Genomic DNA, 53248 nt, shown 5'->3' on the forward strand with positions numbered 1-53248 from the left:
TGGGCGAGGGCTTTGCCACCGAGGACGACAAAATCATCGTCACCGCAGGCGTCCCCTTCAACACACCAGGCACCACCAACATCCTCCGCGTCGCCCCCTGCCAGGAAAAACTCATCTACGAAGGCGAACAAGGGTGACAGGACTCGATTGGCTCATCGCAACATATGGGCTGGCCAGCATCATCGCCGTTGGCCGGGCCCTGCAAAGTGCAGCCAATCGTATGAGAGTGTGGCGCGCCGCGTTTTGGTGCGCCACCGCCCTCGGCATGGGCCTCTGGATTGAGTTTGCGACCCCGCTTGCCGCAACCTTTTCCAATGTCATGATCCGCTTCATCGAAGTTTGGGCGCGGGTCTTTTAGGGTGGGTGCAGGGTCGTTCGACCTGATGCTTTGTCTATATGCAAATACCCCTCCACAGACCGTCCTCTCCCTCTTGCCTTCCCTGAAGGTCCGGCCTACAAGGCGCGCTCTAATCCCCGCGTGTCCGGCGAAAGGGCTGCCGAGTCGCGCGATTACGACCACTCAAGTTTGAGGAGATCGAAATGCCCAAGATGAAGACGAAGTCGAGCGCCAAGAAGCGCTTCAAGGTGACCGCATCCGGTCGCATCAAGGCCGGTCAGGCAGGCAAGCGCCACGGTATGATCAAGCGTACGCGCAAGTTCATCCGCGACGCGCGCGGGACGACGATCCTGTGCAAGGCTGACGAGAATATCGTCAAGACCTACATGCCCTACAACCGCTGATCGGAGGACCTTGATATGTCTCGCGTAAAGACCGGCACCGTCACACACCGTCGTCACAAGAAAGTCCTTGATCAGGCGAAAGGCTATTACGGCGCACGCCGCAAGCTCTTCCGCACGGCAACGCAGGCCGTCGACAAGGCGCAGCAATACGCGACCCGCGACCGTAAGGCGCGCAAGCGGAATTTCCGCGCGCTCTGGATCCAGCGGATCAACGCAGGCGTCCGTGCCCATGACGAGGCGCTGACCTATAGCCGCTTCATCAACGGCCTGAACCTGGCTGGCATCGAAGTGGACCGTAAGGTTCTCGCCGATCTTGCCGTGAACGAGCCTGCCGCATTCAACGCCATCGTTGATCAAGCGAAAGCGGCTTTGGCCGCGTGAGCCTTCCGCGAAAGCGGCTTTGGCCGCTTGAGCCGGATCGCATTTGAATTCAAAGGCCCCGTCTGATTGACGGGGCTTTTTGCGTTTCAGCCAGCCCGTTCCAGCATCGGCAGGTCTGTCACATCGGGCACGGCACCTGCTGCCGTCAGCATTGCGTGGATCTGCCCGCGATGATGGGTCTGATGGTTGAAGAAATGCACGATGCAAAGTGCGCGGTCCTTTGCGATCCGTTCCACTCCACCTGCGGGATACCAGCCGACCTCGCCCGTCAGATCGCCCTCATTCAGATTGACGGCCCAAGTCTCAATCTCCCGGTCGCGCGCGTGACGCACTGCTTTGAACGTCTCCCAATCGCGCGGGGCGTCGAGCAGAGGTTCAATATGGTCTTCGGGCCGTTCATCCCCCGCGAACCGCGCAAGCCATAGTGCATCGTCCCAAAGCAGGTGGTTGAACGTTCGCGCGATGGAGCCGAAAAACGCCCCCCGTTCAGCCCATCTCGCTGAATGGTCTAGACTGTCCGCTGCACTGACAAGGGAGCGGTTTTGCCAACAGGTGTAGCGGGCCATCACGCGGCAATAGTCGGTTGTGATCATTTCAAACTCTCCCAATCTCGGCAGTCTTGCGTCTTTCGTGAAGGCGGCACAGACGGGCCTTGCCCTATCTGCCGTTCTCCCATAAACGCTCCGACCTTCGCCATTAAAGGAGGTTCCGATGCCATCTCAAACCCTTGCCATCGACTTTGGAACCTCAAACTCTGCGGCGGCGATTTTTGATGGAGGTCGTGTTCGCTATCTGCCCATCGAGGGCGATGCGGAGACGTTGCCCACCGCAGTTTTCTTTCCGACCGGTCAGCCGATGCGCATCGGCGCTGCCGCCTCCACCGCGCTGATCGATGGGGAGGAGGGGCGATACATGCGTGCGCTCAAAAGCGTTCTCGGCCTGCCGCTTCTGCACGAAAGCCGGATGCTGGGCGGCAGGCGTCAGACCCTTGCAGATGTCATCACCGCCTTTCTCATCCAGATGCGGCGCAGGGCGGAGGCTGAAACCGGTCAGACGTTCACCCGTGCGCTTTCGGGGCGTCCGGTCCATTTCCACACATCCGATCCGGCCAAGGACGCACAGGCCGAAGCGGATCTGCGGGGCTGCTATCACGCGGCGGGGTTTGACCATGTGGATTTCTTGCCAGAGCCAGAGGCCGCCGTACTTGCCGCGCATGGCATGTCTGCCCCCGGCGCGTTGGGGATCATCGTGGATATCGGTGGCGGTACATCTGATTTTTCGATCTTTCGAACTCAGGCGGACGGTCCAGAAATCCTCGCCAGCCACGGTATCCGATTGGGTGGTACGGATTTCGACCGTGCTGTCTCCATCGCCCATGCGATGCCGCTTCTGGGCTTGGGTGGGCAGTTGCGCCGCGTGATGGGGCAGGGACTGCTGCCCGTGCCGCACGCGCCGTTCGTGGATCTGGCGACCTGGCCCAAGATCCCTTTTCTCTACACGCCCGAAATGCGGCGCATGGTGGCCGACATGCTGAAAGTGGCCGAACAGCCAGAGCGCATCACCCGCTTTGCCGAGGTTCTGGAACATGAGCTCGGCCACGAACTGGCCTTTGCGGTTGAGCGCGGAAAGATTGACGCCAACGCGCCCGAAGGGCAGGGCGCCATTCGTATGAATTTCATCGAACTGGGTCTTGCCGCCCCCCTCTCCCGGGCAGAGCTTGATGCGGTGCTCCACACCAACCGCACCGAACTGGCGGCCGCGATGTCCCACACATTGACCCTCGCCGGGGTGGAGGGCGAAACGATAGACAGCGTCGTCCTCGTCGGTGGGTCCAGCCTGATGACACTGGTTGAGGAGGTCTGCGCCAGCATTTGCCCCCGCGCCATCCAGCACCGTGCCAATGCGTTCACAGCTGTGATTGACGGTCTGGCACGTGCAACAGCCGCCTGATTGCTTGCACACGCCACCCCGTGTGGTAATGCCTTGCCCAACAGCGGATGAGGGCAACCCATGAGTGACATCGACAACCTGCGCAGCACCTGGCTCACCCGGATTGCGGATGCCAAGGATGAGTCCACGCTTGAGGACGCACGGGTCGCAGCCCTCGGAAAGAAGGGCGAGGTCAGCCTGAAAATGCGTGAACTGGGCAAGATGACGCCCGAAGAGCGTCAGGTCGCCGGTCCAGCGCTGAATGCCCTGAAGAACGAGCTGAACTCCGCCCTTGTCGCCCGCAAGACCGCCTTGGCCGATGCCGCACTTGAAGAGCGTCTGCGCACCGAATGGATGGACATATCCGCCCCCTCCCGCCCAGGGCAGCAAGGGACAATCCACCCGGTCAGTCAGGTCACGGAAGAGGTCATCGCCCTCTTTGCCGATCTTGGTTACTCCGTCGCGGAAGGGCCGCAGATCGAAAGCGATTGGCTGAACTTCGATGCGCTTAACATCCCGTCGCATCACCCGGCCCGCGCCGAGATGGACACGTTCTATATGAAGCGTGCCGAAGGTGATAACCGCCCACCTCACGTCCTGCGCACCCACACCTCCCCCGTGCAGATCCGGCACATGCAGGCCCATGGCGCGCCCTGCCGCATCATTGCACCGGGCCGGGTTTACCGGGCGGATTACGACCAGACCCATACTCCGATGTTCCATCAGGTTGAGGGGCTGGCCCTGGGCCGCGACATCTCCATGGCCAACCTCAAATGGACGCTTGAGACCTTCTTCTCCGCCTTCTTTGGCAAGGATGTGAAGACCCGCTTCCGCGCCTCACACTTCCCCTTCACAGAGCCGTCGGCGGAAGTCGATATCCAGTGCAGCTGGGAAAATGGTCAGGTGAAAGTCGGAGAGGGCAACGATTGGCTCGAAGTGCTCGGCTCAGGCATGGTCCATCCGAAAGTGCTGGAAGCTGGCAAGATCGACCCGACGCAATATCAGGGCTTTGCCTTCGGCATGGGCATCGATCGCATGGCGATGCTGAAATACGGCATCCCCGACTTGCGCGCCTTTTTCGACAGCGACCTGCGCTGGCTGCGTCACTACGGCTTCTCCGCCCTGACCCCGCCCAGCGTATCTGCTGGCGTCTGATCAAGCCGAAAACCCGGCCCGCACGCCGGGACCGCATGCCCCATGTTCAGATCTGGCCAATTGCCCTAGATTTTGATCATGTCGAAACGCCGCCTCTATTTCGTCGCGCTCGCCCTGCTTGTTGTCGGGGCGCATATCGCGATGCTGACCTCCGACCGGATGCCGTTTGAGACGGCGTTGCGCCTTACCCTCGTTAATGCCTCCATCTGGGGTCTGATCGCGCTTCCGGCGCTCTATTTCTGGATGCGAAAGCGGGCGAAAAGGGCTGCCGATGAACGTTGAAGCGCTGCAAAAAAAATATCCCGGTGCCCAACCCTATCGCATGGGTGACAATGATGCGCTCACGGCTGAATTGCTGGCCCTCGTACGCGCCGGGGTGAAGCGGGCCACATGCACCGCCATGATCGATGTGGAAGAGGGGCGGGAGGCGCTGCCCATGCTGGGCCGGTGCGATATCTGCATGGCCCCCGATGGAACACCTGCCGTCGTCACCCGCACCGCCGAACTGCGCGAGCTTCGCTTCTGCGACATGACGGCAGAGATGGCGCTGGCCGAAGGGGAGGATGACAGCCTCGACAGCTGGCGCGCGGGCCATCGCCGCTACTACGAGCGGCAGGGGATCTTTCACCCCGAAATGCAGCTGATATGGGAGCGGTTCGAGGTCGTCGAGGATTTCGCCCGCTGACCCTTTCACACCTCCCGCCCTTGCGCTAAACGAAGGTCCGAACGGCAAGGGACACGGGCGCTATGAAATTCACGCTGAACTGGCTCAAAGACCATCTGGAGACTGAGGCAACGCTCGATGAAATCGTCGAGGCACTGACCGATCTCGGCCTTGAGGTAGAGGAGGTCGTGAACCCCGCCGACCGTCTGGGCACCTTCCGCATCGGCTATGTCAAATCGGCAGAGCAGCACCCGAATGCCGATCGTCTGCGCGTCTGCATGGTCGAAACCGCCGCTGGCATGCAGCAGATCATTTGCGGTGCACCGAACGCGCGCGCGGGCATCAAGGTCGTGGTCGCTCAGCCCGGCGATTATGTGCCCGGCATCGACACCACCATTCAGGTTGGCGAAATCCGCGGTGTTGAAAGCCACGGCATGATGGCCTCCGAGCGGGAGCTTGAGCTGTCGGATGAACATGATGGCATCATCGAATTGCCCGAGGCGGCAGAGGTCGGTCAGCGCTATATCGACTTTGCTGAGCTGAACGATCCGATGATCGAGATCGCGATCACACCAAACCGCCCTGATGCGCTGGGTGTGCGCGGCATTGCCCGCGACCTGGCCGCACGCGGTCTGGGCACCCTGAAATCTGGCGATGTGCCGCTGGTCGAGGGCGCGTACGCAAACCCGATCACGACGCATCTGGCCGCTGACGTCGCGGACAAGGCGTGCCCGGTCTTCTTCGGTCGTCATGTGCGGGGCGTGAAGAACGGCCCGTCCCCAAAATGGATGCAGCAGCGCTTGATCGCTATTGGTCTGCGCCCGATCTCCACCCTTGTGGATATCACCAACTACGTCACCTATGACCGCGGACGTCCGCTCCACGTCTTCGATGCGGACAAGGTTCACGGCGATCTGACAGTGCGCTTCGCCAAGGAAGGTGAGACGATCACCGCCCTCGATGACAAGGAATACACCCTGACGCCAGAGATGACGATCATCGCCGATGAACAGGGCGTGGAGTCCATCGGCGGCATCATGGGTGGGGCCGCGTCCGGCTGCACGGATGAGACGGTGAATGTCTATATCGAGGCGGCCTATTTCGATCCGGTGCGCACCGCCCATACCGGTCGCGCGCTTAAGATCAACTCGGATGCGCGCTACCGTTTCGAGCGTGGAGTTGATCCGGCCTTCACGCCGGACGGTGTTGAGCTTGCGACCCGCCTGGTGCTCGACCTGTGCGGGGGGGAGCCGTCGGAGGTGACCAAAGCGGGCGAGGTGCCGGACACCGCGCGGCGCTATGACCTCGACCCGGCACGGGTGATCAGCCTCGTCGGCATGGACATCCCGCGCACCGAGCAAGTTCGCATTCTGGAAGCACTGGGCTTTGACTGTGCCCAGCCTGGTATTGTGACTTCGACCCTTGCCGCCGTCGCAGGCACGGCCCCGGTTGCAGAGAGCGGCGTGATTTCCGTCGGCATTCCGTCCTGGCGGCCCGACGTCCACGGGGAGGCGGATCTGGTGGAAGAGGTGGCGCGGGTCGCCTCTCTGACCAAGCTTGAGGGCAAACCGATGCCGCGAGAGGCTGGCATCGGAGAGCCGGTGCTCAGCCCCATGCAGGTGCGCACAGCCACCGCGCGGCGCAGTCTGGCCGCGCTCGGCCTGAATGAATGCGTGACCTACAGCTTCATCCAGCAATCAAGTGCCGCCCTCTTCGGTGGCGGCAGCGATGCAACCGAAGTGGCCAATCCGATCAGTTCCGAGATGAGCCATATGCGCCCCGATCTGCTGCCCGGCTTGATGGAGGCCGCGACCCGCAATCAGGCCCGCGGCATCGCGGATCTTGGCCTCTTCGAAGTCGGCATGGCGTTTGAGGGTGGGGAGCCGGAAGAGGACGCGTTGCACGCAACGGGTTTGCGTGTCGGCCACACTGCACCGCGCAACGCCCATGGCACGCGTCGTCCGGTCGATCTCTATGATGCGAAGGCGGATGCCGAGGCGCTGCTCAGCACGCTTGGCGCGCCGGTAGAGCGCTTGATGCCCCTGCGCACTGCCCCTGCATGGTTCCATCCGGGCCGCTCCGGTGTGCTCGGGCTGGGTCCAAAGAACCCGCTCGCCGTTTTCGGGGAGCTTCACCCAAAAGTGGTTGAGGCGCTCGATCTCAAAGGTCCGGTTGTTGGCTTCACGGTCTTCCCTGCAAATATTCCGTTCCCCAAGGCAAAAACGGCGACGCGCGCCCCATTGGCCCTGTCCGACCTGCAATCGGTCGAGCGGGATTTCGCCTTCGTCGTCGATGCAGATGTCGAGGCGGATAAGCTGCTGCGCGCGGCCAAGGGCGCCGACAAACAGTTGATCGAAGCGGTCTCGCTCTTCGATGTCTATCAGGGCCCTAGAGTGGAGGAGGGTAAGAAATCCCTCGCCATCGCCGCGCGCCTGCAGCCCAAGGACGCAACCTTGACCGATGACCAGATCGAGGCCGTCGCCGCCAAGATCATCAAGGCTGTCGAGAAAGCGACCGGGGGCGTGCTGCGCGGCTGATCTTCGGATTGGTCTAAATACCCAAATCCCCGCCTTGGGCTTGCCTGCGCCTCCGGCGGGGATATTTCTCCCAAGAAGAAGACGTTAACCAATTGGTGCGTCTGACGGATCGGTGCACGTCTGGTGCACGCCCTGTGTACGGGTTGTGCACAGCTATTCTGGAGTTAACCCATGCATTGGACCGTCTACCTTTCAGGCGAGATTCACACCAACTGGCGTGACGAGATTGCGGCGGCTTGTGAGGGCCTCCCCGTCAGCTTCACCGCGCCTGTGACCGATCACGCGGCCTCCGACGATTGCGGCGTTGCGATCCTGGGCGAAGAACCCAACAAGTTCTGGCATGATCACAAAGGGGCTAAGCTCAATGCGATCCGCACCCGCAACGCGATCGAGGCCGCCGATCTGGTCGTGGTGCGTTTTGGTGAGAAATATCGGCAGTGGAATGCCGCATTTGATGCGGGATATGCCCATGCGTTGGGTAAGCCGCTGATTGTCATGCACAATGCTGAACATGCCCATGCACTGAAAGAAGTGGATGCGGCGGCCAATGCAACCTGTGAAACGCCACGTCAGGCGGCGCAGATGCTGCAATATCTGATGACCGGCGCATTGCCCGAGAGCTGACGCCCCGTTTACCCTTCCTCCCAAAAAGGGGAAGGGACGATGGAATTTGACTATGTGATTGTCGGCGGAGGATCCGCCGGTTCGGTTATGGCCGCGCGCTTGAGTGAGGATCCAGGCGTCACCGTCTGCCTGCTGGAAGCTGGCAATGACGGGCGCGGCATCCTTGTGCGTGCCCCCGCGGGGGTGATCGCCATGCTTCCGGGCTATGGCCGGATCAACAACTGGGCTTACGAAACCGTGCCACAGCCCGGCTTGAACGGACGGCGGGGTTATCAGCCTCGGGGTAAAACGCTTGGTGGCTCTTCGGCGATCAACGCGATGATCTACATCCGCGGCCATCAACGCGACTATGATGACTGGGTGGATCAGGGGGCCGCAGGCTGGGGGTGGGACGATGTTCTGCCCTATTTTCGAAAGGCCGAAAACAATGTTCGGGGCGCTGACGCGCTGCACGGTGCGGAGGGTCCGCTTGCGGTCAGCGAACAGCAGGAACCGCGCGCGGTCACACATGCCTTTGTCGCTGCGGCGCAAAGCCTGCAGCACCGGGCAAACCCGGATTTCAATGGGGCCGAACAGGAAGGGGTGGGCCTGTGGCAGGTGACGCAATTCCGCGATCCTGCCAGAAATGGGGAGCGGTGTTCTGCGGCGGCGGCTTATGTGCATCCCAACATCTCGCGCCCCAACCTGAAAGTCATTACTGGCGCTGCGGCGGAAAAAATCATTCTGGAGCAGGGTGTTGCACGCGGTGTTCAGTATCGCCGCAAACGGCAGAGCCAGACGGTCCGCGCCCGGCGGGAAGTCATTTTGAGCGCAGGCGCCTTCGGCAGCCCCCAGCTTTTGCAGCTCTCTGGCATTGGTCGTGGTAAGGATTTGCAGCGGCTGGGGATCGAGGTCGTGCATGACGCGCCCGAGGTCGGCCAGAACCTTCAGGACCATATCGACTTCATCCTCGCCTACAAAACCGATCAGGCGGACGCGACCGGCCTTGGGCTGGGGATGAAGGGCACTCAGATCGTGCTGCGCGACATGCTCCGATGGCGCAAGGATGGCAAATCGCTGATCGCGAGCCCGGGATCGGAGGCTGGCGCATTTCTCAAGACGCGAGCGGATCTGGAGCGGCCCGATGTGCAATTGCACTTCGTTCCATCCGTTGTGGATGATCACGCGCGCAAGCTCCATCTGGGTTACGGCTATTCCTGCCATGTGTGCGTTTTGCGTCCCAAATCGCGGGGCAGCGTCAACCTGATGACAGCAGATCCACATGCAGCACCGGCGATTGATCCGGGCTTTCTGAGCCACGAAGACGACATGGCGACATTGCTGGCCGGCACCAAACTGACCCGCCGGATCATGGAGGCTGAGCCGATTTCACGCTTCCAGACCAAGGAGGTCTATACCGAGGGCGTGACCAGTGATGCGGAGCTGGAGCAGCATATTCGGGATCGTGGGGATACGGTCTATCACCCGGTTGGAACGGTCCGCATGGGCACCGATTCCGCGGCGCCCTGCGATCCGCACGGTCGGGTGCGCGGGGTGGGCGGATTACGTGTCGTGGATGCGTCTTTGATGCCGACACTGATCGGCGGCAACACCAATGCGCCCACGATCATGATGGCGGAAAAGATTGCGGCCGAGATGCGCGCCTGAGGGTGGATGATCGGCGCGGGTTGGATTGCCACCCGCGCCGATCCTGTTATCCGTTGCGATCGGGGATGTTGAGCGCTTTCTGGCTGGCCGGTCGGCTGAGGTGCAGGGCGAGATAACGCTGCACTTCAGCAAAATCACCAAGGCCCAGAACCTCTTCACCACCATAGAAATCGATAACTTTCAGCCAGGGCCAGATTGCCAAATCAGCAATCGTGTATTCGCCCGCTGCCACGAAATCTTTGCCCACAAGGTGCTTGTCCAGCACGCCCAGAAGGCGTCTGGCCTCACCTGTATAGCGGTCCTTGGCATAGGTGTCGGATGTCTTGTCGGCCGCGAATTTGTAGAAGTGGCCGAACTGGCCCAGCATCGGGCCGAGGCCGCCCATCTGCCACATAAGCCAGGTCAGAACCTCGGCCCGTGCAGCGCCGTCTGCGGGAAGGAACTTCCCGGACTTTTCGGCAAGATAAATCAGGATCGCGCCGGACTCGAAAATCTCAACCATTTCGCCATTCGGACCGTTGGGGTCGATCAGGGCGGGGATCTTGTTATTGGGGTTCAGGGCCAGATATTCCGGCGTCAACTGATCATCACGCATGATCGAAATCGTGTGCGCCTCATAGGGCAGGCCCGTCTCTTCCAGCATGGCGCCGACCTTGATGCCGTTTGGCGTCGGAAACGAGTAAAGCTGGATCTGGTCGGGGTTCTGCGCCGGGCGCAGCGTATTGATCGGGTGGTCTGTCAGCGCGGACATTACGGCTCTCCTATCATCGGTTGTCATGCAGGTAGGGGCTGAGCCATCCGCGTTCCAGCCTGATCGCGGCAACGGATTGTTCCCAAATTGGAGGATTGTATCGATCTCGGGCCGTTTTTGTTGACGCATGCAGCAACGCTGGCGCAGTCTCACCGCGCAACTTGCACGCATAAACCGAGGGAAACGGGGGGCAACATGCTAAATGAATTCAAGACGTTCATTGCCAAGGGCAATGTGATGGATATGGCGGTGGGGATCATCATCGGTGCCGCTTTCACCGCGATTGTTCAATCCATGGTGAATGATCTGATCAATCCGATTGTCGGCATCTTCACGGGCGGGATCGATTTCACCAATCTGTTTTTCATCATTGGTGAGGGAGAATACGCCTCTCTGACCGAGGCACAGGAAGCGGGGGCTGCTGCCTTTGCCTACGGTTCGTTCCTGAATGCCTGCATCAACTTCCTGATCATCGCCTTCGTCGTCTTCATGCTGGTCCGTCAGGTCAACCGCATCAAGGACGCGACCGCCAAGAAGGAAGAGGAGGCCATGCCCGCAGCACCGGCAGGCCCAACCCAGGAAGAGCTTTTGGTTCAAATTCGGGACTTGCTGGCCAAGTAAGCCAGGCTCCCGCCGGAAGACGCCTCCGGCGGGACCTTTTCCAGATAGAGTGTGTCCTAGCCGAGCAAATCGGCCGGGGCGACCCAGTCACGACCCAGGGCGCGGGCAACCGGTTCATTGGTGATCTGACCGGCGTGGATGTTCAACCCTTCGGCCAAATGGGCATCCGCGCGGCACGCGGCCTGCCATCCCAGATTCGCCAGCTTCTGTACGAATGGCATCGTTGCGTTGCCCAATGCGATGGTCGATGTGCGGGCCACCGCACCAGGCATATTGGCCACGCAGTAATGCACGATCCCGTCCACTTCATAGATTGGATCGTCATGGGTCGTGGCCTTCGACGTTTCGAAGCAGCCGCCCTGATCGATCGCAACGTCGACGAGCACAGCGCCAGGCTTCATCGTGGCAAGGTCTGCACGGCTCACCAGTTTGGGCGCGGCTGCACCCGGGATCAGCACGGCCCCGATGACCATGTCAGAGGTTGCGATCAACTCGGCAATATTGGCCTTGCTGGCATAGCGCGTGCGGAACTGGCTTGAGAACTGGTCATCCAACTGGCGCAGGCGCGGCAGGGAGAGGTCAAGGACAGTCACCTGCGCGCCCATCCCGGCGGCGATGCGGGCCGCGTGGGTGCCCACCACGCCGCCGCCAATGACGGTCACTTCAGCAGGGCCAACGCCGGGCACGCCGCCCATCAGGACGCCGCGGCCTCCATTTGCTTTTTGCAGGCTCCAAGCGCCGACCTGGGGGGCAAGACGGCCTGCGACCTCTGACATCGGGGCGAGAAGGGGCAGGCCGCCTGTCCGGTCTGTCACGGTTTCATAGGCGATGGCGGTGCAGCCTGACGCCAGCAGGTCGTCGGTCTGGGCTGGATCCGGCGCAAGGTGCAGATAGGTGAACAAAAGCTGCCCCTCGCGCAGGCGCGCGCGCTCAACGGCCTGAGGCTCTTTGACCTTCACGATCATGTCGGCCTCAAATACACTGTCGACGTCGGTGATCGATGCACCGGCGGCGATGTAATCCTCATCCGCGAAGCCAGCGCCGAGACCTGCGCCCTGCTGGATCCTGACCGTGTGACCACTGTCGCAGAGCGCTGTGACAGCCGCCGGGGTAAGGCCGACGCGATATTCACGAGTTTTGATTTCTGTCGGGCATCCGATGATCATGGCCCTGGTCCTCCCTATTGACTGGGATCAGCGTGGGGGAGGTGGTTTGAAATGTGCTTGCAAAGTTCACCCCGTTTCGCCTTCTCTTTAGAAGAATATTCGAAGATCAAACAAAATTTCCGAAGGTTGATGCGATATGAAGCTTGATGCGACAGATATCCGTTTGCTGCGTGCCTTGCAGGAGGATGGTCGCATGTCGAATGCGGCATTGGCGGAACGGGCGCATTTGTCCGCGTCTGCATGCCACCGAAGGCTGCGTCAGCTGGAGATGGCGGGCGTCATTTCGGGCTATGGTGTTCGGTTGAATGCCCGCGCGGTTGGGCGCGGCACCATCGTCTTTGTCGAGATCACGTTGCAGGCGCAATCGCAGGACCTGCTTGATCAGTTTGAGGCTGGTGTCGCGCGCATTCCTGACGTGGTGGAATGCCATCTGATGGCGGGTAGCGCGGATTACTTGCTCAAGATCCTCGCTGAGAATTCGGACGATTTTGCGCGCATCCACCGACAGCACCTGTCTCGCCTGCCCGGTGTCGCGCAGATGCATTCGAGCTTTGCGTTGAGGACGGTCGCAGACGGGAATGTGGTGCCGCTCGGCTAGTCAGAGTGCCCAAAGCAAAACGTAGAGTGCGATCATACCGCCCGCCATCGCGCCAAGCACGTTGCGGGTTAAAGCGCCCAGTAGAAGTGCTGCGAGGGCCGCCCCCATGCGCGCCGGATCCATCTCACCCCCAGTGGCGTCCGGCCAGACAACCAGCGGTGCGACAAGGCCGGGCAATACTGCAACCGGCACATAGCGCAACAGACGCATGGCCCAGTCGGGGAAGGTCCGTCCCTGCATAAGCCCGAGAAACGAGAAGCGGATCAGGAATGTTCCGGCACCCAATGCACAGATGATGATCCAGATTTCGGGTCCGTTACTCATGGATGACCCTCCCGCGCCGTTCCAAGACGATCTCGGTCAAGGCGCCCGCGCCCATCGCGACTGCGGCAGCGATCATCAAGCCGAGCGAGTAGGGCACCCAGGCAAATGCCAGGGCGAACACCACTGAGGTAATCGCGGCAATCAGGTGGGGGAGCGAGCGGAGCATCGGGGCCGTCATCGCGATAAATGTAATCGGAACTGCGAAGTCGAGGGCGTATTCAGGCGGGATGGCCGAACCCGCAACCGCGCCGATATAGGAAAACAGGTACCAAAGCGGCGCTATAGGTGTGATGACGCCGGCGAAATAGGCGAGCTTGGCACTCAACGTCAGATTGGGTTCCCGCTCGAATTTCAGCGCTGCCGCCGCATAAGACTGGTCCACCAATAGATAGGCGATCAACGCACGCTTCCAGATCGGCGCCTTACCGTAATGCACTGCCATCGCAGCGGAATAGAGCGCCATGCGCAGGTTTACGGCAAGCGCGGTCAGGATCACGATGAGAGTTGGCGCATTCTCGACCCAAAGTGCGACCGCCGTGAACTGTGCCGCCCCGGCGATGACCAGAACGGTCATGCCCATCGTCTCAACAAGATTGAGGCCGGCTTCTGTCGCCACGACCCCGAAAAGCAGGGCGAAGGGGACAACCAGAAAGACGAATGGAAGCGCCTCCTTCACACCGTCGGTGAATGCGGTACTTGGCGATTTTTGTGACATTGCGGAGGGGCTTTCCAATACTGGCTGGGTACTTACCTGAGCGCTGCGGTTGATGGCAATCTCGAATCCCTCGAAACATGTCTGTAATCGCGGCCAGGCGGTGGACAATTTGCATATGGCGCGCGTTTACTCTGGCTGAGCAACGAATGGTGGCGGCATGCGCGATCGAAATGGGGAAAAGATCTGCCTGATTCACGGTCTTGGCCGGGGACCGGGATCTATGTCGTTGATGGGTTTGAGGTTGGAGCGGGAAGGGTTCACGACCTTCACGGCGGGGTATGCGTCCCGCTCTGACACGATGGCCGAGGCGCAGGCAAAGCTGCTGGCACAGATCGCGGTGAAGGCACCTGACGGGTGCCACATCGTCGGTCATTCCCTTGGCGGAGTTCTGGGGCTTCGCATCAAGGCGGCTGAGCCAGAACGGTTCGGGCGCGTGGTGCAGCTCGGCTCACCCAACAAAGGGTCGCCGATGGCCGCGTTCTTCAAGGATATGCCGATGGTCCCCCAGATCATGGGCCCGGTGATGGAGCGGTTGGCGGCCGCTGATCTGGGTCTGGACGCATTGCCACCCAATATCGCCCGCGATCTGGGCATTATCGCAGGCTCTGCCGCGCCGATGGAGCGGATCAGTCCTTACTGGGGCATCGAGGGGCCCAGCGACGGAATGGTGCCCTTGGAATCGGCCCTGGGAATTGATCATGCGGATGCGCTTTTGACCACGACACTGCATGGCGTTCTGCCCTTGTCGAGCCATGCGGCAGAGCAGGTTGCCCATTTCCTGCGCGACGGACGGTTCCGGCGGGACGAGGTGGCGGCATGAGTGATTATCTGATTGCGCCAAGCCCGGCGGGCGCGGGCTTGACCCGTGCGATCACGGGCCGAGACCACACCGGGGCCGAGGTCGAGATCAACGTGGTTGAGGAGCGCCCGTTGACGATCTGGCTGAACGGGCAGGAGATTGTGACGGCGATGACAATCGGGGACCATCCCCGCTGGCTGGCTGTTGGTTATCTGATCAATCAGGGGATGGTCTTGCCCAGTGATGAGATCACGGGCGTCGATTTCGATGAGGAACTAGAGACCGTCGTCGTCCGCACAGCGCGCGAGACGGACTACGAGGAGAAACTGGCACGTAAGACACGCACCTCCGGCTGTGCGGTCGGGACCGTTTTTGGCGATGTGATGGAGGGGGTTGCAGAGGTCCAACTGCCCCATGCGGAAGTGCGTACCAGCGATCTTTACGCCCTCGCCCACAAGATCAACACGACGCCCAGCCTCTATCTGGAGGCGGGCGCGATCCATGGAACCGTCCTGTGTGAAGGTGACCGCCCTCTCGTCTACATGGAGGATGTGGGCCGCCACAACGCCGTCGACAAAATCGCAGGTTGGATGCGGATGGAGCGGGTCAGCGCCCAGGGCAAGATGCTCTACACCACGGGCCGACTGACCTCGGAAATGGTGATCAAGACGGCATTGATGGGCATTCCGGTGCTCGCGTCACGCTCTGGCTTCACAGCTTGGGGGGTCGAGATCGCCCGCGATGTGGGACTGACCCTGATTGGCCGTATGCGTGGCCAGCGGTTCATGTGCCTTGCGGGGGAAGAGCGCCTTGTGCGCGATGTCGATCCGCGTGCAATCCGCGACGAGCCAAAACGCGCGGGCCGTAAGGGAGGTCGCGATGCGGAGTGATCGCGCGATAGCGGGCGTCATTCTGGCCGGGGGGCGTGCCACCCGGATGGGGGGCGGTGACAAGTGCCTGTTGGAGATTGGCGGCAAGCCCCTGTTGGAGGAGATCATTGCACGACTTTCTCCGCAGGTGGCGGCGCTTGCGCTGAATGCAAATGGCGATCCGGCACGGTTTGCGCGCTTTGGCCTGCCCGTCGTGCCTGACGCGGATGATGCGCGCGACGGGCCCTTGGCCGGTGTGTTGGCCGGAATGGATTGGGCCGCGTCCGAGGGTTTTGCCCAAATTGTAACCGTCGCGGGCGACACCCCCTTTTTCCCGACTCATCTGGTGCAGGCGCTGCGCTTTGCAGCCGTTTCCGAAGGGACACCGCTGGCCCGGGCCGAGACCCCGCGTCCGGGATCAGATCGCTTTGACCGCCACCCGACCTTTGGATTGTGGCAAGTCGGGCTGCGCGACGATTTGCGTGCGGCCCTCGCGGCTGGTACGCGCAAGGTCGTGGCGTGGACCGATCCGCACGGATGTGCCCGCGTCAGCTTTGACGGCGAGGATGATCCGTTTTTCAACGTGAATACGCCGGATGATTTGGAGAAGGCCCGCGCGCGATGAGGATCTACGGTGTTACCGGCTGGAAGAATTCGGGCAAGACCACGCTGATGGAACGGCTCGTCGCTGACATCACGGCGCGTGGGTTCACCGTCTCGACCGTCAAGCATGCCCATCACAGTTTTGACGTCGATCATCCGGGAAAGGACAGCTATCGGCACAGGGTTGCCGGGGCGCAGGAGGTTTTGCTCGCCTCCCGCAATCGCTGGGCCTTGATGCATGAATTGCGGCAAGCGGAGGAACCTCAGCTTTCTGACCTATTGGTCCGACTTTCGCCCGTCGATCTGGTGTTGGTCGAGGGGTACAAACGCGACCGTCACCCCAAGATCGAGGCGCATCGGGCGGAGACCGGGCAGAAGCTGATCGCGCCGGGTGACGACACCATTCGCGCGGTCGCCAGTGATACGAAGATCGAAGGGCTCGACCGCCCGCTGCTGCCGCTGAGTGACGCGCGGGTTGTTGCGGATTTCATATTGGGAGAGGTCGGGCTTGCATGAGCTTTGACACTTGCATCGCAATCGACTGGTCGGCGGCGAGCACGCCCACACCAAAGCGGGAGAGTGCGAACGCGCTTTGGATGGCGGTGGCCCGGGACGGTGTCGCACTGCGCGGTCAGTACTTTCGCACGCGGTCCGCACTTATGGCGTCGCTCGCCGAACTGCTTGCTGCGGAACATGCGGCGGGGCGTCGTGTTCTTGTCGGATTTGACTTCGCCTTTGGCTATCCGGCCGGATTTGCAGTTGGCTTGGGGGTCGACTCCGACCCACTGGCATTGTGGACCTACATCGCTGACCGCTTGGAGGATCGTGAGGACAATTCGAACACCCGGTTCGAGTTGGCAGCGCAGCTGAACGGGCACTTTGCAGGAGATGGTCCGTTTTGGGGGCATCCAAAAGGACAGAACCATCCGGGATTGCTGCCGACCCGTTCCGCGGTGCCCGAAGGATTGGCCGAACGGCGGCTGATTGAAGAGCATGTGCCACAGGCCAAGTCTGTTTGGCAGATCGCCTATACCGGGTCAGTCGGGTCGCAGTCCCTGACGGGGATCGCCGCGCTTGACCGTCTGCGCCGCGCACTGGGTGATAAGGTGCGGGTCTGGCCATTTGAGCCGGTGACCGATGCACGCGTTGTATTTGCAGAGATTTACCCCTCGCTGTTTCGGGACGATGTGCGTCAACGATTGGCAGCCGAGCCTGAGGGGACCGTGAGGGACCGGATTGAGGTTGAAACATGCGCGGCACAATTCTCTCGCTGGAGCGTCGAGGGGGTTCTGGACACAGTGCTCGATCAGGACGTTTTGCCTGCGGCCGCTTTGCAGGAAGGATGGATCCTCGGCGTGGACGGGCAGGGCGCGCGGATCGAGACGCGCAGCCGCCTGCGCGATGATTGCTTCGCGCTGCCGCCCGGTGTCGACTGGACACCCGTTGATGTGGCGCTCGACCGCCTGCGGGCTGCGGCGCGTCCCGTTACTGCCGCCCAAACGATTCCGGTGAGTGCTGCTGGCGGTCGGATATTGGCAGGTGAGGTGGTGGCGTTGGTTTCGCACCCTCCACTCCCCAACTCGGCCGTTGATGGCTATGGCGGTGCGGCGGAGGCTTTGCTGCCGGGAAAGCCGATTGATTTGGTGGACGGACGATCTGCGGCGGGCGCACCTTATACTGGTTGCGTGCCCAAGGGGCGTGCTTTGCGTATCCTGACCGGGGCCGCAATCCCAGACGGTGTGGATACGGTCATTTTGCAAGAGGACGTCCAGCGCGAAGGTCAGACCATCCGGCTTGAGGGGCATCCGCGCCCAGGCGCCAATATCCGCAAAGCTGGAGAGGACGTGGCGGCGGGGGCACCGGTTCTGCCAGCGGGACGTCGTCTGACTGTCGCCGATCTGGCGCTGCTATCTGCGACCGGTCACGCGAGCGTTGCGGTGCGCGCTAAACTGCGCGTGGCGGTGCTGTCGACGGGTGATGAGATCACGGACGGCCCGCTTGGACATGGTCAGATGCGGGACGCTAACAGGCCCATGTTGCTCGACATGGTGCGGCGCTGGGGGATGGAGCCGGTCGACCTTGGCATCGCGCCTGATGACCGTGCCGCGGTGCGCGCGGCGCTGGATGCGGGCGCGGCTGGTGCCGATGCAATCCTGTCGACGGGCGGCGCCTCGGCTGGGGATGAGGACCACATGTCGGCCCTGTTGGGAGAGGCGGGGGCGTTGCATACGTGGCGCATCGCCATCAAACCGGGTCGTCCCCTTGCGCTGGCACAGTGGCGCGACGTGCCGGTCTTTGGATTGCCCGGGAATCCGGTCGCGGCATTTACCTGTGCGGCCCTTTTCGCCCGCCCGACGCTGCAGGTGATGGCAGGCGCTGCTTGGCCCGATCTGCCGGTCCAATCCCACCCTGCGGCGTTCACCAAACGCAAGAAGCCCGGACGGCGCGAGGTGTTGCGCGCCCGCCTGCGCAACGGCGCGGTGGAGGTCTACGCCTCGGAAGGGTCCGGCCGCATTGCCGGGCTCAGCTGGGCCGAAGGGTTTTGCCTTTTGCCCGACGTCGCGCAAGACATCGCACCGGGCACGATGGTGGAGTATGTGCCGTTCAGCGCCTTGGGGCTGTAGCGACACAATCGATCGTATGGGCAGTCGCATTTTGTCGTGGTAGGAGGCGTTTCAACGGATCGGAGCCGAACCATGCCGCGCCCTGCCGCCCTCAGCCAAGCTGGAATTCTGACTGCTGCGACCTACGCGGCCCTGTTTGCTGCACTCGGCGCGCACTTGCCGTTCTGGCCGCTTTGGTTGGAAAAATGGGGGCTCACAGCGACGGAGATTGGTACGTTCACCGCCGCCGGAATGATCGTGCGGGTGTTGGCAGGGCTTGGCGTGCCTGCGCTTGCCGACAAGCTGGGGCAGCGGCGACTGGTCCTTGCCGGGGTTGCAGGGTTTGGCGTGGTTGCTTTTGCCGTGCATGGCCTTCTGGCCGACCGCGCCGTCCTTTTGATCGCCACCCTTGGGACCGGAGTTGTCTTTGCGGGCCTTATTCCGATTGCAGATGCGCTGGGCACGGCTGCGGCGCGGGAGGGGGGCTTTGCCTACGCGCAGGTTCGGTCGATGGGGTCACTCGCCTTCGTTTTAACCAATCTGGCCTGCGGCTGGTTGATCGGGCAGATGGGGGTTGTTGTTGCGCAGTGGTGGATCGTCATCTGCCTGGCGCTGACAGTCTGGCTCGCCATTGTCCATCCGGGGGGCGGAAAGGTGCGGGATGCCGAACCGGCCCGATTGGCGGATGTCGGGCGCATGCTGATCCGACGGGAGTTCATGGCCTTCATCGGTGCGATTGGCCTCGCGCAATCGAGCCATGCGGTGCTTTACGCCTACGGCTCGCTGCATTGGGCGGCGCTTGGCGTCAGTGAAGAGGTTATCGGCGGTCTCTGGGCCTTTGCTGTAGCGGTCGAGGTCGTGTTGATGCTGGTCTTTGGGGCCGCGCTGATCCGCATTCTGGGTCCGGTTGGAGCCATCGCGCTGAGCGCGGTTGCGGGGATCGTCCGATGGGGGGCCATGGCGTTTGACCCTTCGGGCGCGTCACTGTGGTTACTCCAGGCCCTGCATGCCTTCACCTTTGCCGCAGGGCATCTGGGGGGGATCGCGTTCATCGCGGCTGCTGTGCCGGAGCGATTGGCAGCCTCTGCGCAAGGTATGTTCAGCTCGGCCATCGGCGGCATTCTGGTGGCGCTGGCCATGGCGGGGGCGGCGGTGGTCTATCCCGTTGCGGGAGGGGGGACCTATTGGATCGCCTTTGCCATGTCTTGTGGCGGGCTGATCCTAGCGGGGGTGTTGCATAAGGTGTGGCGGCGCTAGGGCGGGCTTTCAGCGATCCGGAAAGACCTCTGGGCGGAGGCGGTCCCTACTCAAATGTGCCGGTGACGGCCGCGATCAGCATGAAGGCTCGACCCGAACGGCTGTCGATGGCGCGCTCAACCTCTCCATCCGTCATGTCATCGGCCCGGTCACGCAACATCAGATCAAACCGACGCATGAAGTGCAGCGCCGCATCGCGCATCACCTCGTCCTGGCGCATGCGGGCGCGGGTGAGGGCGAGGGCGGATGTGTCTGTCATGCCCGCCAGTGCTGCCATCTCCTCCCCACGTTCGCCATGGGCAAAGCGGCGCCACAGGGCGACGTCGGTGGGCGAAGGCTCAATATCGTCCGTGTAGATCCCATCCTGCGCCAACAGGTTCAGAACGTCCTCAGCGGCCCGCAGCAACTGCGCGACCGGGCGATCCGCCATGGCGCGACGCATGGCGCGAAAACCGGCGGTGTCGTCCGCATCGGCTGGAAAGTTGAGGGCGCGCAGGATGTCGGGCATGCCGGGAGCGGCCGCACTCTCGTCCGCGGCGGGCGCCTCTAGGGGCAGGGTCGGTTGGCCGGGCACGCCGCTGGCGGCTGGTTTGACCGTCGGGCGCGGAGTTGTTGCGCGCGCCGTGTTCTGGGCGACCTCTTGCAGCGTTGTGCGATCAGCCTCCCGCCCTTCCAGAAGGGCCTTGAGTGCCCGGTCCGTCAGGTTCTGCCGCTCGATCAGCTTGTTGAGCGTCTCCTGGAAAGCCGGACTGGCGCTATCGGCAGTCACTTTCGGCGCGCCAGACTTGCGCTCCTGCATTTCATCGAGGAGGTCCACCAGATCAGCACTGTCCTCGCGGAAAGTCTCGATGTCCTGCGCCAGTTTGCCGAGCATGGCGATCAGCAGAACGGGGACAAGGATCGCGACAAGGGTGACAAGCAGGCTTAGACCTTCGCTACGCGCCACGAGGATGGCAAGCACAGTCCAAGCCAGCGCGGCCAGCAGCGCCAGACCCCATCTTCCCTTCAGGCGTGCCATGGGCAGGCCCCCTATTTGAACTCGACCGAGACCACTTCGTAGCTTTTCGTGCCGCCGGGGGTTTTCACCTCGACGCTGTCGCCCTCTTCCTTGCCGATCAGGGCACGGGCGATGGGCGATTTCAGGTTCAGGCGGCCCTCTTCGATATTGGCCTCCTGTTCACCCACAATTTGATAGACCTTTTCCTCGTCAGTGTCCTCGTCAGCAATGGTGACGGTGGCACCGAACTTGATCGAGCCTGACATGCCCGCGGTCTTGATGACCTGCGCGCGGGAAATGACGCCCTCAAGCTCTTTGATGCGGCCTTCGATAAAGGACTGTTTTTCGCGGGCAGCGTGATATTCCGCGTTTTCGGACAGATCGCCATGCTCTCGCGCCTCGGCAATCGCCGTGATGACGGCGGGACGCTCCACGAGTTTCAGATTTTTCAGTTCCGCGTCGAGCCGCTTGAAGCCGGCTTCGGTCAGAGGCACCTTTTCCACAGTCTCTCCCCCGCTTTTTGATCTGGGCAACAGTTACGAAAAAAGGCCGCGCTGCGTTCGCACGGCCCCGTTTGTTATGACGATATGGAGCAGTTGTGCCGGTTGCAAGGGTACGCGGGCAAACGGCGCTCATCTGAAACAGACTTTCTGCATTTCATCTTACGTTTGGTCATTTCCGCCGCGTCGCGTCGCTTTGGACGATTGAAAACATTGCGCAGGGCCAATACCAATTCATGCAAATGTTGCACATGCTCAGTCGAGCAGCACGGAAAACCGGGAGTGGATGATGATGGACGCTGTTGAACGCGAATCGATGGAATATGATGTCGTGATCGTTGGGGCAGGGCCTGCTGGTCTGTCTGCGGCGATCCGCCTGAAGCAATTGAATGCCGATCTGTCGGTCGTTGTACTGGAGAAAGGCTCTGAAGTTGGGGCGCACATCCTGTCCGGTGCTGTGCTGGATCCTTCCGGCCTGGACGCGCTGATCCCAGACTGGAAAGAGCGTGGCGCGCCCGTCAAAACCGAGGTGAAAGAAGACAACTTCCTCGTCCTTGGTCCGCAGGGCAAGTTGCGCATCCCGAACTGGCCGATGCCGCCGCTCCTCAACAATCACGGTAACTACATCGTCTCCATGGGCAATGTCTGCCGCTGGCTGGCTGAGCAGGCTGAGGCGATGGAGGTCGAGATATTCCCCGGCATGGCATGTTCTGAGCTGGTCTATGGCGAGAATGGCGAAGTCAAAGGTGTCGTCGCTGGTGAGTTCGGTATCGAGAAGGACGGCACCAAGGGTGCAGGCTATGAGCCGGGCATGGAGCTGCACGGCAAATATGTGTTCCTTGCCGAAGGTGTGCGTGGCTCGCTGAGCAAGATCGCGATTGCGCGCTATGGCCTCGATGCCGACAGCGATGTGCAGAAATACGGTATCGGCATCAAGGAAGTCTGGGACATCAAGCCCGAAAACCACAACGAAGGCTCTGTCACCCATACGATGGGTTGGCCGCTGGGCGGAAATGCCGGTGGTGGTTCGTTCCTCTATCACGCGGAAAACAATCAGGTCTTCGTCGGTTTCGTGACGCACCTTAACTATAAGAATCCCTATCTGAGCCCCTATCAGGAGTTCCAGCGCTTCAAGCATCACCCCGACATCGCCCCGATCTTCGAAGGTGGCAAGCGGGTGGCTTACGGCGCGCGTGCGATTACCGAGGGTGGCTTCCAGTCGATCCCCAAGACGACCTTCCCGGGCGGTGCGCTGCTCGGCTGCTCTGCCGGTCTCGTCAATGTGCCGCGCATCAAGGGCAACCACAACGCGATGCTGTCAGGCAAGGCCGCGGCGGAAGCTGCTTATGAAGCGATTGAGGCAGGCCGGTCCGGTGATGAGCTGCCCGACTACGACAAGGAGCTGCGCGACGGCCCCGTGGGCGCGGACCTCAAAAAGGTGCGCAACGTCAAGCCGCTCTGGTCCAAATACGGCCTTGTCGCGTCGTTGGTGTTGGGCGGTATCGACATGTGGGCCGCGTCCATCCTTGGCCGTCCCATCCTGGGCACGATCAAGCATGGCAAGACCGATGCAGAAAGCACGGAGCCCGCGCGTCGCCACAAGGAAATCAAGTACCCCAAGGCCGATGGCAAGCTTAGCTTTGACCGCCTGACTAACGTGTCATTTTCCGGCACGAACCATGGTGAGGATCAGCCGACGCACCTGAAGCTGAAGGACACCGACGTTCCGACCCACATCAACTTGCCGAAATATGCGGGCCCATCGCAGCGCTACTGCCCGGCGGGTGTCTACGAATTTGTCGAAGGGGATGACGGCGCCCAGCGGTTCCAGATCAACGGTCAGAACTGTGTTCACTGCAAGACCTGTGACATCAAGGACCCCAGCCAGAACATCACCTGGTGTGTGCCGCAGGGCGGTGACGGACCAAACTACCCGAATATGTGATCCCGCAAGAGAGCCCGCCGCATCCGCGCCGGGCTCTTTTCATATCGAAAGGCAACAACTGGACCGAATGTGATCACCGGACGCTTTGCCACATCGGCAAATTGCGGGCTTTGCCGTTGCGTTACTGTCGCCTGCGGCCTAGCCTTTTCGCGGCTGGTCAGCACCACCTGATCAATTGAAAGTTGTTACAGAGGACAAGCGTTTGCGTATCACCCGGTCCCTACTGCTCGCTGTTGGAATGGCAGTTTGCCTATCGCCCGTTGCCGAGGCCCGTTCCCTTTCCGGTTCCTACCTTGCCGCGCAACAGGCGCAGGCCCGCTCCGATCATGCGGAGGCCGCCTATTACTACACGCAGGCGCTGGGATTTGATCCGGCGAACGGGCTGATCCTGCGGCATGCGATGCAGGCCCATGTTGCCGCTGGTGATGTAGCGGTCGCGGCTGCAATTGCGGATCGCCTGTTGGCGCTGAACACCGGAAATCAGTTCGCGACGCTCGTCGCCATGGTGGATGATCTGACGAAGGATCAGGCGGCACAGGCGCTCGCCCGGCTCGATATGGGCGCCGAGGGGATGACGCCGTTGCTCAGCGACCTGTTGCGGGCGTGGGTAGAGCTTGAACTGGGCGCGGATGATCAAGCGTTTGAGACCTTTGCCTCCATCGGTGGATCGCAGACGCTGGAAATGTTTGGTCGATATCATGAGGCGCTGGCACTCGCATTGCGCGGGGACTATGCGGCGGCGTCTGACCTTCTGGAAAATTCCGAGACTGGCGCGATCCGACTGAACCGCCGATCCACGCTGACACGGGTGCAACTGCTTTCAATCACCGGCCAACAGGATGCTGCGCTTGAACTGGTGGAACAGGTGCTGTCCACTGGGTTTGGCGACCGGCAGTTTGAGACAATCCAGCGGCGCTTGCAGGCGGGTGAGCAGCTTGACTTCACAATCATTTCGTCCGCTCAAGAGGGTATTGCTGAGGTGTTCTTTGATCTCGCCTCGGTCCTCAATGAGGATACGGGCGATGTCGCGCTGATCTATTCCCGTCTGTCCAATCATCTCGATCCCGATATGGCGGAGGGACTTCTGCTGACCGGTGATCTGTTGTCGCGTCAGGATCAGCACGGGCTGGCATCAGAGGTGTTTGATGCGGTCGGTGCGACCGCACCTCAATTTGTCGAGGCCGAAATCGGGCGCGCGGATGCGCTTGACGCGGCCGGCAATGAGGAAGAGGCCATCGGCGTGTTGTCCGGTTTGACCCGCTCGCATCCCGAAATGCTGCGTCCGCACTACCTGTTGGGGCGTGCCCTCAGGCGAGCGGAACGGCCTGAAGAAGCGATTGCTACACTTGATCAGGCCGTGGCGTTGATTGATGCGCCAGAGCAGCGTCATTGGCTCGTATGGTATCAGCGGGGCATCTCGTACGACCATTCAGACAACTGGCCTGCGGCGGAGGAAGATCTGCGCGCGGCCCTCGCCCTCGATCCCGAGAACGCACTGATCCTGAACTATCTGGGCTATTCGCTGGTTGAGCGTGGTGGCGATTTGGACGAGGCACTGGAGATGATTGAGCGCGCGGTCGAGGCGCGGCCCTTTGACGGCTATATCACAGACTCACTCGCCTGGGTCTTGTACCGGATGGGCCGCTTCGAGGAAGCCGTGGAGCCGATGGAGCGTGCGCTTGAACTCGCGCCTGTTGACCCGACGCTCAACGACCATCTGGGTGATATCTATTGGACGGTGGGCCGCTACCGCGAGGCGGAATTTCAGTGGCACCGCGCCCTCTCCTTCGAGCCCGAGGACGATGTGGCGGAGCGGATTCGTCTGAAGCTCGACATTGGCCTTGATGAAGTCCTTGCCCTCGAAGCGGAGCAGGACGCTGAACCCGCCGAGCAGTCCGAGGCATCTGTCACGGAATGAAGCCGATCAGCGAGCTTGCGCGCGCGAAGGTCAACCTGTCGCTGCACGTCACCGGGCGGCGTCCGGACGGGTACCATATGCTCGACAGTCTGGTCGTGTTTGCGGAGATCGGGGATCGGATTGAGGTTGAGCCATCCTCAACACTGTCGCTGACGCTCGATGGCCCTTTTGCCCTGGGCCTGGCAGCGGATGAGGACAACCTCGTCCTGCGCACGGCGCGTAAGTTGCGGGCAGGCGGTACGGCCGCGATTCATTTACAAAAGAACCTGCCCGTTGCCTCTGGCATCGGAGGCGGGTCCGCGGATGCGGCGGGGGCCTTGCGCGCGCTGGCCCGCCACTGGGACGTGCCGCTCCCCGAGGCGGATGGTGTCGCCGCTCTTGGGGCGGATGTACCTGTGTGCATGATGTCCCGCACGCGTCGGATGCGAGGGATCGGGGATCGACTGGAGGCCGTTCCGACACTACCGCCTGCATGGTTGGTTTTGGTAAATCCCGGTGTCGCGGTCTCAACACCACAGATCTTCAAGTCGCTGGAATCCGTTCATAATCCCGCTATGAACCTGCCGGACCGATTTGGTGGCTTTGGGGGATTCATTGACTGGCTACAGGCCCAACGCAACGATATGCAGGCGGCGGCGATCAGGCAAGCGCCTGTTATTGAAGACGTTCTATGGGCGCTTTCATCTGCGCCATTGGCGCGGATGTCGGGTTCAGGTGCGACTTGCTTTGCGCTCGTGCCCGATCAGCAAGCGGCCTTGGGGCTCGCTGACCTCGTGCGCGAGAGCCACCCAACCTGGTGGGTGGCTGCCGCACCGATACGCGATTAGGCGATCCGCGATACGACGAAACCGGCAAGATCGTGCAGGGCGTCCTGTGCTGGTCCGCCGGGCAGGATATCTAGCGATTGGCGTGCCGCCGCCGACCAGTTGAGCGCGCGGGCCCGTGTCTCCTCAAGTGCGCCACGGGCGCGCATGATTTCCACGGCGCGGGGCACGTCGCCTTCTTCAACCCGGCCCTTGCCGATGACACGTTGCCAGAAGGCGCGCTCTGCATCATCGGCTTGCGCGACAGACAGGATGACGGGAAGGGTCAGCTTGCCCTCACGCAGATCGTCACCGGTACGCTTGCCGATGCTGGCCTCATCACCGGTCAGGTCCAGCAAATCATCTGCGATCTGGAATGCAATCCCAAGCGCGTCACCGTAATCGTAGAGTGCCTTTTCCCGTTCCGGTGATGTGCCAGCGATCACACCGCCGACTTGCGTCGCGGCAGAGAAGAGCGCCGCCGTCTTACCCCGAACAACCCGAATATAAGTGTCGGCAGTGGTCGAGAGATTGCGCGCGACAGAGAGTTGCAGGACCTCGCCCTCTGCGATCACTGCGGCGGCGTTTGCCAAGATATCGAGTACGCGGATCGAATCCGTCTCAACCATCAATTGGAACGACCGGGCAAAAAGATAGTCACCGACCAGAACACTCGATTGGTTGTCCCAGAGCAGATTTGCAGTTGGGCGCCCGCGGCGCTGCTCGCTTTCATCGACCACATCATCGTGCAGCAGGGTCGCCGTATGAATGAACTCAACCGTCGCGGCCAGCTTCACATCGTTGTCGCCCTCATAGCCGCAGATATCTGCAGCCGCCAGCGTGAGCATGGGACGCACGCGTTTACCGCCCGCGTTGATCAGATGTGCGGTCACTTCCGGAATGCGCGGTGCATTCTCGCTGGCCATGCGGGTCGCGATGAGATGGTTCACTCCGTCCAGCTTGTCGCCAAGCAGGCTTTGCAGTGTCTCGATTGGGTTGGTCACGGGGGGCGGCTCCCACTTCATTCGGTCGGTGGGGCGCACTGGACGCACCCATTGGTGCGGGCTAGACCGATGGCATGGAAGAAATCTTGCGCACCAACGACCCGACAGCCCTGAGTTTTGCGCAGGCCTTGCTGCGCGGGGAAGAAATAGACTGCTTCGTTCTGGACGTCCATATGAGTGCGCTGGAAGGCTCGATTGGAATCCTGCCGCGCCGGATGATGGTCGCGCGCGAAGACGCCTTTTTGGCCCGTTCGATCCTGACCGATAACGGTTTGGAAGTGACCCGAAAGGCATGAGCCAATTCGCCGAAGATGCGCTGACCCATGACGGATTTCTCGGCGGAGCGGTGACCATTTCCCAGCCTCGATCCGGGTATCGTGCTGCAACCGATCCAGTTTGGCTGGCAGCGTCTTGTACAGCAGGGGCGGGGGAGGCGGTGCTGGAGCTTGGCTGTGGCGCTGGCACCGCGATGGTCTGTCTTGCGCACAGGACCCGTGCGAAAGTAACCGGCGTTGAGGTGCAATCTGCCTATGCTGCACTGGCCCGGCGCAATATTGCGGCCAATGGTGTCGTTGGTGAGGTCGTAGAGGGCGATGTGGGGCAACTGCCGCCGCATCTGCGCGCTCGCAGCTTTGACCATGTGATTTTCAATCCTCCATACTTTGCACCCACAAGTGTGGCGGCAGATGATGAAGGGCGCGATGTTGCTCATCGTGAGGCGACGCCACTTGCCGTTTGGATGGATACAGCGCTGCGCAGGCTGCGCCCTAAGGGGACGTTAACCATCATTCACCGGACCGAGAATCTCGATCGAATCCTGACCGAACTTCAGGGCCGCGCGGGCTCTGTTCAGGTGCGTCCCTTGGCCGCGCGGGCAGGGCGCATGGCGGACCGTGTTCTCGTCCGTGCCATAAAGACCGGCCGCGCACCGCTGCGTCTGCTTGCACCTGCCGTGGTGCACGACGGGGCAGAGCATTTGGCCGACCGGCCAGATTTTTCCAGTTTGGCTGAGGGGATCTTGCGCCGCGGGGAAGCGCTTCGCTGGGAAGTGTAGGTAAAACTATTCGAATTACCAGTCCTGACAGCGCGCGGTGATTCGTGGCTGAATAGCCGTGTTGTGAGAAAATCAGACTGGAGGATACTGAATGAGCGTTCATTCGCATGTTGCCGAACTGAGAAAGAAGCACGAACACCTCTCCCAGACGATCGAGATGGAAGCGCGCAGCCCCGCCTCTGATCCGCTCCACCTGACGGAGCTGAAACGTCAGAAGCTCCGACTAAAAGAAGAGATTCACCGCCTCGATCACGATTGAGCGCGGCGTCCGGCGCGGGCGGCAATGATCGCCCCGCCGGTGACCAGAAGGGCGCTTAGGGCAAGCGTGGCTGTGAAGGGCGCGCGCCCTGTTGCCACCAATAGCAGGGTTGAAAGCAGTGGCGCCGCATAAGATGCCGTGCCGAGAAGCTGGATATTTCCCTTTTTCACCCCGATATCCCACAGATAGAAGGCCAGCCCGACCGGCCCCAATCCCAGCAGGATCACGCCCAGCCATGTCTCTGTGGTGGCAGGCCAGACCGTTTGCTCCAGGCCCAGATGGGCTAAGGCCGACAGGGCCGCTGTGGCAAGGCAGAACAAGGCGACCACCTCCGTCGGGACGTCGCCCACGCGCCGGGACAGCACCGAATAGCTCGACCACAAAAGGGCGCAGAGGATCGCGGCGCCATATCCAAGGGCGTGTTCGCCAGAAAAGCTGAGATCGGCCTGCAACAGGATCGCGGCCGCCCCGCTGAAGGCGACGACGGCGCCGATAATGTGTCCCCGGCGAAGCTGTTCGCCCGGCAGGAGGCCGGAGAACAAGACGATCAGCAATGGCCAGAGATAGGCAATCAAGCCCGCCTCGGCAGGCGGTGCGTTTTTGAGCGCTGTGAAATAGAAGAAGTGATACCCAAACAATCCACCAACGCCGAGAACCCAGACCGCAGGGCGCACGCCGCGCAGCCGGTCCAACCCGCCGGTCGCTATCGTCCAGACAAGGCCCAAAGCACCGCCAACGGCAAAGCACATCGCGTTGAGTTGCAGTGGCGGGATGTCGCCCGTCATTACAGTGAAAAGTGCGAGCGTCGCCCACAACAGAACTGCACCGCACCCGATCAGGGTTGGCATCAGACACGGTCCTTTGCGTCAAGGAAGAACCGCGCGAGCCACGTGCCCCACTCGGCATTGTGGACGGGTTGCGACAGCGTGGCGAGCGCGGCCTGCCCACGATCCTCCGGGATGACGTCGGGCATACGGGTGCGTACGATGTCCGCGACAAACTCCGCCGAGAATTCCGGATGGGGTTGCACGGTGATCGCGGCTGGAGCCTCGACATCGCCATAGACCAAGGCGGCGTATTCGCAAAAGGCTGAGGAGGCGAGCACCGTCGCATTCTCGGGCCGTTCGATGACCTGATCCTGATGCACGGCCCGACCGGCAAACATCTGCCCCAATCCTGTCATCCAGCTTGGCTGTGCCTTCACCTCATATGCGTGAACGCCAACACCCCAGCCGCGATCCGATTTGACGACCTTTCCGCCCATCGCCTCTGCAATGATCTGGTGGCCAAAACAGATCCCGGCGAGCGGCGCGCGGGCGGCCATACAGTCGCGTAAGAACTGCATCAGAGGCTCGATCCACGGAAGCCCGTCATAGACCCCGTGGCGTGAACCGGTGACGATCCATCCCTCGCATTGAGTGGGGCTGGTTGGAAAAGCCCCACCAACAACGCTGATCGTCTCAAAGGTGAAGCCCTCGGCGGATTGCCCGATCAGTGCCTCGAAAAGCGGGGGGTAGGCGCCATGGCCCAGGTCCTGCAAATCCTGCGTGACCTCGCCCGTCTCCAGAATTCCGATATGCATGGCACCCTCCCTTGTTTCGCGCCGACGCTAGCTTTCGTCCCGGTCCAGGAAAAGGGCTGAATTATACTGGAACAAGATCACGATCTTCCGCCAGCTGTGCGGTTTGCGCGATCTCTGCCTTTATCCACTCGGTAAAGGTGGCAATGGCAGGGCGACCTTGCTGCCCCAAAGGACAGATCAACCGGTAGTGCGCGGGGATCGTAAGTGCCAGCCGGAACGGTGTGACGAGCCGCCCGCTCAGCAAATAGCGGTCGCACAGCGACGACCGGCCCAGCACGACACCTGTTCCTTCAAGGGCCATGTCGATGGCGTGGTCGGCTTGCGAGAATCTGTGCCCGTGCAGGGTCTCAGGTACCTCGACGCCTGCATGTTTGAACCATGCCCGCCAGCCTGGAGGGGCGCTGAGGAAATTCAGGCTTTCATCGTGGATCAACATCAGATCCAGCAGGTCGCGCGGCTCATTGATCTGTTCGGCCAGGGACGGCGTCATCACAGGGCTGAGCCATTCGTCCAGCAGGTGAACGGAGTGCAGCCCCTCGTCGGAACTGGTGCCGAACCGAATGGCCACGTCAATCTCATCGCGCATGAAGTCCATGATCTTGAGCGATGCGGAGACGCGCATGTCGATCTCGGGGTTCATCTGCGCGAAATCGAACATGCGCGGGGCCAGCCATTTCGCGGTAAAGCCGGGGCCAGCCGTGATGGTCAGCGTGGTGTCTTCGGCCAGCCGTTGCGTGGCCCGCCAGCTCGCGCGCAATTGATCGAAGGCGTCGCGGGTGCCGGGGGCCAGAACGCGACCCTCTTCTGTCAGTTCGACCGCGCGGTTGAGGCGGCGAAACAGTGGAACGCCCAGATGCTCTTCAAGGCTTTTGATTTGATAGCTCAGTGCTGCGGGCGTCACGGCCAATTCATCGGCTGCATCGCGAAAGGACATATGGCGGGAGGCGGCCTCAAAGGCACGCAGGGCGGTCAGCGGGGGAAGGCGATCAGACATATTCAGTTAAATACAGCTTATCTGAAGTGATAGAAAGTCTCGTTTGTAGAATGCGCGTATTGCCCACATATTCAACTCCAGAAACAGACAGACGCCCGACAGGGCCCCGAAATTGGAGTTAAGCAAATGTATGACACTGCGCATATCCGCCCGACCGCAACCCGCCGCGCCCTCACGATGGCAGAGATTGAGGCCCGCGCACATATCGCACGGTCCGAGACTGCACATAGCATGCTGCGCGCCCTGCGCCGCGCGCTGGTTGGTCGCCGCTGAATAGGTTTGTTCCGACGCGGTGCCGCAGGTCAACCCGCCGGCACCCCGCAGAACCATCGAGGCCCGGTGAAAATTCACCGGGCCTTTTTTTTGGTCGGCTGCGCCACTGCCCGACGCAAAATTCTGCGCTAAACTGTGACGGAATACGGACGTCCATGCGTATCAAGTTTGGAATTTAAGGAGTGTCGCAATGAGTAAGATGCACACGACCCGACGCACAGTGCTGCGCAAAGGTGCGATTTTGTCTTTGTCTGCCCCGTTCCTGTCGCTTGGCAGTGGCGCGGCGGCACAGGCTCTGACGCCTACGACCACTATGCGCGGAGGGTCTAACAATTATCGTCCCGGCGCCCCGATCGTGGAACGCATCGGCGGCGGAGGCTTCTGGATGACAGGGACAGTGCGGCGCGCAAGCGACGGCGCGCCCCTTGCGGGCCAGCGCATCCAGATCTGGGCCCATACGACAGAGGGGCATGAGCGGGATGCCCACAGTCATGGTGCCACGCTTACGGATGCCCAAGGCGTCTATCGGATGGAGATGCCCCAGATCGTCCCCGCCTTCGGGCAGGCGCACGGCCATCTGGCCTATGACAGTGGCGACTATCAGACCGTCTTTTTGCGGCCGCTGATGGCGAGCCCCACTCAGACGAGTCTTTCGGCCGACTTCGTATTGGTTGAGGCATAATCTGACCATGTCCGCCGGGGCGAAGTGGTCGGTCCTATTGGTGTGCCTCGCTGTTCCGATTGCGTTGTCGTTGACCAGTCCGCTGCTGCAATGGCGAGACATGATTTACATTATCTCCGCATTGGCGGGGGTGATCGCCATGTCTTCGATATTGTTGCAAGCCGTCGCCATGACCGGCCTGCTTCCCCTCGATCAGGCACGCGCACGCCGTGTGCATCGTTTCGGGGGCATGTCATTGTGCGCGTTGGTCGTGGTGCATGTCGGTGGCTTGTGGCTGACCAGTCCGCCTGACGTGATCGATGCGCTGACTTTCAAATCTCCAACGCCCTTTGCGCCATGGGGCGTTGTCGCGATGTGGGCTGTCCTCGGATCGGCTTTGATCGCCGTTCTACGATCGCGGACTTTGCTACGCTGGAGGGCATGGCGGCGCGCCCATCTGGTTTTTGCCTCGGTTATCGTGGTGGGCACCATCGTCCACGCAGTTCTGATACTTGGGACGATGGAGCCGGTGTCGAAATATGGGCTGAGTGTGCTGGTGTTCGCCGCCTTCGCGCTCGCCGTGCGCCGCAGCCTGTGCCGTCACGGAGTGTAGCGGCGGATGCTCAACCCCTCGGCAGGATCGGGCGGCGCAAAATGTGCGGTGATGCGCCGGAACTGATCTTCGGTCACGGTAAACGGATGGGTGCCGAGCGCATTGCGCTCCATCAATCGGGCGAGGCAGACCTCGTCGGTGACATCCAGGTGATGCACGATATGCGGTGCATCAGCTTTTGCAGCCATCGCGACCAGCGCGCGACGCTGCGCAACGGTATTTGCGGGGAAATCCATAACCACGGATACGCCCGCACGCAGAAGGGCCGCGACATGCGGGCCAATGACTTGCGCAAGCCGACCCGAGAACCGGACATAGTCTTGCAGGTCCGTCATCTCTGGTCCGTAAAGGGTAGAAAGCCAATGGTCCTCGGACAGCAGCACCGTTGCCGGGGCGTCCGCGAGCTGACTTGTCAATGTCGATTTGCCTGCGGCGACCTTGCCGCAGACGAGGTGAAGGGTCGGGGATGTCATGTGGATCGTCCTGACGGGCGCTTCGCGCCCTATGCAGCTGTGAAAAAAGGGTGATCAAACCGGCCCTTTCAGGCCGGGATCGTAAAACGCAGACACAAGTCTGCGCCCTCGCTATTCACTACGCTCTGCATGGGCCGGGACCATAGCCGCCAAAGACGTTCTGGCAAGCAAAAAGGCCCGGCGCATTGCCGGGCCTTTCTCTAGTCACTCTCGGGCCAAGCCCTGTCGTATCAGACGAAGAACTGCGCACCGTTCGCGGAGATTGTGGAGCCGTTGATGAAGCCAGCATCGTCGGAAGCGAGGAACACGACGGCGCGGGCGATCTCTTCTGGCTCGCCCAGACGGCCAGCAGGGATGCCGGCGACGATGCTGTCACGCACTTTCTCGGGGATTGCCATGACCATCTCGGTCGCGATGTAGCCCGGGCAGATCGCGTTGGCGGTGATGCCTGCGCGCGCGCCTTCCTGCGCGAGGGATTTCACGATGCCCAGATCGCCCGCTTTCGTCGCAGCATAGTTCACCTGCGCGAACTGGCCCTTCTGACCGTTGATGGAGGAGATGACGATCACGCGGCCGAATTTACGCTCACGCATGCCGGGCCAGACGGGGTGTACGGTGTTGAACACGCCGGTCAGGTTGGTGTCGACAACTTCGTTCCACTGCTCAGGCGTCATCTTGTGGAACGGCGCATCGCGGGTGATGCCCGCATTGGCGACAACCACGTCGATGGGGCCAAGGTCAGCCTCGACCTGCTCGATACCAGCCTTGGACGCGGCATAATCTGCGACATTCCACTTGTAGGTCTTGATGCCGGTGGCTTCGGTGAAGGCGGCGGCCTTCTCATCATTGCCGGCGTAAGTTGCCGCAACGGTGTAGCCTTCGGCCTGCAGGGCCTTTGAAATTGCTTCGCCAATACCGCGGGAGCCGCCGGTGACCAGTGCAACACGTGCCATTTTGTTTCCTCTTCGTTTCTTGAATTTGTGTGGGGGAAGGGGGAGCAGGCCGGGCGACCTGCCCCTCAGTTCAGATCAGTCGCGCTCGATGCACATGGCAACGCCCATGCCGCCGCCGATGCACAGGGTGGCCAGACCCTTTTTCGCGTCACGGCGCTGCATTTCGAACAGCAGCGTGTTCAGCACGCGGCAGCCGGACGCACCGATCGGGTGGCCGATTGCAATCGCGCCACCGTTCACGTTCACGATCTCAGGATCCCAACCCATTTCCTTGTTCACGGCACAGGCTTGTGCGGCAAAGGCTTCGTTGGCTTCCACCAGATCGAGGTCGGAGGCGGACCAACCTGCCTTATCTAGCGCCTTTTTGGACGCATAGACCGGGCCGACACCCATGATGGAGGGGTCAAGGCCAGCGGTCGCGTAGGACGCGATGCGCGCGAGCGGCTTGATGCCCCGAGCCTCGGCATTTTCCTTGCTCATCAGCAGAACCGCGGCTGCGCCGTCATTGAGACCAGATGCGTTGGCTGCCGTGACCGAGCCATCTTTGGTGAAGGCGGGGCGCAGCTTTTGCATTGCCTCAATGGTCGCGCCGTGACGGATATACTCGTCGGCATCCACGACCGTCTCGCCCTTGCGGGTCTTCACGGTGAAGGGGATGATCTCATCCGCGAATTTGCCAGCTTTCTGGGCTGCTTCCGCCTTGTTCTGAGACGCGACGGCGAAGGCGTCCTGCTCATCGCGGGTGATCTGCCATTGGTTCGCGACATTCTCTGCCGTCTGGCCCATGTGGTAGCCGTTGAACGCGTCCCACAGGCCGTCCTTGATCATCGTGTCGATGAACTTCGTGTCGCCCATTTTGGTGCCCGCACGCATGTGGGAAGCGTGGGGCGAAAGGCTCATGCTTTCCTGTCCACCGGCGATCACAACATCTGCGTCACCCAGCTGGATGTGCTGTGCGCCAAGGGCCACGGCGCGCAGGCCGGACCCGCATACCTGATTGATGCCCCACGCAGAGGCTTCCTTGGGCAGGCCGGCATTGATGTGGGCCTGGCGCGCAGGGTTCTGGCCCTGTGCGGCGGTGAGAACCTGACCGAGGATCGTCTCGCTGACGTCTTCCGGGGCGACGCCTGCACGCTCAAGCACGCCCTTGATCACAGCAGCACCAAGATCATGCGCAGGCGTGTTTGCAAAGGATCCGTTGAATGACCCGACCGCAGTGCGGCCTGCAGATGCGATAACAACATTCGTCATGGTATCTCTCCCATATCCAGTTTTGTTGCGGCGCAACATAGACGGCTCAATCTGAAAAATCCACCGCTGCGTCCGATTGCATACCGCCTATGTAGCATGTGCATGCAAAAAGCGAGCAATCGGGCGGATGACGTCACGGTGACTGTTCCGGCCGATGATCATTCCGACATGGCCGGTTTGGGGCCTCACAACCTCTGCCCCGCTGATCTGCTTTGGCAGGGCCTCGGCATTTGCGCTGGGGGCAATCCGGTCGTCAGTCGCGCAGATTGAAAGGGTTGGGCAGGTGATCCGGGTTGGATCGACGGGGCCGCCCAGAACTTCCCACTCCGCACTGGCCAGCGTGTTGGACAATTGCCAATCGATCAATAACGCCTCTGCGACGGGGCCCGGAAGATTGACGGGCGCGTTCAGCCAATCCTCCACCGCGACGAAGCGTTTGGCCTCAAGGCTCTCCGGGTCGAGCGTCGAGAACGCCGAAAACTTGCGTAGTGCAAGACCGGGATCGAGGCTGACAAAGGCCGCCTGAAGCAGTTCGTGCGGAACAGAGCCCAGCGTTTGCGTGATTCCCCTCAGGCCCTGCCGCAGCAATGCGGTGTTCTGGCTCAGGACCGAGGCGGCGGTCTGGGCGACCCAGATGTTGTTTTGGCAATTCCACGGCGTGCCCATCGTGACCAACGCGCAGATATCGTGGCTCAAGCGCGTTGCGGCGGCCACGGCAAAGGCCCCTCCCATGCAATAGCCCAGCACCGGGATCGGACCACCGTTGAGAACGCGGGCTATCGCTAGCGCGGGCCGCAACCGCAAATCGGCATAATCCGACAGGCCGAACGGCTGCTCTGCAGTGCCCGGAATTCCCCAATCGAGCAAAAGGGGCCGAACCCCCTGATCCGCCAATTGTTTCAGAAAAGAGCATTCCGGCATCAAGTCCAGGATGTCCGCCCGATTGATGAGAGAGGGCAGCACCAGCACAACCGGCGCGCCGTGCTCGCCAAAATCGAGCAATCGGGTTGATCCATCGGACCACAGGACCGGGGCGGCGCCATCCTCTCTTTGATAGGGGTGAGCGCGCCAGATCTCTATCCCCTTGAGCATGGCGGCCAGCTGCTCGGCCCCGGCGGCTGCAATCAGGGCCGGATCCGGGGCAGTTGGATCGGCAGGCGCGCAGGTAATTGCCTGCTGAACCAGCGCTGCCGCCTGAGCGAGATGAAGCGGCAGCGGACTGGGCCCAGACCTGTGAGATGACACCAACCCACTCATCGATCAGGCTTTGGTGGGCCGGAGCGCGCAAGCTCGGACGCCCGCGCCAGCCACTGGGCCAGCCACGTCTTCGCATCCTTCTGAGGCGTGTCCTTGTCTTCCATGTTTTTGCAATAGCACGGCTGCACGGAACGTCACCTGCGATTTTGCATTGCGGCAGATATGTGCAGCGCGGTAGGATTTCCTCAAGGTCAGCGCAAGACCGTTGGGGAGTGACATCATGGCGGCACGGAAAGTCGATCCGGAACAACCGATCATCATCAAGAAATACGCCAATCGCAGGCTCTACAACACCGCGAAGTCGAGCTATGTGACGCTCGACCATCTGGCGCAAATGGTGCGTGAGGGTGAGGATTTCGTCGTCAATGATGCAAAGACCGGCGATGACATCACCCGCTCGGTCCTGACACAGATCATTTTCGAGGAAGAAGCGAAAGGGCAGAACATGCTGCCTACGAACTTTCTGCGACAGTTGATCCGGCTTTACGGCGACACGTTGCAAGGGTTCGTGCCGGGCTATCTTGATGCATCGATGGACACGTTCGCCCGCAATCAGGAAAAGATGCGCGATCAGGTCAGATCTGCCTTTGATGCAAATCCGGCCATCGCGAATTTTGAGGCGATGACACGCTCCAACATGGAGTGGTTCGAGAATACCATGCGCATGTTCACGCCCTTCGCCGCGTCACAAACCCCGCCACCGGAGCCGGCGACAAATGATGAGGACAAGGATGGGGAGCTTGATGCGCTGAAAGATCAGCTTGCCCAGATGCAAGAGCAATTGTCCGAACTGGTGCGCAAAGGCTGAGCTCAGCCCGTCTGCGCGCGGTTGGGAAAGGGAATGAGGGCTGGAACTTCGGCCCGCCCGAAATGATGGCCCTGCAAGGCCTGAACACCCAGATCGGTCAGGCAGGCAGCCTCTCCTGCTGTTTCCACAAATTCCGCGACAGTCAGCAGGTCGAAATGGTCCGCGATGGTCGTCATCGCGCGGACCAGAACCTGAAGGTCGGGATCGAAATCGATCCTGCGGCTGAACCCACCATCCAGTTTTAGACCATCCAGCGGCAAGTCCCGGATCTTCAGAATGGCCGTGTGACCCGCACCGAAATCGTCGAGCAGGATTGCGGGGCCGAGGCGCCGGATCTCCAGCAGAAAATCCTTCGCCACGACACAATCGTAAAGCGCCGATTCGGTTACTTCGATGATCAGGCGATCCGCCACGTCCTGACGGCATCGGGCGAGGGAGCGCAGCGTGGCGAGCCATTCTTCGTCCCCCAGCGTTCGACCACTGATATTGATCGAGAAACGCTCATCAGGTGCTTTCATCATCCGCTGGGCGACACGCCGCAGGACAAGCCGATCAAGTTGGGCAATGGTCCCATCCCGTTCCAGGGCAGGCAGAAAGCGATCGGGGGTGAGGAGTTCCCCAGACGAATTGCGCAAACGGGCCAGCCCCTCCTGAAACGCGCATAGGCCAGACCCCGCGACGACAATTGGTTGATAGGCCAGGACAAGCTGGGCATCCGCGACCAAGTCGGGTGTGCCTGTAAGGCCGGTCTGATCGTCGTGCCAATCGCTCATCGCCATACCGTGCCCTCGCCAAATTCGACTATCGCTCATATTGTTCGCGAATTGTTCTAAACGAATCGTGAAGAGGAGCGGGGAAATGGTAGAGCGCTGTGGCTGGTGCGGGTCTGACCCGATCTATCAGGACTATCACGACACCGAATGGGGCGTGCCCGAATATGACAGCCGCGCTTTGTGGGAGAAATTGATCCTCGATGGCTTTCAGGCGGGGCTGAGCTGGATCACGATCCTCAAGAAGCGGGACGCCTTTCGAGAGGCCTTTGACGGGTTCGATCCCGCCCGTGTCGCGCTTTACACCGAAGCGGATGTGGAGCGTCTGCTCGGCAATCCGGGCATCGTGCGCCATCGCGGAAAGATCGAGGCGACCATCGGCAATGCTCAGGCCTATCTGCGGATTGAAGAGCGGGAGGGATTTGACACCTTCCTGTGGAATTATGTCGGCGGCAAACCCATCGTGAACCGCTTCGCCACGATGGCAGAGGTGCCTGCCGAGACGCCGCTGAGCAAACATATCTCAAAAGACCTCAAGAAAGAGGGTTTCAAGTTCTGTGGACCCACCATCGTCTATGCCTTCATGCAGGCCGTCGGCATGGTCGACGATCATGTGCAGGGCTGCTGGCGGGCGAAGTAGAAGGGCTATCCCGTCCCTTCCGCGGCGAGATAGGCGTGGACATGACTGATACAGACCGAGCCTTCGCCGACACCTGATGCGACACGCTTGACGGAGCCGGACCGCACGTCGCCTACTGCGAAAATTCCCCGCGCCGACGTCTCGAAGGGCGTCGCGCCGTCCCGTCCCGTCAAAACGAAGCCGTTCGCATCCAGCTTCACGCAATCACCCATCCAACCCGTGTTCGGGGTTGCGCCGATCATCACGAAGACGTTCGGAATGGCATGGATCTGCGCCTCACCAGTTTGCCGGTTGCGGAATGTGACCTCTTCAAGTGCGCGATCACCGTGAAGCCCGGAAATCTCGGTATGTGTGTGCAGCGTGATGCGCGAAGACTGTTCAATGCGACTGACCAGATAGTCCGACATGCTGTCGGCCAGGCCGTCACCGCGAACGAGCACATGCACATGATTTGCATGACGCGAGAGAAAGACAGCCGCCTGTCCGGCAGAATTGCCCCCGCCCACGACCGCAACATCAGCGCCGGAGCAGAACTGCGCTTCCAGTGCCGTTGCGGCATAATGGATGCCCTGACCCTCAAACGCTGCATAGTTCTCAAGATCAAGTGTCCGGTAGGTGGCGCCGCATGCCAGGATCACGCTGCGGGCATGAACCGTTTGACCGCCGGACAAGGTGAGGTGGAACTTGCCTTCGTCGCGGTGAATGCCGTTGGCCGGCCGGGCAATCGCGAAGGTCGCGCCGAATTTTTGGCCTTGGATCCATGCCCGACCGGCAAGGGCTTGCCCGGATATGCCGGTCGGAAAGCCCAGATAGTTTTCGATCTTGGAGCTGGTGCCAGCCTGGCCGCCGGGCGCTTCTGATTCGATCACGATCGTGTCCAGCGCCTCGGATGCACCGTAAACGCAGGCTGAAAGCCCCGCAGGTCCGCCGCCAATCACGGCGAGGTCAAACAGGTGATCTTCTGGCAGTTCCTCAGTCAGCCCCAGACGATCTGCCAAGTCTGGTGTGGTCGGGTTTACCCAAATCTCGCCATCAGGTGTGCAGATGACCGGAAGGTCGTCGCGCTGATCGCACAACAGCCGCGCCGCCTCTTCGGTGCTTGGGTCGATCTGTCGGACCGGATAGCCGTTGCGCGACAGGAACCGGTTCATTCGGATGACATCGCGATCTGTGCGCGCGCCGATCAGGAGTACGCCCGCTTCCTTGTGTACGATAAATGCGGTGCGCCTCAAAATGAAGGCCCGCATGATGATTTCGCCAATATCCTGCTCGGTGCTCGACATGCGGCGAAATTGGTCGCGTGTCAGGCGAACGAGGCGACTGTCCTCCCCGGTGCGCCCGTCCACGAGGATGGCGCGACGGTTGAACAGATCCAACTCGCCGGTGAATTGGTGATGGGCGTGAGTGGTGACAACGCGATCCGCCTCTTTGGGGGCGTGCTCAATAATCTCAATCGAGCCGGAGAGGACGAGAAAGAAATCAACACCGCGGTCACCGCGACTGAACAATACGCTACCTTTCGGCCGCGTCTCCTCGGTCCCATAAGTGCGAAGCCTGGAAACCTGTTCGTCGGTCAGGATTGGAAAGGTCTGCTGCTGCCGCTCGTAAGGATCAGCGGAATCCACGTCACCGCGGGCGGCCTCAATCGCATTTTCCTCTGGCCGCATGGGCAGTACTCCTTCAATCGGTCAGATCAAAGGTATTGCGTGTCGCCACAAAGCCAAATGAGTTTTGCCTAGCTACCGGTCTGCGCAATCACCGCCTCGATCAGCGCGCGGGCATCGGCATCTGCCCAATGTGCGCCACCTTGCAGGCGCGCAATTTCATTGCCCTCGCGATCCATCAGCACAGTGACGGGCAGGCCCAAGACGCCGGAGCGGCGGGCAAGTTGGCCTTGCGGGTCGAGCAGGATGGGCAGCTCGCTCACCCCGATCTCACCAAAGAAAGCGCGGATGCCGGGCAGGGAGTTGCGTCCCGTGGCAACAGGCACAACAGCAAAGTCCTCTCCACCATAGTCGCGCTGGAGCGCTTCAAGATCCGGCATCTCCTCCCGGCAGGGCGCGCACCACGTGGCCCAGAAGTTCAAAAGCACGATCTGCCCTTCATAGTCGGCCAGCGTGAATTCGTTTCCATCCGGGTCGGTGAAGGGGCGGTCGGGCAGGGCCTGTGGTTCGGAGTGGATGACAAGCTTGCGCATATCGCCCTCTTGCAGGCCCGCCATGACCGATTGCAGGTCTTGCGCGTTTGCCAAGGCGGCGCTGCCTGCGTAGAACACCGCCAAGGTGACTGCTTTGGTCACCATACCACTGATCCAAGCGCTCATCCGCTGTACTCCCAGTCCGAAGGCCCGAACGATGTCCGAGACCAAATCATCCAACGCCATGTGGGGCGGCCGCTTTGCAGACGGCCCCGATGCAATCATGGAAGCGATCAATGCCTCCATCGGTTTCGACCAGCGCATGGCCCGACAGGACATCGAAGGATCCCGCGCCCACGCCGCCATGCTGGCTGCCACCGGTATTCTGACGGATAGTGATGCGGAGGTGATCCGGGAAGGCCTCCTCACGGTGTTGTCAGAAATCGAGGGCGGGACATTCGCCTTTTCGACAGCGCTTGAGGACATTCACATGAATGTTGAGGCGCGGCTGAAAGAACTGGTGGGAGAGCCTGCGGGCCGTCTGCACACTGGTCGCTCCCGCAATGATCAGGTCGCCACGGATTTCCGTCTGTGGGTACGTGATCAGCTGGATGCAATGGATGCCGGCATCACGGCGCTGATGAAGGTGTTTGTGGCTCAGGCAGAGGCGGGGCCGGACATGGTCATGCCGGGCTTCACACATTTGCAAACCGCGCAGCCCGTCACGTGGGGCCATCACATGCTGGCCTATGTTGAGATGCTGGGCCGTGACCTCAGCCGGGTGCGCGACGCGCGGGCCCGGATGAATGAAAGCCCGCTGGGCGCGGCGGCCCTCGCAGGCACCGGCTTCCCGATTGACAGGGACATGACCGCTGATGCGCTCGGCTTTGATCGCCCGGCTGCCAACTCGCTCGACGCAGTGGCCGACCGGGACTTTGCGTTGGAATTCCTGAGCTGCTGTTCGATCTGCGCCATGCATCTCAGCCGCTTTGCCGAGGAACTGGTGATCTGGTCCTCAGCGCAGTTCCGCTTCGTCACGATCAGCGACCGGTTCTCGACCGGCTCATCCATCATGCCGCAGAAGAAGAACCCGGATGCGGCCGAGCTGCTGCGGGCGAAGATCGGGCGGATCACCGGGGCGCTGATGTCCTTGCTGATGGTGATGAAGGGCCTGCCGCTGACCTATTCGAAGGATATGCAGGAAGATAAGGAGCAGGTCTTCGACGCGGCAGACTCGATGATGCTGAGCCTTGCTGCCATGACCGGCATGGTCGCCGATTTGCGGCCCAACCCCGAACCATTGCGCGCTGCCGCCGCGGCTGGATTCTCAACCGCCACCGATTTGGCCGACTGGCTGGTACGCGAAGCAGGCATGCCCTTCCGTGAGGCGCACCACGTCACCGGGGCGCTTGTCAAAATGGCCGAGGATAAGGACTGCGATCTGCCCGACCTCACGCTGGCGGATATGCAGTCAGTGCACGAAGACATCACTGATGACGTCTATAGCGTGCTGACAGTGGAAGCCTCTGTTGCCTCGCGCCGCTCTTATGGGGGAACATCGCCTGAGCGGGTGCGCGAACAGATCGCCCGCTGGAAAGAGGTGTTGGGATGATGCGGATCGTAACCGTTCTTTTGATTGCTGCGCTTGCGGTCAGTGCCTGTGGCCGCAAAGGACCGCCCGTCGCACCCACGGAAACCGCTCAAGGCTGAGCGCTGCGCCGCGTCGCACCGGGTGCCTCTCCAAATGCGGAACGGTACGCCCGCGCAAGCGCTGCGGCTGAGGCATAGCCACAGCGCGCCGCTATTTCCGCCTGCGTCAGCCGTGTCGCGGTGAGCAGGTCCTGCGCCCGCTTCAGACGGTGCAGCGTGTAGTAGCGGGCGGGGGACAGCTGAACATGACCCTGGAACAACCTGTCCAGCGTGCGGGCAGAGGTTCCAGCTCGTTTCGCAACGGCGTCAAGCGTCAGCGGTTCCTCGATATTCGCGTGCATGGCGTCCATCGCCCTTTGCAGCTTCACCGGTGCCCGTTCGGGCAGGGCGGCGACGGCGTGGTCCCGCTCCACATCATAGAGAAACAGTTTTGACACCTCGGTCGAGACGGTGCGGCCGAACCGTGTTCCAAGCCATTCCAGCATAAGATCAAGCGCACTGGAGGCACCGCCACAGGTCATCACCCGACCAGACGCCACGCGGGGACGCGTCGCCACGCTGACGTTCGGATAGGCTTCGGCGAAACGGTGCAAGTCCTGCCAATGCACCACCGCCTCGTGCCCGTCGAGCAGCCCAAGTTCGGCCAGGAACCACCCAGCAGCATCCGCCCCGATGATCCGTTCATGGCGTCGGGCGAGATGGTCGATCCGCGTGAGCAGTGGCGGTGTCATCTGCTCTGCGACGCCATAGCCAGCCAGCAAGATCAGAAGTTCGGCGTTGGTTGCAGGTGGCCCCGTGTCTGCTGAAATCGTCAGCCCGCTGGAGGATCGCGCCTCGGCCCCCGATGCCGTCTCAATCCGCCAGGTCACGGGCGCTCCTCCCAAATCCCGCGCAGCCCTGAGCGGCTCGAGAAGGCACGAGAGCACCATGCCGGAGAAACCGTCGACGAGTAGAAAGGTGACTGCGGTTGGCTGCATTGGCGGGATCAGAACTGTTTTTGGCGGGATGAGATAAGCATGCCATGCCCATCCGCGCCAGTGTTGAGCAACAGCGCGGGAGGACAACATGCCATTGCAAATGAACCGGGACGTTTTCATCACAGCAGCGATCACTGGATCAGGCGGAACGCAGGACCGCTCCCCCCATGTGCCGCGGTCCCCAAAGCAGATCGCGGACGCGGCGATTGATGCGGCGAAGGCGGGTGCGGCTATTGTGCACTGCCATGTGCGCGATCCAGAAAGCGGCGCGCCCTCTCGCAATCTTGCGCTCTATCGCGAGGTCACGGACCGTATTCGCGCAGCCGACGTGGATGTTGTCCTAAACCTCACCGCAGGCATGGGCGGCGACATGGTGTTCGGCTCCACCGAAGCGCCGTTGCCCATCAATCCGAACGGCACCGATATGGTAGGTGCGACAGAGCGGATGGCCCACGTTGCAGAGTGCCTGCCGGAAATCTGCACGCTCGATTGCGGCACAATGAATTTTGCAGAAGCCGACTATGTGATGACCAACACGCCCGGCATGTTGCGCGCCATGGGTCAGATGATGACGGATCTGGGCGTGAAGCCGGAGATTGAGGCGTTTGACACCGGTCATCTGTGGTTTGCGACCCAGCTCGTGAAGGAGGGTGTGTTGACCTCGCCCGCTTTGGTCCAGCTCTGCATGGGTGTGCCGTGGGGCGCGCCCAATGACCTGAACACCTTCATGGCGATGGTCAACAACGTGCCTGCCGACTGGGACTGGTCTGCCTTCAGCCTTGGCCGCGATCAGATGCCCTATGTCGCGGCCGCCGTGCTGGCGGGGGGCAATGTGCGGGTCGGTCTGGAGGACAATCTGTTCCTCGACAAAGGCGTGCTCGCCACCAACGCGCAGCTGGTCGAGCGGGCCGTGACCATCGTTGAAAATATGGGCGCGCGTGTGATCGGCCCTGATGCGGTGAGAGAGCGGCTGGGCCTGACCAAGCGCGCGCCGGTGTCCAAATGAGGGCGGCGATCGTTGGGGGCGGCGTCATTGGCGGCGGCTGGGCCGCGCGCTTCCTGTTAAACGGTTGGGACGTCGCGGTCTTTGACCCTGACCCCGAAGCAGAACGCAAGATCGGCGAAGTGCTGGCCAATGCTCGCCGTTCGCTGCCCTCGCTATATGATCGTGCGCTGCCCGCCGAGGGACAGTTGACCTTTCATGCCGACCTCGCCGACGCGGTCAGCGGTGCCGATTGGGTACAGGAGAGCGTGCCCGAGCGCCTCGACCTCAAGCACAAGGTGCATGCTGCAATTTCAGAAAATGCAGGCGGCGCAATTGTCGGCTCGTCCACGTCTGGGTTCAAACCGTCAGAACTGAATTCAGAGGGCGCAAATGTCATCGTCGCGCATCCGTTCAACCCCGTCTATCTGCTGCCGCTGATCGAGTTGGTCGGCGATGCGGCCACCATTAGTCGCGCCTCAGACATTCTGCGCGGCGTTGGTCTGTTTCCGCTGCATGTGCGCAAGGAAATCGACGCCCATATCGCGGATCGCTTTCTTGAGGCGGTGTGGCGGGAGGCGCTTTGGCTTGTCTCTGACGGCATTGCCACGACCGAGGAGGTGGATGAAGCCATCCGCATGGGCTTTGGCCTGCGCTGGGCACAGATGGGCTTGTTTGAGACCTACCGCGTCGCGGGGGGCGAGGCGGGCATGAAGCACTTCATGGCACAGTTCGGCCCCGCGCTCGAATGGCCCTGGACCAAGCTGATGGACGTGCCGGAGTTCACGCCAGAGCTGGTTGATCTGATCGCCGGACAATCGGATGCGCAATCGGGCGACCGGACCATTCGGGAGCTTGAGCGCGAGCGGGACGACAACCTTGTCGGCATCCTGCGCGCGCTGCGCAAGAATGGCAAAGCCGCCGGTGCTGTGATTGCGGCGCATGAAGCGGGCCTGCCCGAACCGGAACCTGGCGATCTTCCCATCACGGTGGAGCGGTCCATCCCGCAAAGCTGGACAGACTACAACGGGCACATGAATGAGACCCACTATCTGGAAGTGGGTGCGCAGGCCTCAGACCGGTTCATGGAGCTGATTGGAGCGGATGCCGACTACATCGCCGGCGGCCTGAGCTATTTCACGGTAGAGACGCATATCCGCCATCTGGGTGAATTGGATGCAGGTGACGCGGTTTCGGTGACGACGCAGGTGACAGGTGCCGAGGGCAAGAAGCTGCATTTGTTCCATAGTATCCATGGTCCGAACGGGATCGCAGCAACGGTTGAGACCTTGTTGCTACACATGGATCTCGAAGCGCGCCGCAGCGTTGCCCCGGATGGCGCTGTCGCAAACCACATCGAGAACTACTGGCAGGCGCATCGCGATATGCCGCGTCCTCAGGGCGCTGGGCGGTTTGTGGGTGAACGTTAGAGCGTCAGGGCGGCGGCAAGCGCCGTCGCCCCAATGGCCGTCAGGATCGGCCAGCCGATGTGCCGCCCTTTCGAGACAATCAGATCGAATACTCCTACCGCCAGAAATGTAAGCCCGACGGACCAGAGTGTCAGTGGGACGGCGCGCTCCGGCGTGAACACGACTGTGCAGATGATATAGGCCAACAGAAGCCACAGCACGGTGGTCAGGTGCCATGCAAAGCGCAGCACCATCCGCGCGAGGCCGTTGTCGAGCACCTTGTTCCCGCGCCGGTGAAACATCGGTTTGAGCAGCAGTCGCTCCCCGAAAATCGAATGAACCGCACCGACGACAAGCAGAAGTCCGGCGCACAGGAGGACAAGGATTTCTGGCAGGGTCATCGTTTTGCTTTCCCAATCTGCGTTGCATCTAGATAGTGGCGCACTGCATCCTGCACATGCCGAAACCGATCGCCACCCAGATGCTTCCCGCCATACCATCGTGTGACGACGATCAGGTGGTTGCGCAGCTCTGCCCGCTCCAACATGCGCAAGATGACCATGCCAGCACCACTTTCCCCGTCATCATTCTTGACCGGAGTATCTCGCAGCAGAATGCCCCAGGTGTTGTGCGTGGCCTTCGCAAATCTCTTTGTGCGCTTGAGTTCTTTCAGCAGCGCCTTCACCTCCTGCTCGGTTGCGGCAGCAGCACCGGAGACGGCGTATTTCGAGCCACGGTCGGAGATGATGTTGTCAAAGGTCAGCATGTGCAGGCGACGTGGATCATGCGTATTCGGGGAAGGATGAAAACAGTCGCGCAAGCATACGCTGTGCATAGTCAGGCTCAAGTGTCCAAGAGCATGCGACCTCCCACGCAACGCTTGCAGCCGGACGATGCTCTTCAAAGGCGGCGAGATCGAAGACCGGCCGGTCGCGGCGCGCTTCGTCCCAGTCGATCAGGGCCAGCCGGCCATCTGGCACAATAAGCAGATTCTCGGGGTAGATGTCGGCATGGATGGCGCATTCGCGCTCGACGACCATGTCGGCCCAAACCCGCCTCAGTGTGTTGGCAATCTGCGCAGGGATCGCATCCATATCAACATCGCCATGCCGTCCGCGTGCGGGCATGTCCGTAACAGACGCAAATCCGGGCCGCTGTGCGATCCTGTATGTGGCGTCATGGGCATGTTTGATCATGGGGCGAAGCGACGCCGGAACAGCAACCGGTGCGGTCCCGTCCAACCGCTCTTCGCAAGTCCAACCGTCAGCAGACAGAGTGCCTGAGGTTGATTCCAGTAACCGCGGGACGAGCAGGCCTGCCCGGCGCGCTGCCTCTTGAACCGGAAGAAGCCAGCGTAACGCCGCCTCTGATCGGCGGGTGGTTTTCAACACCACGTCCCCGACGCGCAGCACGGTATTCCGGCTGCCGCCTGTCAATTCCTCTGGTGAGGGCCCATCGAGGCCCCAGGCGGCAAGCGGTGGGAGGCTATCCACGGGTCCGCGCGGCCATCACGTCGCGGGCCAGCGTTTTCGTATAGGCCTCAAGCTCGTGCAGGGCGCTCTCCGCTGCTGCACCGTCCGAGGCTTCCAACGCATCTGCGATCCGGGTGTGCAGGCCCACAATCGCCTCGCGCGATCGGGCGGTGAAAGTGATCATGTTCATAAGGGGCTGCATGGCCTCGACCGCACCGGCAAGCTGATAGCTCATCACCGGGTTGCCTGCGCCATCGACAAGGGCACGATGAAAGGCAACGTCAGAGGCACAGAAGCTCTCGTCACTCAGGCCCGGTTGGCCCTGCCGGTGTATCTCGGCCCGCATGGTTGCAAGGTGATCAGGGCTGCGCCGCTGCGCTGACAACGGCGTGCAAGCCCGCTCCAACGCATAGCGCGCCTCGCAGGCCACGTCGAAGCTGACTTCGTTCATGCTGAGCAGAAGGGTCGAGGTCGTGACCTGCTGGCCATAAGCCTCTTCATAGCGAAGCCGATTGACGAAGGCGCCGCCAAAGGCCCCACGCTGGGTGCGGATCAGGCTCTGCGCGGCCAGCCGTTTTAACGCTTCGCGCACCGTTGGGCGTGAGACGTCGAACTGTTCGGCCAATTCCGCCTCGGATGGCAACCGCTCATCCACGATCAGATCACCAGCGATAATCGCATCGCGAATGGCCTTGGCGATCTGTGCCGAAAGGTCGGCGCTGCTTTTCGGATCAATTTTCATTTGTCATACAATTAAACGTCTGACATTTTTGGCGCAAGACCTGAGTCGAAGGATTGGGACATGGTATCAGCCCGTATCAGAACGATGACCGGAACGCACTGGCTGGTGCTGTTCGGCGTTGTGCTGTGCGCGTGGGCGCTGCTCTATGCCATGGCGCTGCCAGAGGAGCTGCGGCGTGCGGGCCAGATCTATGGCGCTGATTTCCTGCGCAGCCTGTGCATCGTCACCCCGGACGCGGCGGGTATGGTGAAGGTCATCTTCATGTGGACGCTGATGTCAGGCGCGATGATGGCGCCGACGGCGCTGCCCGCCTTTGCCACCTATGACGAGCTGTCCCACACCGGGCAAACACGCTTTGGCCTGTTGGTGGCAGGATATATGGCGGTTTGGATCGGTTTTGCGGTATTGGCCGGGGCGCTGCAAATGGTGCTGTTCCGGCTCGATTTGGTCTCCGCCTATGGTGACAGCCGCTCAGCCATCCTGTCTGGTGCTCTTCTGATCGGGGCGGGGATATATCAGTTCAGCAACCTCAAGGAAGCGTGCCTGGTCAAATGTCGCGCGCCCCTATCCTTCTTCATGCAGCACTGGGCCGAGGGGCCGCTGCGCAATGGGCTGCGGCTTGGCGCTGTCTGCCTTGGTTGCTGCTGGGCATTGATGCTGCTGGCCTTTGTCGGTGGGGTGATGAACCTCGCCTTCATGGGCCTCGCGACACTTCTGATGATTATCGAAAAACTGCCCGATCTGGGCCGGTATCTGACCAAACCGCTGGGCTTTGCCCTGTTGGCGTGGGGCGGTTGGATGCTGGCGCAGGCGGTCTGACATATAAGGGAGAAACACCATGGCACTCGACGGAACGGAACTGGTCCCCTGGGCCATCAAGGGCGAGCTGATCCTGAACTGCAACTGCACGGTCTTTTGTCCATGCGTTGTCTCACTGGGCAAGCATGCGCCGACCGAAGGCTACTGCCAGGCGTGGAGCGGCATCCGCATCGATGAAGGTCATTATGGGGATGAGGACATTTCCGGCCTGAACGTCGGTCTGATGCTCGAAATTCCGGGCCTTATGGCGCGCGGCAACTGGAAGGCCGCCGCCTATATCGATGAGCGTGCAAGTGAGGCGGCCTATGACGGTCTCGTCAAGATCTTCTCGGGCGCTGCTCGCGGCACGACGGGCCTGTTCGCCGTCCTCGTCAGCGAGTTCCTCGGTGCTGAGCGCGCGCCGGTCGTTTTCGAGACCGAGGGCAACGCCCGCCGCCTGATGGTCGGCAAGAAGATCCAGGGCGAGGTTGTCCCGGTTCCGGGCAAGAATGGCGCGGATCAGGTCGTGACCAATACCGAATACTGGATGGGTCCGGACATCACTGTCGCTACCGCAACCAAGGGCCGCGTCCGTGCCTTTGGCCGGGTCTGGGACTTCGATGGCCGTTCCGCTGAAATCTGTCAGATCGACTGGCACGGCCCAAAGTAAGCGTTCCGACGCGATGCGGGCGCACTGGCCGCGCCCGCATCAAATACTCAGCGAAAAGACGACAAAGACCCTCATGACGACTGCGGGACAAACCCGCAGCGGGGGCAGAAGGGAGCGACCCCATGACCGCGTTACTGACGCCAACCCGCCGCATCCGACGCACGCCCTTCTCTGACGGGGTCGAGGCTGCAGGCGTGAAGGCTTACACCGTTTACAACCACATGCTTTTGCCAACGCTCTTCCGCTCACCTGAGGAGGATTACCGCCATCTCAAATCGGCGGTTCAGGTCTGGGATGTCGCCGTAGAACGGCAGGTGGAGCTGCGCGGCCCGGATGCGGGTCGCCTGATGCAGATGCTCACCCCGCGGGACCTGCGTGGAATGCTGCCCGGACAGTGCTATTACGTCCCCATCGTGGATGAGACCGGCGGCATGCTCAACGATCCTGTCGCGGTCAAGATCAGCGATGACCGGTGGTGGATCTCGATCGCGGACAGTGATCTGCTCTACTGGGTGAAGGGGCTTGCCAATGGGTGGCGTCTGGACGTGCTGGTGGATGAGCCAGACGTCTCTCCTCTGGCCATTCAGGGCCCGCATGCGGACGACCTGATGGCAGAGGTTTTCGGCGACGCGATCCGCGATGTCAGGTTCTTCCGCTATGGGTATTTTGATTTTCAAGGCCGCAGCCTGCTGATCGCCCGTTCCGGTTATTCAAAGCAGGGCGGATTCGAGATCTATGTCGAAGGATCCGACATTGGCATGCCGCTGTGGAATGCGCTGATGGAGGCGGGCAAGAAATGGGATGTCCGCGCCGGCTGCCCCAATGGGGCAGAGCGGATCGAAGGCGGTCTGCTCAGCTACGGCTCGGACATGACAGACGACAATACCCCCCACGAATGTGGGCTTGGTAAGTTCTGTGACACGCAGACCGCGATCGGCTGCATCGGGCGTGACGCCTTGCTGCGCGTGGCCAAGGAAGGCCCGATCCAGCAAATCCGCGCTGTGGAGATCGAGGGTGGGCCGCTTCCCGTCTGTGATCGCTGGTGGCCCATCAAGGCAGGCAAAAAGACCGTGGGTCGGATCAGTTCTGCCGCCTGGTCGTGGGACCATGAGGTCAACGTTGCCGTCGGCATGGTCAAGCTCAGCCATTGGGACGATGGCGACGAGGTGATGGTCGAAACACCCGAAGGCCCGCGCGCCGCGGTGGTCCGAGAGAAATTCTGGGCCTAGTTAGAGAGATACGTTTTCAGGAGGATACCATGTTCAACGCATTGGTCGTGACACGCGACGAGGAAAAGAAGACCGCCGCATCGGTGCAGCAGATCGGTCTGGATGACCTGCCAGCGGGCGATGTGACCGTGGCGGTCGAGTACTCGACCGTAAACTATAAGGACGGCCTGTGCATCGGACCCGGCGGCGGCCTGGTGCGCAACTACCCCCATGTGCCGGGCATTGACTTCGCAGGCACAGTCGAAGCGTCCGATGATGATCGCTATAAGCCGGGCGATAAGGTCGTTCTGACAGGCTGGCGCGTGGGTGAGGCGCACTGGGGCGGCTACGCGCAGAAGGCACGGGTCAAGGCTGACTGGTTGGTCCCACTGCCCGAGGGGTTGGATGCGCGGCAGGCCATGGCCGTCGGAACGGCAGGCTTCACCGCAATGCTTGCCGTTATGGCGCTCGAAGATCACGGGCTCAAAACCGGCAGTGGTCCTGTTCTGGTGACCGGCGCAGCCGGCGGTGTCGGATCTGTGGCAACTGCAATCCTCGCCCATTTGGGGCACGAGGTTGCGGGCGTGACGGGACGGCCTGAAACGGCGGATTACCTCACCAGCTTGGGTGCCACGCAGATTGTTGCGCGTGAAGAACTGAACGAAACGACAAAACGACCGCTGGAATCCGAGAACTGGTCCGGCTGCGTCGACGCGGTCGGTGGTGCAATGCTCGCGCGGGTTCTGGGCCAGATGAAATACGGGGCCTCGGTCGCGGCCGTTGGTCTGGCGGGTGGTGCAGGATTGCCTGCCACAGTCATTCCGTTCCTGCTGCGTGGTGTGAACCTTTTGGGGATCGACAGCGTGATGCAGCCCTATGACAACCGCGTGCGCGCATGGCAGCGGATCGCACGTGATCTGCCGATGGATAAGCTGGAAGCAATGGTGCAGCCTGCGACCCTATCTGATCTGCCGAAGCTGGGCGCGGATATTCTCGCCGGTCAGGTCAAGGGCCGTGTCGTTGTAGACGTGAACGCCTGATAGCAGGCGTCGCAACACGAGATTCTGGCCAAAAGTGAAAGAGGCGGTGCAATCGCGATGCACCGCCTTTTTGCGTTATAGCGTGATGGCGCGCATAACCTCTGGCTCAATCACATTCACGTCGGGCAGATCCCGGACCAATGTCTCGGCAGATTGCTCAAGAATTGGGAAAGTCTGGTAGTGGCATGGGATCAGGGTCTTGAAGTTGAAGAAGTATTTTGCGGCGAACGCGGCTCTGGTCATGTCCATGGTGAAATGACCACCTGCGGCGAGAATGCCGATATCGGGCTGGTGGAGTGCCTCGAACACTTCCATGTCGGCCATCACATCCGTGTCGCCTGAAACATAGATGACATGGCCCTCGCCTGCGATCATGAAACCCGCCTCTCCGCCGCCATAGACCGGGCCATTCGGACCCGAAAGGGATGAGGAATGTGTTGCATGCACCATCGTAACCTTGACCGGGCCCAGTGAAATGGTCCCGCCCTTGTTGAAGCCGATGGTCGATACGCCCTCGCTCTCTTCCCAAAAGCTCATCAGATCGTAGATGCCCACGATGGGAATATTCAGCTCTTTGGCGATTGAAAGGGCATCCGCGGAATGATCCCCATGGGAGTGGCTCAGCAAAATTGCCGTTGCTCCCGCGATGGCCCGGTCGCGCTCGGCCTCGGCGAAGCTGGGATTGCCGGTCAGCCATGGGTCGATCAGCAGCACCTGATCCTCGATCTCCATGCGAAAGCCCGAATGTCCCAACCAGGTCAATTTCATCAGACATCTCCTTTGCGCTGCGCTAAGCAAAGGGAACACCACCGGGCGCGGCGGCGCAACAGCTCAGAGGACCCTTGCAATGAACTGGACGGATCAGGTTGATAACTATTGCGAGCGGACTGACTTCACCTATTGGTCCGAGCCGATCAACGCCGTGACCAACATCGCCTTTCTGATCGCGGCCTTCGTGATATGGCAGATCGCCAGGCGTTCGGGCCGGATGGAACCGGGGATTGCCGCGCTGATGCTGGTGTTGACGGCGATCGGGATCGGATCGTTCCTGTTTCACACCCATGCGACCGGCTGGGCCGGTGCGCTCGATGTGCTGCCAATTCTGTTTTACATCCTGATCTACATCTACCTGGCGACGACCCGAATGCTTGATCTGCCGATCTGGGCCGGCGCGTTGGCCGTCCTCCTTTTCTTTCCCTATGCAGCTGCGACGGGGGCGGCGATTGGGGCGCTGACCGGCGGCTTGAACGGCTCTGAAGGCTACGCGCCAGTCGTGATCCTGATCGCAATTTACGGGGTCATCTTGCGCAACAGAAAGCCGATGACGTCGCGCGGACTGCTGATCGGAGCGGGCATTCTGTTTGTCTCTCTGACCTTCCGAACGGTGGATGAGCTTGTGTGCAGCGCCATACCCCTCGGCACCC

General features: G+C 61.4%; 63 protein-coding genes (1 of these 63 cut by a window edge). 39 read left to right on the forward strand and 24 right to left on the reverse strand.

Annotated elements, in window-relative coordinates; translation table 11 throughout:
- The 4 genes from POI8812_RS17920 to rplT form a co-directional block, all read left to right on the forward strand.
- Window positions 1–137 (forward strand): pyruvate kinase alpha/beta domain-containing protein (locus POI8812_RS17920; protein WP_181377187.1); only part of this gene is annotated, 137 nt, incomplete at its 5' end.
- Complete coding sequence (locus POI8812_RS05265; RefSeq protein ID WP_108781530.1) at window positions 134–358, forward strand: hypothetical protein; 225 nt, start codon at window positions 134–136, stop codon at window positions 356–358. The genes POI8812_RS17920 and POI8812_RS05265, both read left to right, overlap by 4 nt.
- Before the next feature lie 182 nt (window positions 359–540).
- Window positions 541–741: a 50S ribosomal protein L35 gene (gene rpmI, locus POI8812_RS05270; protein WP_108781531.1), complete on the forward strand. Its 201-nt coding sequence runs from the start codon at window positions 541–543 to the stop codon at window positions 739–741.
- 15 nt (window positions 742–756) lie between these two features.
- Complete coding sequence (gene rplT, locus POI8812_RS05275; RefSeq protein WP_108781532.1) at window positions 757–1122, forward strand: 50S ribosomal protein L20; 366 nt, start codon at window positions 757–759, stop codon at window positions 1120–1122.
- A gap of 86 nt (window positions 1123–1208) precedes the next feature.
- Here the strand turns inward: rplT and POI8812_RS05280 are convergent, their stop codons facing one another.
- Window positions 1209–1715 (reverse strand): DinB family protein, encoded by a 507-nt coding sequence (locus POI8812_RS05280; protein ID WP_108781533.1) that lies wholly within the window; start codon window positions 1713–1715, stop codon window positions 1209–1211.
- 118 nt (window positions 1716–1833) lie between these two features.
- Between POI8812_RS05280 and POI8812_RS05285 the strand changes: the two genes are divergently transcribed.
- From POI8812_RS05285 to POI8812_RS05315, 7 genes are all read left to right on the forward strand, one after another.
- Window positions 1834–3072, forward strand: a complete 1239-nt coding sequence (locus POI8812_RS05285) for an Hsp70 family protein (protein WP_108781534.1) — start codon at window positions 1834–1836, stop codon at window positions 3070–3072.
- A 60-nt stretch (window positions 3073–3132) separates the two neighbouring features.
- Complete coding sequence (pheS, locus tag POI8812_RS05290) at window positions 3133–4206, forward strand: phenylalanine--tRNA ligase subunit alpha (RefSeq protein WP_370739573.1); 1074 nt, start codon at window positions 3133–3135, stop codon at window positions 4204–4206.
- Between the two features lie 78 nt (window positions 4207–4284).
- Entirely contained in the window at window positions 4285–4488 is a 204-nt protein-coding gene (locus POI8812_RS05295) for a phenylalanyl-tRNA synthetase subunit beta (protein ID WP_108781535.1), read from the forward strand.
- Entirely contained in the window at window positions 4478–4891 is a 414-nt protein-coding gene (locus POI8812_RS05300; protein WP_108781536.1) for an ASCH domain-containing protein, read from the forward strand. The genes POI8812_RS05295 and POI8812_RS05300 overlap by 11 nt, the downstream gene beginning before the upstream one ends.
- A gap of 62 nt (window positions 4892–4953) precedes the next feature.
- On the forward strand, window positions 4954–7407 hold the full coding sequence (gene pheT / locus POI8812_RS05305; protein ID WP_108781537.1) for a phenylalanine--tRNA ligase subunit beta: 2454 nt from the start codon (window positions 4954–4956) through the stop codon (window positions 7405–7407).
- A 171-nt stretch (window positions 7408–7578) separates the two neighbouring features.
- Complete coding sequence (locus tag POI8812_RS05310; RefSeq protein ID WP_108781538.1) at window positions 7579–8031, forward strand: YtoQ family protein; 453 nt, start codon at window positions 7579–7581, stop codon at window positions 8029–8031.
- 39 nt (window positions 8032–8070) lie between these two features.
- Window positions 8071–9678 carry a GMC family oxidoreductase gene (locus tag POI8812_RS05315; RefSeq protein ID WP_108781539.1) on the forward strand — a complete coding sequence of 536 codons (1608 nt, stop codon included), beginning with the start codon at window positions 8071–8073 and terminating at the stop codon, window positions 9676–9678.
- A 46-nt stretch (window positions 9679–9724) separates the two neighbouring features.
- Here the strand turns inward: POI8812_RS05315 and POI8812_RS05320 are convergent, their stop codons facing one another.
- Window positions 9725–10429 carry a glutathione S-transferase N-terminal domain-containing protein gene (locus tag POI8812_RS05320; protein ID WP_211310395.1) on the reverse strand — a complete coding sequence of 235 codons (705 nt, stop codon included), beginning with the start codon at window positions 10427–10429 and terminating at the stop codon, window positions 9725–9727.
- 195 nt (window positions 10430–10624) lie between these two features.
- On the opposite strand from POI8812_RS05320, the gene mscL reads away from it, so the two are divergent.
- Window positions 10625–11050 carry a large conductance mechanosensitive channel protein MscL gene (mscL, locus tag POI8812_RS05325; protein ID WP_108781541.1) on the forward strand — a complete coding sequence of 142 codons (426 nt, stop codon included), beginning with the start codon at window positions 10625–10627 and terminating at the stop codon, window positions 11048–11050.
- 56 nt (window positions 11051–11106) lie between these two features.
- On the opposite strand, the gene ald is transcribed toward mscL, so the two are convergent.
- Window positions 11107–12216: an alanine dehydrogenase gene (ald, locus tag POI8812_RS05330; RefSeq protein ID WP_108781542.1), complete on the reverse strand. Its 1110-nt coding sequence runs from the start codon at window positions 12214–12216 to the stop codon at window positions 11107–11109.
- A 136-nt stretch (window positions 12217–12352) separates the two neighbouring features.
- Between ald and POI8812_RS05335 the strand changes: the two genes are divergently transcribed.
- A complete protein-coding gene (locus POI8812_RS05335) occupies window positions 12353–12814 on the forward strand; it encodes an Lrp/AsnC family transcriptional regulator (protein WP_108781543.1) in 462 nt (153 codons plus the stop codon).
- Here POI8812_RS05335 and POI8812_RS05340 read toward each other — a convergent pair whose 3' ends face one another.
- Both POI8812_RS05340 and POI8812_RS05345 read right to left on the reverse strand, forming a co-directional pair.
- Window positions 12815–13138, reverse strand: coding sequence for an AzlD domain-containing protein (locus tag POI8812_RS05340; protein ID WP_108781544.1), 324 nt, complete (start codon window positions 13136–13138; stop codon window positions 12815–12817). It abuts the gene before it with no gap.
- The gene (locus POI8812_RS05345; protein WP_108781545.1) at window positions 13131–13853 is read right to left on the reverse strand and encodes an AzlC family ABC transporter permease; all 723 of its coding nucleotides are present in this window, start codon (window positions 13851–13853) and stop codon (window positions 13131–13133) included. The genes POI8812_RS05340 and POI8812_RS05345 overlap by 8 nt, the downstream gene beginning before the upstream one ends.
- Window positions 13854–14073: 220 nt before the next feature.
- On the opposite strand from POI8812_RS05345, the gene POI8812_RS05350 reads away from it, so the two are divergent.
- The 6 genes from POI8812_RS05350 (at window position 14074) to POI8812_RS05375 (ending at window position 19984) form a co-directional block, all read left to right on the forward strand.
- Window positions 14074–14673 carry a lipase family protein gene (locus tag POI8812_RS05350; protein WP_146186124.1) on the forward strand — a complete coding sequence of 200 codons (600 nt, stop codon included), beginning with the start codon at window positions 14074–14076 and terminating at the stop codon, window positions 14671–14673.
- Window positions 14670–15542, forward strand: coding sequence for a formate dehydrogenase accessory sulfurtransferase FdhD (gene fdhD / locus POI8812_RS05355; protein ID WP_108781547.1), 873 nt, complete (start codon window positions 14670–14672; stop codon window positions 15540–15542). Before POI8812_RS05350 ends, fdhD begins: the two co-directional genes overlap by 4 nt.
- Entirely contained in the window at window positions 15532–16146 is a 615-nt protein-coding gene (gene mobA / locus POI8812_RS05360) for a molybdenum cofactor guanylyltransferase MobA (protein ID WP_108781548.1), read from the forward strand. Before fdhD ends, mobA begins: the two co-directional genes overlap by 11 nt.
- Complete coding sequence (mobB, locus tag POI8812_RS05365) at window positions 16143–16640, forward strand: molybdopterin-guanine dinucleotide biosynthesis protein B (RefSeq protein ID WP_108781549.1); 498 nt, start codon at window positions 16143–16145, stop codon at window positions 16638–16640. The genes mobA and mobB overlap by 4 nt, the downstream gene beginning before the upstream one ends.
- Window positions 16637–18748 (forward strand): molybdopterin-binding protein, encoded by a 2112-nt coding sequence (locus tag POI8812_RS05370; RefSeq protein WP_108781550.1) that lies wholly within the window; start codon window positions 16637–16639, stop codon window positions 18746–18748. Before mobB ends, POI8812_RS05370 begins: the two co-directional genes overlap by 4 nt.
- A 72-nt stretch (window positions 18749–18820) precedes the next feature.
- Window positions 18821–19984, forward strand: coding sequence for an MFS transporter (locus POI8812_RS05375; RefSeq protein ID WP_108781551.1), 1164 nt, complete (start codon window positions 18821–18823; stop codon window positions 19982–19984).
- Between the two features lie 46 nt (window positions 19985–20030).
- Here the strand turns inward: POI8812_RS05375 and POI8812_RS05380 are convergent, their stop codons facing one another.
- Both POI8812_RS05380 and greA read right to left on the reverse strand, forming a co-directional pair.
- Complete coding sequence (locus POI8812_RS05380; protein ID WP_108781552.1) at window positions 20031–21002, reverse strand: hypothetical protein; 972 nt, start codon at window positions 21000–21002, stop codon at window positions 20031–20033.
- A gap of 11 nt (window positions 21003–21013) precedes the next feature.
- Window positions 21014–21484: a transcription elongation factor GreA gene (greA, locus tag POI8812_RS05385; protein ID WP_108781553.1), complete on the reverse strand. Its 471-nt coding sequence runs from the start codon at window positions 21482–21484 to the stop codon at window positions 21014–21016.
- 289 nt (window positions 21485–21773) lie between these two features.
- Between greA and POI8812_RS05390 the strand changes: the two genes are divergently transcribed.
- The 3 genes from POI8812_RS05390 to POI8812_RS05400 all read left to right on the forward strand — a co-directional run bounded on the left by POI8812_RS05390 (window position 21774) and on the right by POI8812_RS05400 (window position 26171).
- Window positions 21774–23426 carry an electron transfer flavoprotein-ubiquinone oxidoreductase gene (locus POI8812_RS05390; protein WP_108782475.1) on the forward strand — a complete coding sequence of 551 codons (1653 nt, stop codon included), beginning with the start codon at window positions 21774–21776 and terminating at the stop codon, window positions 23424–23426.
- Between the two features lie 202 nt (window positions 23427–23628).
- Entirely contained in the window at window positions 23629–25344 is a 1716-nt protein-coding gene (locus tag POI8812_RS05395) for a tetratricopeptide repeat protein (protein WP_108781554.1), read from the forward strand.
- Window positions 25341–26171, forward strand: a complete 831-nt coding sequence (locus POI8812_RS05400) for a 4-(cytidine 5'-diphospho)-2-C-methyl-D-erythritol kinase (protein WP_108781555.1) — start codon at window positions 25341–25343, stop codon at window positions 26169–26171. Before POI8812_RS05395 ends, POI8812_RS05400 begins: the two co-directional genes overlap by 4 nt.
- Here the strand turns inward: POI8812_RS05400 and POI8812_RS05405 are convergent.
- Window positions 26168–27172 carry a polyprenyl synthetase family protein gene (locus POI8812_RS05405; RefSeq protein WP_108781556.1) on the reverse strand — a complete coding sequence of 335 codons (1005 nt, stop codon included), beginning with the start codon at window positions 27170–27172 and terminating at the stop codon, window positions 26168–26170. The genes POI8812_RS05400 and POI8812_RS05405 overlap by 4 nt on opposite strands.
- A gap of 53 nt (window positions 27173–27225) precedes the next feature.
- Between POI8812_RS05405 and POI8812_RS05410 the strand changes: the two genes are divergently transcribed.
- The 3 genes from POI8812_RS05410 (at window position 27226) to POI8812_RS05420 (ending at window position 28464) form a co-directional block, all read left to right on the forward strand.
- Window positions 27226–27447: a putative signal transducing protein gene (locus POI8812_RS05410; RefSeq protein WP_108781557.1), complete on the forward strand. Its 222-nt coding sequence runs from the start codon at window positions 27226–27228 to the stop codon at window positions 27445–27447.
- Complete coding sequence (locus POI8812_RS05415) at window positions 27444–28205, forward strand: tRNA1(Val) (adenine(37)-N6)-methyltransferase (RefSeq protein ID WP_108781558.1); 762 nt, start codon at window positions 27444–27446, stop codon at window positions 28203–28205. Before POI8812_RS05410 ends, POI8812_RS05415 begins: the two co-directional genes overlap by 4 nt.
- 91 nt (window positions 28206–28296) lie before the next feature.
- Entirely contained in the window at window positions 28297–28464 is a 168-nt protein-coding gene (locus tag POI8812_RS05420; protein ID WP_108781559.1) for a YdcH family protein, read from the forward strand.
- Here the strand turns inward: POI8812_RS05420 and yddG are convergent.
- From yddG to POI8812_RS05435, 3 genes are all read right to left on the reverse strand, one after another.
- Window positions 28455–29312 (reverse strand): aromatic amino acid exporter YddG, encoded by an 858-nt coding sequence (gene yddG / locus POI8812_RS05425; RefSeq protein ID WP_108781560.1) that lies wholly within the window; start codon window positions 29310–29312, stop codon window positions 28455–28457. The two genes, POI8812_RS05420 and yddG, sit on opposite strands and share 10 nt — an antisense overlap.
- Complete coding sequence (locus POI8812_RS05430) at window positions 29312–30046, reverse strand: type 1 glutamine amidotransferase (RefSeq protein WP_108781561.1); 735 nt, start codon at window positions 30044–30046, stop codon at window positions 29312–29314. Before POI8812_RS05430 ends, yddG begins: the two co-directional genes overlap by 1 nt.
- A gap of 61 nt (window positions 30047–30107) precedes the next feature.
- On the reverse strand, window positions 30108–31040 hold the full coding sequence (locus tag POI8812_RS05435) for a transcriptional regulator GcvA (RefSeq protein WP_108781562.1): 933 nt from the start codon (window positions 31038–31040) through the stop codon (window positions 30108–30110).
- Window positions 31041–31166: 126 nt separating this feature from the next.
- On the opposite strand from POI8812_RS05435, the gene POI8812_RS17615 reads away from it, so the two are divergent.
- The 3 genes from POI8812_RS17615 to POI8812_RS05445 all read left to right on the forward strand — a co-directional run bounded on the left by POI8812_RS17615 (window position 31167) and on the right by POI8812_RS05445 (window position 32587).
- Complete coding sequence (locus tag POI8812_RS17615; protein WP_162844919.1) at window positions 31167–31313, forward strand: hypothetical protein; 147 nt, start codon at window positions 31167–31169, stop codon at window positions 31311–31313.
- A gap of 190 nt (window positions 31314–31503) precedes the next feature.
- Window positions 31504–31995, forward strand: coding sequence for a peptidase associated/transthyretin-like domain-containing protein (locus POI8812_RS05440; RefSeq protein WP_108781563.1), 492 nt, complete (start codon window positions 31504–31506; stop codon window positions 31993–31995).
- Window positions 31996–32095: 100 nt separating this feature from the next.
- Window positions 32096–32587 (forward strand): ferric reductase-like transmembrane domain-containing protein, encoded by a 492-nt coding sequence (locus POI8812_RS05445; protein WP_249033697.1) that lies wholly within the window; start codon window positions 32096–32098, stop codon window positions 32585–32587.
- Here the strand turns inward: POI8812_RS05445 and POI8812_RS05450 are convergent.
- The 4 genes from POI8812_RS05450 to POI8812_RS05465 form a co-directional block, all read right to left on the reverse strand.
- Complete coding sequence (locus POI8812_RS05450; RefSeq protein WP_108781565.1) at window positions 32575–33060, reverse strand: P-loop nucleotide/nucleoside kinase family protein; 486 nt, start codon at window positions 33058–33060, stop codon at window positions 32575–32577. The two genes, POI8812_RS05445 and POI8812_RS05450, sit on opposite strands and share 13 nt — an antisense overlap.
- Window positions 33061–33290: 230 nt before the next feature.
- Complete coding sequence (phbB, locus tag POI8812_RS05455) at window positions 33291–34013, reverse strand: acetoacetyl-CoA reductase (protein ID WP_108781566.1); 723 nt, start codon at window positions 34011–34013, stop codon at window positions 33291–33293.
- A gap of 75 nt (window positions 34014–34088) precedes the next feature.
- Window positions 34089–35264, reverse strand: a complete 1176-nt coding sequence (locus tag POI8812_RS05460) for an acetyl-CoA C-acetyltransferase (RefSeq protein WP_108781567.1) — start codon at window positions 35262–35264, stop codon at window positions 34089–34091.
- An 87-nt stretch (window positions 35265–35351) separates the two neighbouring features.
- Window positions 35352–36509 (reverse strand): alpha/beta fold hydrolase, encoded by a 1158-nt coding sequence (locus POI8812_RS05465; RefSeq protein ID WP_162844920.1) that lies wholly within the window; start codon window positions 36507–36509, stop codon window positions 35352–35354.
- A 232-nt stretch (window positions 36510–36741) separates the two neighbouring features.
- Between POI8812_RS05465 and phaR the strand changes: the two genes are divergently transcribed.
- The gene (gene phaR, locus POI8812_RS05470; protein ID WP_108781569.1) at window positions 36742–37329 is read left to right on the forward strand and encodes a polyhydroxyalkanoate synthesis repressor PhaR; all 588 of its coding nucleotides are present in this window, start codon (window positions 36742–36744) and stop codon (window positions 37327–37329) included.
- 2 nt (window positions 37330–37331) lie between these two features.
- On the opposite strand, the gene POI8812_RS05475 is transcribed toward phaR, so the two are convergent.
- On the reverse strand, window positions 37332–38108 hold the full coding sequence (locus POI8812_RS05475) for an EAL domain-containing protein (RefSeq protein WP_162844921.1): 777 nt from the start codon (window positions 38106–38108) through the stop codon (window positions 37332–37334).
- Window positions 38109–38187: 79 nt separating this feature from the next.
- Here POI8812_RS05475 and POI8812_RS05480 point away from each other — a divergent pair, with 79 nt between their 5' ends.
- Window positions 38188–38739, forward strand: coding sequence for a DNA-3-methyladenine glycosylase I (locus tag POI8812_RS05480; RefSeq protein ID WP_108781571.1), 552 nt, complete (start codon window positions 38188–38190; stop codon window positions 38737–38739).
- A gap of 5 nt (window positions 38740–38744) precedes the next feature.
- Here the strand turns inward: POI8812_RS05480 and POI8812_RS05485 are convergent, their stop codons facing one another.
- Both POI8812_RS05485 and POI8812_RS05490 read right to left on the reverse strand, forming a co-directional pair.
- The gene (locus tag POI8812_RS05485) at window positions 38745–40406 is read right to left on the reverse strand and encodes an FAD-dependent oxidoreductase (RefSeq protein WP_108781572.1); all 1662 of its coding nucleotides are present in this window, start codon (window positions 40404–40406) and stop codon (window positions 38745–38747) included.
- A 68-nt stretch (window positions 40407–40474) separates the two neighbouring features.
- The gene (locus POI8812_RS05490) at window positions 40475–41062 is read right to left on the reverse strand and encodes a TlpA family protein disulfide reductase (RefSeq protein ID WP_245895284.1); all 588 of its coding nucleotides are present in this window, start codon (window positions 41060–41062) and stop codon (window positions 40475–40477) included.
- Window positions 41063–41093: 31 nt separating this feature from the next.
- On the opposite strand from POI8812_RS05490, the gene argH reads away from it, so the two are divergent.
- Both argH and lptM read left to right on the forward strand, forming a co-directional pair.
- The gene (argH, locus tag POI8812_RS05495; RefSeq protein ID WP_108781573.1) at window positions 41094–42488 is read left to right on the forward strand and encodes an argininosuccinate lyase; all 1395 of its coding nucleotides are present in this window, start codon (window positions 41094–41096) and stop codon (window positions 42486–42488) included.
- Complete coding sequence (lptM, locus tag POI8812_RS17925; protein WP_370739582.1) at window positions 42488–42586, forward strand: LPS translocon maturation chaperone LptM; 99 nt, start codon at window positions 42488–42490, stop codon at window positions 42584–42586. Before argH ends, lptM begins: the two co-directional genes overlap by 1 nt.
- On the opposite strand, the gene POI8812_RS05505 is transcribed toward lptM, so the two are convergent.
- A complete protein-coding gene (locus POI8812_RS05505) occupies window positions 42577–43395 on the reverse strand; it encodes a GlxA family transcriptional regulator (RefSeq protein ID WP_162844922.1) in 819 nt (272 codons plus the stop codon). The two genes, lptM and POI8812_RS05505, sit on opposite strands and share 10 nt — an antisense overlap.
- Window positions 43396–43591: 196 nt before the next feature.
- Between POI8812_RS05505 and bcoG the strand changes: the two genes are divergently transcribed.
- The gene (gene bcoG, locus POI8812_RS05510; RefSeq protein ID WP_108781575.1) at window positions 43592–44509 is read left to right on the forward strand and encodes a 3-dehydrocarnitine:acetyl-CoA trimethylamine transferase BcoG; all 918 of its coding nucleotides are present in this window, start codon (window positions 43592–43594) and stop codon (window positions 44507–44509) included.
- Window positions 44506–45915: a carnitine 3-dehydrogenase gene (locus POI8812_RS05515; protein WP_108781576.1), complete on the forward strand. Its 1410-nt coding sequence runs from the start codon at window positions 44506–44508 to the stop codon at window positions 45913–45915. The genes bcoG and POI8812_RS05515 overlap by 4 nt, the downstream gene beginning before the upstream one ends.
- On the opposite strand, the gene POI8812_RS05520 is transcribed toward POI8812_RS05515, so the two are convergent.
- From POI8812_RS05520 to POI8812_RS05535, 4 genes are read right to left on the reverse strand one after another with little or no spacing between them, the layout of a single operon-like run.
- Window positions 45912–46295, reverse strand: coding sequence for a hypothetical protein (locus POI8812_RS05520; RefSeq protein WP_108781577.1), 384 nt, complete (start codon window positions 46293–46295; stop codon window positions 45912–45914). The genes POI8812_RS05515 and POI8812_RS05520 overlap by 4 nt on opposite strands.
- Window positions 46292–46660 carry a YigZ family protein gene (locus POI8812_RS05525; protein ID WP_108781578.1) on the reverse strand — a complete coding sequence of 123 codons (369 nt, stop codon included), beginning with the start codon at window positions 46658–46660 and terminating at the stop codon, window positions 46292–46294. The genes POI8812_RS05520 and POI8812_RS05525 overlap by 4 nt, the downstream gene beginning before the upstream one ends.
- Window positions 46661–46676: 16 nt before the next feature.
- Entirely contained in the window at window positions 46677–47387 is a 711-nt protein-coding gene (locus POI8812_RS05530) for a phosphotransferase (RefSeq protein WP_108781579.1), read from the reverse strand.
- Window positions 47380–48108 (reverse strand): FadR/GntR family transcriptional regulator, encoded by a 729-nt coding sequence (locus tag POI8812_RS05535; RefSeq protein ID WP_108781580.1) that lies wholly within the window; start codon window positions 48106–48108, stop codon window positions 47380–47382. The genes POI8812_RS05530 and POI8812_RS05535 overlap by 8 nt, the downstream gene beginning before the upstream one ends.
- Window positions 48109–48168: 60 nt before the next feature.
- Between POI8812_RS05535 and POI8812_RS05540 the strand changes: the two genes are divergently transcribed.
- The 4 genes from POI8812_RS05540 to acuI all read left to right on the forward strand — a co-directional run bounded on the left by POI8812_RS05540 (window position 48169) and on the right by acuI (window position 51824).
- Window positions 48169–48927, forward strand: a complete 759-nt coding sequence (locus POI8812_RS05540; RefSeq protein ID WP_181377188.1) for a DUF2182 domain-containing protein — start codon at window positions 48169–48171, stop codon at window positions 48925–48927.
- 19 nt (window positions 48928–48946) lie between these two features.
- Window positions 48947–49576, forward strand: coding sequence for a DUF1326 domain-containing protein (locus POI8812_RS05545; protein WP_108781582.1), 630 nt, complete (start codon window positions 48947–48949; stop codon window positions 49574–49576).
- 122 nt (window positions 49577–49698) lie between these two features.
- Window positions 49699–50805: a dimethylsulfoniopropionate demethylase gene (locus POI8812_RS05550; RefSeq protein WP_108781583.1), complete on the forward strand. Its 1107-nt coding sequence runs from the start codon at window positions 49699–49701 to the stop codon at window positions 50803–50805.
- A gap of 29 nt (window positions 50806–50834) precedes the next feature.
- Window positions 50835–51824, forward strand: a complete 990-nt coding sequence (acuI, locus tag POI8812_RS05555; protein ID WP_108781584.1) for an acryloyl-CoA reductase — start codon at window positions 50835–50837, stop codon at window positions 51822–51824.
- Window positions 51825–51899: 75 nt separating this feature from the next.
- Here the strand turns inward: acuI and POI8812_RS05560 are convergent, their stop codons facing one another.
- Window positions 51900–52592, reverse strand: coding sequence for a metal-dependent hydrolase (locus tag POI8812_RS05560; RefSeq protein WP_108781585.1), 693 nt, complete (start codon window positions 52590–52592; stop codon window positions 51900–51902).
- Window positions 52593–52671: 79 nt separating this feature from the next.
- Between POI8812_RS05560 and POI8812_RS05565 the strand changes: the two genes are divergently transcribed.
- Window positions 52672–53248 carry the 5' portion of a ceramidase domain-containing protein gene (locus POI8812_RS05565; protein ID WP_108781586.1) on the forward strand. 92 nt of this gene lie beyond the right edge of the window, so the window shows 577 of its 669 coding nt (coding positions 1–577); the start codon lies at window positions 52672–52674; its stop codon lies beyond the right edge, outside the window.

The sequence above is a fragment of the Pontivivens insulae genome (assembly GCF_900302495.1).
Lineage (GTDB): Bacteria > Pseudomonadota > Alphaproteobacteria > Rhodobacterales > Rhodobacteraceae > Pontivivens > Pontivivens insulae.

What these genes read in the sequence shown, in the direction of transcription:
- rpmI (WP_108781531.1), top strand. Translation starts at nt 541, where the DNA reads ATGCCCAAGATGAAGACGAAGTCGAGCGCCAAGAAGCGCTTCAAGGTG.
- rplT (WP_108781532.1), top strand. Translation starts at nt 757, where the DNA reads ATGTCTCGCGTAAAGACCGGCACCGTCACACACCGTCGTCACAAGAAA.
- POI8812_RS05280 (WP_108781533.1), bottom strand. Translation starts at nt 1,715, where the DNA reads ATGATCACAACCGACTATTGCCGCGTGATGGCCCGCTACACCTGTTGG.
- POI8812_RS05285 (WP_108781534.1), top strand. Translation starts at nt 1,834, where the DNA reads ATGCCATCTCAAACCCTTGCCATCGACTTTGGAACCTCAAACTCTGCG.
- pheS (WP_370739573.1), top strand. Translation starts at nt 3,133, where the DNA reads ATGAGTGACATCGACAACCTGCGCAGCACCTGGCTCACCCGGATTGCG.
- POI8812_RS05295 (WP_108781535.1), top strand. Translation starts at nt 4,285, where the DNA reads ATGTCGAAACGCCGCCTCTATTTCGTCGCGCTCGCCCTGCTTGTTGTC.
- POI8812_RS05300 (WP_108781536.1), top strand. Translation starts at nt 4,478, where the DNA reads ATGAACGTTGAAGCGCTGCAAAAAAAATATCCCGGTGCCCAACCCTAT.
- pheT (WP_108781537.1), top strand. Translation starts at nt 4,954, where the DNA reads ATGAAATTCACGCTGAACTGGCTCAAAGACCATCTGGAGACTGAGGCA.
- POI8812_RS05310 (WP_108781538.1), top strand. Translation starts at nt 7,579, where the DNA reads ATGCATTGGACCGTCTACCTTTCAGGCGAGATTCACACCAACTGGCGT.
- POI8812_RS05315 (WP_108781539.1), top strand. Translation starts at nt 8,071, where the DNA reads ATGGAATTTGACTATGTGATTGTCGGCGGAGGATCCGCCGGTTCGGTT.
- POI8812_RS05320 (WP_211310395.1), bottom strand. Translation starts at nt 10,429, where the DNA reads ATGTCCGCGCTGACAGACCACCCGATCAATACGCTGCGCCCGGCGCAG.
- mscL (WP_108781541.1), top strand. Translation starts at nt 10,625, where the DNA reads ATGCTAAATGAATTCAAGACGTTCATTGCCAAGGGCAATGTGATGGAT.
- ald (WP_108781542.1), bottom strand. Translation starts at nt 12,216, where the DNA reads ATGATCATCGGATGCCCGACAGAAATCAAAACTCGTGAATATCGCGTC.
- POI8812_RS05335 (WP_108781543.1), top strand. Translation starts at nt 12,353, where the DNA reads ATGAAGCTTGATGCGACAGATATCCGTTTGCTGCGTGCCTTGCAGGAG.
- POI8812_RS05340 (WP_108781544.1), bottom strand. Translation starts at nt 13,138, where the DNA reads ATGAGTAACGGACCCGAAATCTGGATCATCATCTGTGCATTGGGTGCC.
- POI8812_RS05345 (WP_108781545.1), bottom strand. Translation starts at nt 13,853, where the DNA reads ATGTCACAAAAATCGCCAAGTACCGCATTCACCGACGGTGTGAAGGAG.
- POI8812_RS05350 (WP_146186124.1), top strand. Translation starts at nt 14,074, where the DNA reads ATGTCGTTGATGGGTTTGAGGTTGGAGCGGGAAGGGTTCACGACCTTC.
- fdhD (WP_108781547.1), top strand. Translation starts at nt 14,670, where the DNA reads ATGAGTGATTATCTGATTGCGCCAAGCCCGGCGGGCGCGGGCTTGACC.
- mobA (WP_108781548.1), top strand. Translation starts at nt 15,532, where the DNA reads ATGCGGAGTGATCGCGCGATAGCGGGCGTCATTCTGGCCGGGGGGCGT.
- mobB (WP_108781549.1), top strand. Translation starts at nt 16,143, where the DNA reads ATGAGGATCTACGGTGTTACCGGCTGGAAGAATTCGGGCAAGACCACG.
- POI8812_RS05370 (WP_108781550.1), top strand. Translation starts at nt 16,637, where the DNA reads ATGAGCTTTGACACTTGCATCGCAATCGACTGGTCGGCGGCGAGCACG.
- POI8812_RS05375 (WP_108781551.1), top strand. Translation starts at nt 18,821, where the DNA reads ATGCCGCGCCCTGCCGCCCTCAGCCAAGCTGGAATTCTGACTGCTGCG.
- POI8812_RS05380 (WP_108781552.1), bottom strand. Translation starts at nt 21,002, where the DNA reads ATGGCACGCCTGAAGGGAAGATGGGGTCTGGCGCTGCTGGCCGCGCTG.
- POI8812_RS05390 (WP_108782475.1), top strand. Translation starts at nt 21,774, where the DNA reads ATGGACGCTGTTGAACGCGAATCGATGGAATATGATGTCGTGATCGTT.
- POI8812_RS05400 (WP_108781555.1), top strand. Translation starts at nt 25,341, where the DNA reads ATGAAGCCGATCAGCGAGCTTGCGCGCGCGAAGGTCAACCTGTCGCTG.
- POI8812_RS05405 (WP_108781556.1), bottom strand. Translation starts at nt 27,172, where the DNA reads ATGAAGTGGGAGCCGCCCCCCGTGACCAACCCAATCGAGACACTGCAA.
- POI8812_RS05410 (WP_108781557.1), top strand. Translation starts at nt 27,226, where the DNA reads ATGGAAGAAATCTTGCGCACCAACGACCCGACAGCCCTGAGTTTTGCG.
- POI8812_RS05415 (WP_108781558.1), top strand. Translation starts at nt 27,444, where the DNA reads ATGAGCCAATTCGCCGAAGATGCGCTGACCCATGACGGATTTCTCGGC.
- POI8812_RS05420 (WP_108781559.1), top strand. Translation starts at nt 28,297, where the DNA reads ATGAGCGTTCATTCGCATGTTGCCGAACTGAGAAAGAAGCACGAACAC.
- yddG (WP_108781560.1), bottom strand. Translation starts at nt 29,312, where the DNA reads ATGCCAACCCTGATCGGGTGCGGTGCAGTTCTGTTGTGGGCGACGCTC.
- POI8812_RS05430 (WP_108781561.1), bottom strand. Translation starts at nt 30,046, where the DNA reads ATGCATATCGGAATTCTGGAGACGGGCGAGGTCACGCAGGATTTGCAG.
- POI8812_RS05435 (WP_108781562.1), bottom strand. Translation starts at nt 31,040, where the DNA reads ATGTCTGATCGCCTTCCCCCGCTGACCGCCCTGCGTGCCTTTGAGGCC.
- POI8812_RS17615 (WP_162844919.1), top strand. Translation starts at nt 31,167, where the DNA reads ATGTATGACACTGCGCATATCCGCCCGACCGCAACCCGCCGCGCCCTC.
- POI8812_RS05440 (WP_108781563.1), top strand. Translation starts at nt 31,504, where the DNA reads ATGAGTAAGATGCACACGACCCGACGCACAGTGCTGCGCAAAGGTGCG.
- POI8812_RS05445 (WP_249033697.1), top strand. Translation starts at nt 32,096, where the DNA reads ATGATTTACATTATCTCCGCATTGGCGGGGGTGATCGCCATGTCTTCG.
- POI8812_RS05450 (WP_108781565.1), bottom strand. Translation starts at nt 33,060, where the DNA reads ATGACATCCCCGACCCTTCACCTCGTCTGCGGCAAGGTCGCCGCAGGC.
- phbB (WP_108781566.1), bottom strand. Translation starts at nt 34,013, where the DNA reads ATGGCACGTGTTGCACTGGTCACCGGCGGCTCCCGCGGTATTGGCGAA.
- POI8812_RS05460 (WP_108781567.1), bottom strand. Translation starts at nt 35,264, where the DNA reads ATGACGAATGTTGTTATCGCATCTGCAGGCCGCACTGCGGTCGGGTCA.
- phaR (WP_108781569.1), top strand. Translation starts at nt 36,742, where the DNA reads ATGGCGGCACGGAAAGTCGATCCGGAACAACCGATCATCATCAAGAAA.
- POI8812_RS05475 (WP_162844921.1), bottom strand. Translation starts at nt 38,108, where the DNA reads ATGGCGATGAGCGATTGGCACGACGATCAGACCGGCCTTACAGGCACA.
- POI8812_RS05480 (WP_108781571.1), top strand. Translation starts at nt 38,188, where the DNA reads ATGGTAGAGCGCTGTGGCTGGTGCGGGTCTGACCCGATCTATCAGGAC.
- POI8812_RS05485 (WP_108781572.1), bottom strand. Translation starts at nt 40,406, where the DNA reads ATGCGGCCAGAGGAAAATGCGATTGAGGCCGCCCGCGGTGACGTGGAT.
- POI8812_RS05490 (WP_245895284.1), bottom strand. Translation starts at nt 41,062, where the DNA reads ATGAGCGCTTGGATCAGTGGTATGGTGACCAAAGCAGTCACCTTGGCG.
- argH (WP_108781573.1), top strand. Translation starts at nt 41,094, where the DNA reads ATGTCCGAGACCAAATCATCCAACGCCATGTGGGGCGGCCGCTTTGCA.
- lptM (WP_370739582.1), top strand. Translation starts at nt 42,488, where the DNA reads ATGCGGATCGTAACCGTTCTTTTGATTGCTGCGCTTGCGGTCAGTGCC.
- bcoG (WP_108781575.1), top strand. Translation starts at nt 43,592, where the DNA reads ATGCCATTGCAAATGAACCGGGACGTTTTCATCACAGCAGCGATCACT.
- POI8812_RS05515 (WP_108781576.1), top strand. Translation starts at nt 44,506, where the DNA reads ATGAGGGCGGCGATCGTTGGGGGCGGCGTCATTGGCGGCGGCTGGGCC.
- POI8812_RS05520 (WP_108781577.1), bottom strand. Translation starts at nt 46,295, where the DNA reads ATGACCCTGCCAGAAATCCTTGTCCTCCTGTGCGCCGGACTTCTGCTT.
- POI8812_RS05525 (WP_108781578.1), bottom strand. Translation starts at nt 46,660, where the DNA reads ATGCTGACCTTTGACAACATCATCTCCGACCGTGGCTCGAAATACGCC.
- POI8812_RS05535 (WP_108781580.1), bottom strand. Translation starts at nt 48,108, where the DNA reads ATGAAAATTGATCCGAAAAGCAGCGCCGACCTTTCGGCACAGATCGCC.
- POI8812_RS05540 (WP_181377188.1), top strand. Translation starts at nt 48,169, where the DNA reads ATGGTATCAGCCCGTATCAGAACGATGACCGGAACGCACTGGCTGGTG.
- POI8812_RS05545 (WP_108781582.1), top strand. Translation starts at nt 48,947, where the DNA reads ATGGCACTCGACGGAACGGAACTGGTCCCCTGGGCCATCAAGGGCGAG.
- POI8812_RS05550 (WP_108781583.1), top strand. Translation starts at nt 49,699, where the DNA reads ATGACCGCGTTACTGACGCCAACCCGCCGCATCCGACGCACGCCCTTC.
- acuI (WP_108781584.1), top strand. Translation starts at nt 50,835, where the DNA reads ATGTTCAACGCATTGGTCGTGACACGCGACGAGGAAAAGAAGACCGCC.
- POI8812_RS05560 (WP_108781585.1), bottom strand. Translation starts at nt 52,592, where the DNA reads ATGAAATTGACCTGGTTGGGACATTCGGGCTTTCGCATGGAGATCGAG.